Genomic DNA, 54,540 nt, shown 5'->3' on the forward strand with positions numbered 1-54,540 from the left:
TGAAGGTGGAATTTCCGCCGGGGTCGCCGTTCTCGCCGTCCGAATCGCCGAAGGCATTGGCGCCATCGTCGCCAGGCGCCCCGTCATTGTTGATCACCACCTGCGCATGGGCAGAGCCGCAATGGACGGAAAGCCCGGCCAGAGCCGTCGCGCCGAGCAGAAAACCGAGACGGCCCGCCAGGACCGCGGCCCGGCCGATGCTCAGGTTGAAATCGCCGGCTCCTGTTCCCCTGGCACCGGACCGATGATCCGCAATGCACAACGCACATTGCGCGCGCTGATTCGAAAACAGCGACATGCCCCACCCCTCGTCGTGATCGCGCTCACCACCCTTAAGTCAGCGCCACGTCCCTTGCGGCTTGCAGGCCGCGTCATGCCCGTCCAAGTCGATACACCGCCCGGTTGATGAGCGATGCCTTCTTTAGGATATCCTAACTTTTTGGTTGTGGAAGCCAAAAACTTACGTAAGGGACACTGACCAAATCGCACGGCGTTTGCCAGTCGTCATATGACGACAATCGCGCGGCTTCCGTGAGCCGCATCACGCTTTGCAGTCAGCCATGGCGTTATTGGCCGCCCGCACTATATGAAATGCATGGTTTTTCGTATGGGAGCCGCGCGGATGCTTCGTCACTCTCTGGCTGTTCTGGCTGGCGCCATGCTGGCGGCCGCGATTTCTCAGGTCGCGCCGTCTTATGCGCAAATCGTCATCCCGACGAACCGCAACGCATTGGTGCAACAGAATGAGCTGCAGCAATTGCAGAACAGGTTGCAGCGGCAGCAGTACCAGCAGCAACAGCAGATCTATCGCGAGCTGGACCGGCCGACCCCGCCCAGGAGCCAGCCCGATGTGCCGGTATATGACAAGACATGCCGGATGGAAGCGGTTGGCAACACGATTTCCAGGGTTTGCCGCTGACATTTTGTTTTTTTCAGTTTATTAGCCGACTTACTTGCTGGCAAAATGGCGGATTGCAAGGGCGGTGGTTTTAGAGCAATTCCAGGAAAAGTGTGACACGGTTTTCCGTCAGGAATTGCGTCAGGACAGAGAAATAGAGCGGTTCGCCGTTTCGACGAAACGGTGAGACGCCGCGCGGACAGCATGCGGCAAAACGCTGCTCTCACCGGAATTTGGGATGGCAACGACCAAAAAGAAAGCAGTTCGCAAAGCCAGGAAAGGCCAACGGATCCGCCAAGTGGCGGCCATTCCGTATCGGTTGGGGGAAGACGGCAGCCTCGAAGTGCTGCTGGTCACCTCGCGCACCACGCGGCGCTTCATCGTGCCGAAGGGTTGGCCGATGAAGGGCAAGAGCGGTCGCAAGGCGGCAACGATCGAAGCCCAGGAAGAAGCGGGCGTTCTGGGCAAGGCGCTGAAGCAGCCGGCCGGCACCTATTCCTATTGGAAACGCATGACCAACGGCTTCATTCGCGTCGATGTGGCGGTCTACCTGCTGCAGGTCACCGAGGAGCTCGCCGACTGGCGGGAAGCCGCGAACCGGCAGCGCGCATGGCTGCCGGCGGCAGATGCCGCATTGCTCATCGACGAGCCGGAGCTTTCGACGCTGTTGCGGGATTTGACCGTTCCGGCGGCGGCATAGGCAATCCCTGTTCGGTGTCGTTCGGAAGGGGCGCGGCGTGGCGGTGCAGGCACAGAGCCATTCCCTGGTCAGCCGCCTCTGTTTCGTTCGCCTTCCCGCGATTGTTCCGCGGTTTCGAGTGGCCCTCATTCGCTGCTTGACTCATACATATCCCAACGGTTATACGTCAATTAATAGCCAACGGGTTATTGATTGGAATGACGACCGCGCATGACATGCTGTTCAGGACGCTTGCCGATCCGACGCGGCGCGCCATCTTCGAACGTCTGTGCCGCCAGGGCGAGCAGACGGTCGGGGCGCTGACCGCGCAGGCCGGCGTATCGCAGCCGGCGGTGTCGAAGCATCTCGGCGTCCTCAAGGAGGCGGGTCTGGTGCGCGACCGCCATGAAGGGCGCCAGACCCATTACAGCGCCCAGCTCAAGGCGCTTGCGCCCTTGATGGACTGGACGCGCGACATGGCGGGATTTTGGGAAAGCCGGTTCGACGACCTGGAAGACCTGCTCAAAAGGATGGATCAATGAATGAAGCCGCAACGCGCTCCGTCATCGTCGAGCGCGAGATACCTTTTCCGCCGGAAAAGATCTGGCGCGCGCTCACCCAGCCGCATCTCATCGAGGAGTGGCTGATGAAGAACGACTTCAAGCCGGCCGTGGACCACCGCTTCAGCCTGAACGCGGAATGGGGCGGTGTCGACTGCCAGGTGCGGGCGGTCGAGCCCAACAGGACCCTATCCTACAGCTGGGACACCAAGGACCTCGAGAGCGTGGTCACCTGGACGCTCACCCCGACGGGCACGGGCACGCATCTGCGCATGGAGCAGATCGGCTTCCGCACGGATCAGAAGCCGTATTATCGCGGCGCCACGGTTGGCTGGAAGCGCAACTTCACGGCCCTGGAGCAGCTGCTTTCGCGGATCGATTGACGTCCGCCGAAGCTTCAAAAGACAAACACGGTCCTGGCGGGGCGGCAAACCGCAGGCGTAAGCAATGGAGACAGGAAATGAAGATCAAGCTGACCAGCATCTATGTCGACGACCAGGAAAAGGCGCTCGGCTTCTACACCGACGTGCTGGGCTTCACCAGGAAGGCCGACTTCACCAACGGACCGTTTCGCTGGCTAACTGTCGTCTCGCCGGACGACCCTGACGGCACCGAGCTGCAGCTGGCGCTCAACGACAATCCGGCCGCAAAAACCTATCAGCAGGCCATCTTCAAGCAGGGCCAGCCGGCGCTGATGCTGTTCACCGACGACGTCAAGGCCGACCATGAGCGCATCAAGGCCAATGGCGGCACCTTCGCCATGGCGCCGACCGCGGTGACGGGCGCCACCATCGCGCAGCTCAACGACACCTGCGGCAACCTCGTTCAGCTCTCGCAGCTGGCGCGCTGGTAGGCAGCTCGATCCGTCTCGTCATTTGCAAGGGAGGTTAGATTGAACTGGAGCAAATGGATCAGGCAGCTTCACCGCTGGCTGTCGATCATCTTCACCGTCACCGTCATTGCCAATTTCGCCGCCATGACCATGGGTCCGCCGCCCGCCTGGATCGTCTATTCGCCGTTGATCCCGCTTTTCCTGCTGCTGTTCAGCGGGCTCTACATGTTCGTGCTGCCCTATACCGGCAGGCAGCGCGGTGAGCCGGCGGGCGAGCGCACGGGATCGGCCTGATGGCGAAGGCGAAATCGAAGGCTGCCGGGTCCGCGAACGCGAAACCTGCCCTGCTTTCAGGCGGCAACCCGCAGATCGCCAAGGGCTATGGCGACGCTCCCGTGCAGGCCTACATCGCGGCGATGCCGGGCTGGAAGAGCGAGGTCGGGCGCCGGCTCGACCAACTCATCATGGACGCCGTCCCCGAGGTGCAGAAGGCCGTCAAATGGAACTCTCCATTCTACGGCATGGAAGGCGAAGGCTGGTTCCTCGGCATCCACTGCTTCGCCAGATACATCAAGGTGGCGTTCTTCCGAGGCCTGTCGCTGGAGCCCGTGCCGCCGGTCGAATCCAGGAGCAAGGACACACGCTATCTCCACATCCATGAGAACGATCGGCTCGACGAGGCGCAGTTCGTCTCCTGGGTGAAGCAGGCAAGCCAGTTGCCCGGTGAACGGATGTAAGCGCGGCAACGATCAAGCGCCGTCTCCCTGAAAGAGACACGATTGCAATTTCCATTCAGCCGCGGGAGAACCGAACATGGAAAAAGACGGCGCCCAGGGCGAGAAGTCTCCATCCGAGCTGATCGATGCGAGGATCGATGAACTCGGCGACTGGCGCGGAGAGACGCTTGCCCGGCTCCGCGCCCTGATCCGGCAAGCCGCGCCCGAAGCGGTCGAGACGTGGAAATGGCGCGGCGTGCCGGTCTGGGAGGATGCCGGCATGATCTGCACCGGCGAGACCTACAAGGCCGTCGTCAAGCTGACCTTCGCCAGGGGCGCGGCGCTGCCCGATCCCAAAAAACTCTTCAACTCCAGCCTTGAAGGCAATACCAGGCGCGCCATCGATTTCAAGGAAGGCGACACGATCGACGCCGACGCCCTGAAGGCGCTCGTCCGCGAAGCCGTGAGCCTCAACAGATCGAAGACCAAACGCTGAGAGGCGGCGACCGAGGGGCGTTATCGGATTGATTTTGCCGAATTTTACTTCGGCGCGCTCGCACCGGGGATATTTACTATGCGCCAAATATCGCCATCACGCGGCGTAAACGTCCTTCAGTTGCTGAGCAATAATTCATGAAACAAATACTGGACAAATTTATCGGCCGTTAAGTCAGGCGCGCTATCTGGATCGGTGTCGCCGGTAACCGGGCGACATGCGGGGAAGAACATCGTCTCAACCGACGGATGAGCCGGTCGGACAGACACCGAGGGAGCCAGAACGAGCTCCATGGGAATGGGATGAAGCTGTCATCGACCGACGCCGCCCCGCGTCTCATCGGACTGGTCTGGCCTTTCGTCGCGGTCGTGCTGATCCAGGCGCTGGTTGCGACACTCAGCCTCCACACGCTGTCTGCCGTGCGCGCCTATGTCGGCGGCGAAAGCCAATGGTCGAAGGGGCAGAAGCACGCCATCTATTTCCTCAGCCTCTATGCCGACACAGGCCGGGAAGAGTATTTCAACGAATATCGCCAAGCCATCGCCGTGCCGCTCGCAGATCGCGCCGCGCGGCTGGCGCTCGAACAGGCCGAGCCCGACACGAATGCGGCCCGGCTTGGCTTTCTTGGCGGCAACAATCACCCCGACGATGTCGCCGGCCTGATCTGGCTGTTCCGGAATTTCCGCGGCGTCAGCTATCTCGATACCGCGATCCGCCACTGGACGGATGCCGACGAGATGATCCTCGCCATCGAAAGATTGGGCGACGACATGCATCGCAGGCTCGATAACGGGCCGGCATCGTCAGCCGAGATCGGTCTGTGGAAGGCGCAAATCCACCAGCTCGACCGCCGGATCGGACCGCTCGCCAAGGCCTTTTCCGACAGTCTCGGCGAGGGATCGCGCTTCATCAAGATGGCGCTGACGGCGGCCAATCTCGCCACCGCTGCCCTGCTTATCCTGCTCGCCGTCTGGCGCACGCGCAAGCTGATGAAACAGCGCCAGGCATTTCAGAACGCCCTCAATGCCGAGCGCGAGCGCGCTCAGATCACATTGGCCTCGATCGGCCAGGCCGTCATCAGCACCGATGCCGAGGGGCGGCTGGACTATATGAATGCCGGAGCGGAGAGGCTGCTCGCCTGCCCGCTGGCCGCCGCCAAGGGCAAACCGGTCGCCTCGTTGTTCCGGCTCGTCGACAAGGACAGCGGCGTCGAGGAGACCGATCTGATCACGCGCCTGCTCGCAGGCGAGCCGCGCCGGTCCAACGTGCGCCCGCAGCTTCTGGAGCGTCTCGACGGCTCGGTCGTGCCCGTGGCGCTGAATGGCGCGCCGCTGATCGTTTCCGGCGCGATCCTGGGGTGCGTTCTGGCCCTGCACGACATGACGCGCGAGCAGGACTATATCGAGCGCCTGTCGTGGCAGGCATCGCATGATGCGCTGACCGGGCTCGTCAACCGCCGCGACTTCGAGAACCGGCTGGCGGGCGCGATCTCCGAAGCGCCGCAAAGGCCGCGCCGGCACGCGCTGATGTATCTCGACCTCGATCAGTTCAAGCTGGTCAACGATACATGTGGCCATGCCGCCGGCGACCAGCTGCTGCGCCAGATCTCGGTGCTGCTCGCCAACGAGCTGCCGCCCGGCGACATCCTGGCGAGACTGGGCGGCGATGAGTTCGGCGTGCTGCTCTTCGATTGCGATGCCGACTGCGCCGCCGCGACCGCCGAGCGGTTGCGCGCCACGGTCCAGGATCTGCATTTCTCCTGGGATGGACGTCCCTTCAACATCAGCGTCAGCATCGGCATGGTCGAAGTCGCCAATGCAGGCATGACGCTGGAGGAGGTGCTGCGCGCCGCCGACGTCGCCTGCTACATGGCCAAGGAAAAGGGCCGCAACCGCGTCCAGCTCCACAATGACGGCGACACGRCACTTCGTGAGCGCTTCGGCGAGATGGCCTGGGTGCAGCGCCTGCATGCCGCGCTGGACGAGAACCGCTTCAGGCTGCACGCGCAGGAGATCGCGCCGCTGCGCGACGATATCGCCGAGGCAGGCGCGCACATCGAAATCCTGCTGAGGCTGACCGACGAGGACGGCAGCTTCGTCACCCCGCAGAGCTTCATACCGGCGGCGGAGCGCTACGGGTTGATGACGGCGATCGACCGCTGGGTGGTGCGCAACACCTTCGCCATCTTGGCGGCGAGGCTCGCCGACCCGCAGGCGGTGCCGGTATCCACCTGCGCGATCAATCTCTCCGGCGCCACGTTCGGCGACGAGACGTTCCTCGGCTTCATGCGCGAGCAGTTCGCCGCGCATGCCATCGCGCCCGAAACGATCTGCCTGGAGATCACCGAGACCAGCGCCATCGCCAATCTGACCGAAGCCATGCGCTTCATCGCCGACCTGCGCGGGCTCGGCTGCCGCTTCGCGCTCGACGATTTCGGCTCCGGCATGTCGTCCTTCGCCTATCTGAAGCATCTGCCGGTCGACTACCTCAAGATCGACGGCGGCTTCGTCAAGGACATGCTCGACGACCGCATCGATCGCGCCATGGTCGAGATGATCCACCACATCGGCAAGGTGACGGGAAAACGCACCATCGCCGAATTCGTCGAAAGCGACGGCATTCTCGACGCCTTGAAAGCGATCGGCGTCGACTATGCGCAGGGCTATGCGATTGCCCGGCCCCAGCCATTCGATGCCACCACCGTTGTGCGCGGCAATCGCAGCGAGCGCGATGCAACGGCGGATAGCTGGGAGGCTTTGGCGCGGACGCTGCGCCGCAAAGCCGGCTAATTACCCAGCAATTCCAGGAAAAGTGTAGAGCGGTTCGCCGTGAAACGGTGAAACGCTCTAGGCGACAACGCCTCCGGCCTGCCGTTCCAGCAGGATCGTCGGCTTGTCGTGATAGGTGGTGCGCAAAATCTCGCGATAGCCGTTCTTCTCGGCCACCTTCTGCGAAGCGCCGTTTTCCGGATCGATGATGCAGACGGTTCTCGCCTGTCCGAACGCCTCGTCGCTCCAGGCGACGATCCGCCCGACGACCTCGCTGGCAAGCCCCCGGCCATGCGCTTCCGAGGCCAGCGCCCAGCCGGCTTCCGGCACGCCTTCGATCGAAGGTTCGATCTCGCGCTTCAGGTCGTGGAAGCCGGCCTCGCCGATGAAGCGCCCCGTCGCCTTGTCCTCGATCGCCCAGAACCCGTAGCCGATCAGCGACCACAGCCCGGCATGGCGCAGGAAACGCATCCAGCTTTCCTCGCGCGTGCGCGGCTTGCCGCCGATGAAACGGGTGACGGCGGGCTCCGCCCACATGGCGGCATAGGTCTCGAAATCACCCAGACGGTGCGGCCGCAGGACGGTGCGCGCCGTATCAAGGATCGGCACGCCGGCTTCCGTCTTGATGCTCATGGCATTCCCCTCCATCGAGGCCGCGGCGCTTAGAGCGTTTCACCGTTTCATGGAAACGGCGAACCGCTCTATCCTTTTGTTTTTACGCAATTCCGGACGGAAAAACCGCTCACACTTTTCCTGGGATTGCTCTAGCAAACCAGCGCGTTCGATCAAGAGCCAGGATAATACGGTGGCTCTTCCAGCCATAACGGCCATATCGCGGCTGCACGCCTATGGGCTTTTCGCCGGGCGGTGCTAGTTTGCGCGCGAAGCCGATCCAGAAACGCAAGTCGACCGGAGAAGAACCATGGACACCACGGACCTGTTGCTGGCGATCGCGCATCACCTGCTGGTGTTCTCGCTGGCCGGCATCATCGGCGCCGAGTTCGTGCTGGTGCGCGGCGATCTGGGCGCGGCGACGCTCAAGCGCCTTGCCGGCATCGACCGTCACTACGGCATCATCGCCGCGCTGATCGTCATCGTCGGCGTCTGCCGGGTGTTCTTCGGTCTGAAGGGTTGGGAATTCTACGTCTACAATTGGGTGTTCTGGGCAAAGATGGTGGCCTTCGCCATCGTCGGCCTGCTGTCGATCGTGCCCACGATGCGCTTCCTCTCCTGGAACAGGCAGGCGAGCAGCAATCCGTCTTTCGCGGTGCCGGCGGCGGAGCTCGCCTCGGTGAAGAATTATGTCCGCGCCGAGGGCTTTATCTTCCTGCTTATTCCGGTCTTCGCCGCGGCGATGGCGCGCGGCTACGGTTATTAGAGCAATTCCAAGGAAAAGTGGGCAGCGGTTTTCCGTCCGGAATTGCGTCAAAGCAACCTCTAGGCTTCGGCCGGAAACGTCTCGTCCAGCGGCGCGATCGGCACCAGCGGCGCCGGCACGTCGGTGGTCTTTTCCTTCGACTTGCAGATATCGGCGATCACGCAGGCCGGGCAATCGGGCTTGCGCGCCTTGCAGACATAGCGGCCATGCAGGATCAGCCAGTGATGCGCATGGCGCATATATTCGGCAGGGATGACCTTGAGCAGCCCTTGTTCCACCTGTTCCGGCGTCTTGCCGGGCGCCAGCCCGATCCGGTTGCCGATGCGGAAGATATGCGTGTCGACCGCCATGGTGTGCTGGCCGAAGGCGACGTTGAGCACGACATTGGCGGTCTTGCGGCCGACGCCGGGCAACTTCACCAGATCGTCGCGATCCTGAGGCACCTTGCCCGCATGGTCGTCGATCAGCGCCTTCGACAGCGCGATCACATTCTTGGCCTTGTTGCGCCACAGGCCGATGGTGCGGATATAGTCGCCGACCTTCGCCTCGCCCAATGCCAGCATCCTGGCTGGCGTGTCGGCTGCCGAAAACAGCGCCTTCGTCGCCTTGTTGACGCCCGCGTCTGTCGCTTGCGCCGACAGCACCACCGCGACCAGCAGGGTGAAGGCGTTGACATAGTCGAGCTCGCCTTTCGGCTCCGGCCGTTGGACGGAAAAACGCCGGAAGATTTCATGCACCTCGGCAGGGCTGTAAAGCGGCCGGGAAGCGGCTTTTCGCGGCCGAGCGCCAGGCGCCCGGCCGCTGCCGGCAGGGGCGGGCTGAGGTTTTTTGACAGCTACGGATTTTTTCGACTTGGGAGGCGCCATTTCCTTCCTATAATATTCCCTCATGAGCGACACAAACGCCTCGTTCCAGGCCGACGAGCCATTTTTCCAGGCCCTGCTGACGCCGCACCGCTCGCTCGGCCGAACCGGCTTCCTGATCCTGATGGGGGCGCTTCTGTTCGGCTGGGCGGTCACCGGCGCGTTTTTCCTGGCGCATGGCGCCTGGCCGGTGTTCGGCTTCTTCGGCCTCGACGTGATCGCCGTCTATATCGCTTTCCGCGCCAATTACCGCGCAGCGCGCGCCCGCGAGGAGATATCGGTCTCGCGCACCAGCCTCGACATCCGCAAGACCGCCCCTTCAGGCCGCTCTGAAAGCCATCGCTTCAATCCGTTCTGGACACGGTTTTCGATCGCCCGCCATGCCGAGATCGGCATCACCAAAATGGCGGTGGAAGCGCAGGGCAGGAGCGTGGCGATCGGCGGCTTCCTCAATCCCGACGACCGTGAGAGTTTCGCCACCGCCTTTTCGCGCGCGCTGGCGACCGCCAAGGCGCGCTGACGCCCAAGCAATCAGAACCGGTACCGCAGCAGCCTGCCGACCTTGCGCATGGCGGGGATGAGTTTCCAGAGGCCGATGAACAAGCGCGCGGACCAGCCAAGCCGCGCGCCTTGCTCCGGCTTGTAGGACGGAATCTCGCCGATGAAGCGAAGTTTCGGAACAGCCCGCTCCAGCTCGCGCGGATCCTCGATGGCCCAATGGACTTCGGAGCCTGTTGCCTTGATGGCCGGATTGAGGCGCATCAGCTTCAGCCCGAAACGGCTGTAGGCGTCGAACATCAACTCGCCGCCGGCAAGATGCGCGACAAGCCGCGCGAACAGCCGCGGTCCCTCGTCGGCGGCAAGATAAGGCGTAAGCCCCTCCGCCAACACCATGGCGGGACGGTTGCGGGGCACCATGGTCAGCCAGTCCGGCTCGATCACCGACGAGGCGACAAGGTGATAGCAGTCACGAGGCGGATAGAGCCTGCGCCTGAGCTCGATGACCTCCGGGTAATCGACGTCGAACCAGTCGACGCCCGGCGGCGGGTCGACGCGAAATATCCGCGTATCGAGCCCGCATCCCAGATGCAGCACGATCGCATCCGGATATCTCGCAAGGAAGTCCGCGGCGCAGACGTCCAGTGTTTTCGCCCGGATCGCAAAGCCCAGGCCGAGATTGCCGTCGACCTTGAGCCGCGAGAAATCATAGTCGATCTTCTTCACCGCCTCGTCGGCGAGGCGATCCTGGAGCAGCGAATTGGGCAGCCGGCTCTCCAGCGCCTTGCCGTAAAGCGTCATCAGCAAGGTTTCCTTCGCTCCGGTCAGATCGACCTTTTCGCCGGCCATGATTGTCCTCTTCGGTCCGAAGCTGACTCTATCTGGGTGGGTGTGGAGTGAAGGCAAGTTTCGGGTGGTTGCAAAGCTCTGGAAGACCGATATTCGCGGCCAAGGAGATATTGCCATGAACGCTCAGATGACCATGAATACGCGGATGAAACCGACCGCGATCCTTGAGAACGACATCACGCCGCAAGGCAGCGACTACGACGTCGTGCGCCGCGCCATCGAGAAGATCAGCCTCGACTATCGCGACCAGCCCTCGCTGGAGGTGCTGGCCGAGGAAGTCGGCGAGACGCCGACCGGCCTGCAGAAGCTGTTCACACGCTGGGCGGGATTGTCGCCCAAGGCCTTCCTGCAGGCGGTGACGCTCGACCATGCGCGCAGGCTGCTCGATTCCGGCATGCCGCTCCTGGAGACTTCGTTCGAGCTCGGCATGTCCGGCCCCGGCCGGCTGCACGACCTCTTCGTCACCCATGAGGCGATGTCGCCCGGCGACTACAAGACCCGGGGCGCGGGTCTCACCATCCGCTACGGCTATCACATCTCGCCTTTCGGCATCGCGCTGATCATGGTCACCGACCGCGGTCTCGCCGGCCTTGCCTTCTGTGACGCGGGCGGCGAGCGGGCCGCCTTCGCCGACATGTCCGGCCGCTGGCCGAACGCGACCTATATTGAGGACATGTCGGCCACCCAGGCTTACGCCGCGCGGGTCTTCGACCCGACGCAATGGCGTGCCGACCAGCCGCTGCGGGTGGTGATGATCGGCACCGATTTCCAGCTTCGCGTCTGGGAAGCCTTGCTGCGCATCCCGATGGGCAGGGCCTGCACCTATTCCTCGATCGCGGCAAGCATCGGAGCGCCCAACGCCAGCCGGGCCGTTGGCGCGGCCGTGGGCGCCAACCCGATGTCCTTCGTGGTTCCCTGCCATCGGGCTATCGGCAAGTCCGGCGCGCTCACCGGCTACCACTGGGGCCTGACGCGCAAGCGCGCCATCCTCGGCTGGGAAGCGGGGCAAGTGGCGTCCTGAAACAATCGATTTTTTCGYGCGCCATTGCGAAAAACCGCACATCGTAATATAAATCGGTACAACCTAAATAAAACGATTGGCCTATTCGCAAAATGCAACCGGCGACAACCTGTGGTTATCGTCGGGTTTCTTTTAAGTTGCTTCCCGATATTATTTAAGTTAACGCTAAATTAACCACGATAAAGGGAAGATGACCCTACGTTGAGCCGCATCATCCGGCTCGAAAGAGGGGTCTCAATGAAGTTCTTCCGCGCCGCCTTGGCTGCATGCTGTCTGGCCGCCTGCGCCGGCCAGACAGCATCGGCGGCCCCCACCGGAAATGTGCTGTTCAACGGCACGATCACCGCGACCTGCACGGTCACGATCAACTCCAACGGCACGATGACCGTCAGCAGCAATCTTCAGTCGCTGAGCTCGCACAATGCCGGCGGCTCGGCCGGCAGCGCCCAGGTCGATACGACAGGTGGCGTCCAGCTCAGCGTCGACCCGGTGACGACCACAACCGTGCCGTCCAGCGACGTCACAGCCACCACCTGGRCGCCAACTTTTGCCACCACCGGCGCGCAGACGATTGCCGAAACCGGCACTGCGACCGCGCTGACGGTGCCGGGCACATCGACGGTCGCGATCAATCTTGCCGGCACCAAGAGCGGCACGAACCGCTTCTCCGCCGGCAACTACCAGGCAACGGTGACGCTGCGCTGCGAATAGTCCTCTCGCGAAAGGAACGGTCCTTGAGAACGATTGCAATCCTGGCGGCGGGCCTGATCGCCGTGCTGTCTCCCATCGCCGCGACCAGCCAGTCGATGACGCCGATGCGGGGCGAGGTACGATCCTTCACCGATGCCTTCGCCGTTCGCGTCTTCCCGGGCAACCCGTACAACCAGCGCATACGTGTCGAGGTTCATGTCTACGACCAGGATTTCCAGCCGGTCGCGGCCAGGATCACGCCGAGCGCTTTCCTTCTGGCCGGCCAAGCGTCGCGCCCTGTCCTGGTGGTCGTCCCGTTCGACGGCGCGAACGAGCGTAAAGTGCGTATCTGTACCGAGAGTATCCCCTTTCCAAGCGAGCAGACCCAGATAAGGGCACAGATATGCGGAAAGTTCTTCGGGCATCGCAGGTTCTGACCTTGTCCCTGCTGCCCGTCCTGGCTGTCGTAAGCCAAGGGCTTGCCGAGGATATTCTGAACCTGAACCAGAACCAGACGGGTTTCAGCCTGCCCGGCGTCAGCCTGCCCCAGGGCCAGGACGAAGTTCATGCCAGCGACGGCACGACCTGCCGCTCGGCCGTTTCCGGCAGCGGCGCCTATCTCGACCTTGGCGTCATCCGAGGCAACAACTCGAGCAACCAGGCCAACAGCGACATCGCCACATACGGCCGCGTCGTGATCCCGATCGGGCGGACGCCGAAACGCGTCGATTGCAGCCGCCTCTACGAGCTGGAGGTCGAGCGCCTGCAGCTGGAATTGAAGCTCCTCAAAATGGGCGTCGGCGCCGACGGCCAGACGACGGGGAGTGTGGACGCTTCCTCGCCCCAAGGCGCCGCGCCCCGAACCAGCGCGGCCCAAGCCGGCGCGACCCAAGCCGGCGCGCCCCAGGTCAAATCAGCGGGATGGGCCGACGAAGGCTGGACCATCAGAGGCACGACCGGCAGTGAAAAGAAGAAGAAGCGAAAATAGCTCTGCATTGTTGGCGCTGGCAGTGCTTGCCTGCTTCAGTCTCCCGGCGCAGGCGGCGATCATCGGCACCTGCACAATTGTGATCGGGGCATCGGGGACGATGAAACCGAACCCCGCCATCAACATCTTCGGCTCCAAGCAGGCAGGCGGATCGAGCGCCGGCGCCTCCATCACCGCGAACTCGACGCTGTGTTCCATCCTAAACCTGCTGGACTGCTATTCCGTTTCCACGCCGGCGCCGGTCGCGTTCACGTCCGCGCCGAGCGGCGGCGACACCAATGTCTCGTTCGCCTCCGTCTTCCGCCTCGACGGCTCGGGGCTGGATATACCGGGCAGCTCGCCGCAAAAGCTGACCAACGGCACCCACACCATCCAGGTCGATCTGACGGCCACGAAGTCGCCGGGCATCTTCCCAGCGGGCAGCTACCAGGCCGAGGTCACCGTCCGCTGCGAATGATGCTGTGGGCCAGACCGCGCGGACAGCGACGTGATCTGGCAACCGGCGGACTTTGCGGCTAGCTTCGCGCCCAGCACGCAATTCCAGGAAAAGCGCTTCGCGTATTTCGCTGGAGTTGCGCAAGAAGCAGAATCTTGGAGCACGTCCGCCTTTACGCAGGCTGACCCGCTTCAACGGGAGGCAGTCTTTGATCATCGTCGTCGGCTCGATCAACCTCGATCTCATCGCCAATGTCGACCGCTTGCCGGAGCCCGGCGAGACGGTGCGCGGCTCGGGCTTTGCCACCGCGCCCGGCGGCAAGGGCGCCAACCAGGCGCTGGCCGCGGCGCGCGCCGGCGCCCAGGTGCGCATGGTGGGCGCGGTCGGCAAGGATAGCTTTGCCGCCGAAGCGCTCGCCCTTCTCAAGGCCGGCAATATCGATCTGTCCGGTGTCGGCCAGAGTTTCGCCTCCACCGGCACTGCCTTGATCCTGGTCGGCGCCGACGGAGAGAACGTCATCGCCGTCGTGCCGGGCGCCAATGATTCGGTGGTGCCGGGCGATGTCGCCAAGGCTTACCTCAAAAAGGGCGATGTCGTGCTCTTGCAGCATGAGATCCCGCTGCAGACGGTCGAGGCCACGCTGGATGCCGCGCGCGCGGCAGGCGCGGTCAGCGTCCTCAACACCGCCCCCTTCCGGGCTGAAGCCGCCGGCTTCCTCGGCAAGGCCGACTATGCCGTCGCCAACGAAACTGAATTCGATCTCTATGGCGAGGCACTGGCGCTTTCGGGCCGTGACCGCCCTGCCCGCATGCGCGACTACGCCCAAAAGACCGGCCGCGCCATCGTCGTCACGCTCGGCGGCGATGGCGTGCTCGCCGCCACGCCGCACGATTTCCTCACCGTTCCGGCGCTGAAGATCACGCCGGTCGACACGGTCGGGGCCGGCGACACTTTTTGCGGCTATTTCGGCGCCGGCCTGTCATCCGGCCTGTCGCTTGAGCAAGCGCTCACGCGCGCCGCCGCGGCCGGGTCGCTCGCCTGCCTGAAACCCGGCGCGCAGCCGGCGATCCCGCTGACAAAGGATGTCGACGCGGCTTTGGCGGGCACCCGTTAAGCCATGCGCCCCGTCACGAAACACGCCGTGCCCCCGGCCAGCGACATCTGCCGCCTCTCCGCCATCGAGCTCGCCGACAGGATCAGGCAGCGACAACTATCGGTGCATGAAGTCGTCAGTGCTTTCCTCGACCGCATCGAAGCCGTGAACCCGCTGGTCAACGCCATCGTCTCGCTGCGCGAGCGCGCCGACATCCTGGCCGAGGCTGACAGGGCCGATGCCCATCTGGCCCACGGCGGCGAGGCCGGATCGCTGTTCGGCCTGCCGATCGCCATCAAGGACCTGGCCCTGACCAAGGGCCTCAGAACCACTTTCGGCTCGCCGATCTTCGCCGATTTCATTCCCGACACGGACGACTTCTTCGTCGAGCGCATCCGCAAGGCCGGCGCCATCATCATCGGCAAGACCAACACCCCGGAGTTCGGGCTGGGCTCCAACACCTACAACCCGGTCTTCGGCTCGACGCTCAACGCCTTCGACCCGACGCTCACCGCCGGCGGCTCGAGCGGCGGCGCGGCCGTGGCGCTGGCGCTCGACATGGTGCCGGTCGCTGACGGCAGCGATTTCGGCGGCTCGCTGCGCAACCCGGCCGCCTACAACAATGTCTACGGCTTGCGTCCCTCCCAGGGGCTCGTGCCCGCCGGCCCCGACATCGATGTCTTCCATTCGCAGATGGGCGTCGAAGGGCCGATGGGCCGCAGCGTGCGCGACATCGCGCTGCTGCTCGACGAACAGGCCGGCTATCACCCGCGCGCGCCGCTGTCGCACGCCAAGGAGGGGTCGTTCCTTAACGGCCTGGAGGCCAAGGCAGCCGGCGGCCGCGTCGCCTGGCTGGGCGACCTCGGCGGCCACCTGCCGATGGAGCCTGGCGTGCTCGATCTCTGCGAGGCCGCGCTTGCCCGCTTCGCCGACGCCTCGTTCCACAGTGAAAAGCTGGTTCCCGATGTCGATTTCGAGGCGCTGTGGCAGGCTTTTGTCATCTTGCGCCAGGCAAGCAGCGGCTGCGGACTGAAGGCGCATTATGACGATCCCGCAAAACGCAGGCTTTTGAAGCCCGAGGCTGTCTGGGAAGTGGAGCAGGCGATGCGGCTCACCGCGCCGCAGATCCATGCCGCCAGTGTCCGGCGTACCTCGTGGCACCGCACGCTGCTATCGCTGTTCGAGCGCTTCGACCTCATCGCCTTGCCGACCGCGCAGGCCTTCCCGTTCGACGTGACCACCCACTGGCCGCGCGAGGTCGCGGGGCGGACCATGGACAGCTATCACCGCTGGATGCAGGTCTCCGCCTTTGCAACGCTGGGCGGCTGCCCGGCGCTCGCCGTGCCGGCCGGCTTCGATGAGAGCGGCCGGCCGATGGGCATGCAGCTGATCGGCCGCCCGCGCGGTGACCTTGCCGTGCTCAAGGCCGGCGCAGCCTATGAGGCGACACTGCCATGGTCGGCAGGGGCGGCGTAACGGGTCGCCCCGCGCAGCCAGCTTGCGCCAGCATCAATCCCGTGCATTGATCGCGTTCCGCCCAAGTCGGCGCTGTCCTGCTCGAGGGAAGATCATGTCGCTGGAACTCTACGCCACTTACGTCGTCGCTTGCATCGTCATCATCCTGGTGCCGGGTCCCACGGTCACGCTGATCATCGCCAACAGCATCCGCCACGGCTCGCGCGCGGGCTTGGCCAATGTCGCCGGCACGCAGGCCGGACTCGCCATCATGATCGCCATCGTCGGCATTGGCCTCAACACGCTGATCGCCGGCATGGGTCACTGGTTTGAATGGGTGCGGCTGCTCGGCGCCGCCTACCTGATCTGGATGGGCGTGCAGATGTTCCGCGCGAAAGGCGCCCTGAATCCGGACGGATCGGCGAAAAAGCCGCGCGGCGGCTTCTTCCTGCAGGGTTTTCTGGTCGCGATCAGCAATCCGAAGACCTTGGTGTTCTTCGGCGCCTTCTTCCCGCAGTTCATCGCGCCACAGGGCAACTACACGCTGCAGATCGTGGTCATGGGCCTGACCGCCATGATCTTCGCCGCCATGTCGGACTCGACCTACGCGCTTGCGGCAGGCCGCGCCGGCCGCATCCTCTCGGCCAGCCGCGTCAAGCTGATGTCGCGCATCAGCGGCAGCTTCCTGGTCGGCGGCGGACTGTGGCTGGCGTTCTCGAAGGCGAAGTGAACACCTTTCCTTCTCCCCCTGTGGGAGAAGGTGGATCGGCGCGAAGCGCCGAGACGGATGAGGGGTGTTCCAGCGGAGTGAGACGTTAGCGCTCCCTGGAACACCCCTCATCCGACCGAGCTTCGCTCGGCCACCTTCCCCCACAAGGGGGGAAGGAAGAGGTGCTACAGCCGCCCGAGCCGCTCCACCAGCAGCGCAAAGAAGCCGTCATGGTCGATGTCGCGCATCACCATGGCGTTCTTTTCCCGCTTGGTGACGCCCCACCAGTCGATCACCGTCATGCCCATGGTGAGCTCCGACGCGGTCTCGACGCTGACATTGCAGTGGCGACCCTTGAACAGCTCGGGCTTGATCAGATAGGCGATGACGCATGGGTCGTGCAGCGGCCCGCCGTCGGTGCCGTATTTTTCCTCGTCATAGCGCTCGAAGAACTCCAGCATCTCGGCGGTCGCGGTGCCGACCTTGGTGTCGAGCTTACGGAACGCCTGGATGCGCTTGGACGAGGTCAGCGCCTTGTGGGTGACGTCGAGCGGCATCATCACGATCGGAATGCCCGATTTGAACACCAGATCGGCGGCTTGCGGGTCGACATAGATGTTGAATTCGGCGGCCGGCGTGACATTGCCGCCTTCGAAGAAGCCGCCGCCCATCAGAACGATCTCCTTGATGCGCGGCGCGATCCTGGGCTCGCGTATCAGCGCCAGCGCGATGTTGGTGAGCGGTCCGAGCGGGCAGAGCGTGATCGTGCCGCTTTCCTCGCGCATCAGCGTCTCGACAATGAAATCGACGGCATATTGTTCCTGCAGCGGCATGGTTGGCTCAGGCAATTGCGGGCCGTTCAGGCCGGTCTTGCCATGCACTTCCTCGGCGGTGACCAGCTCGCGCGCCAGCGGGCGGATAGCGCCGGCATAGACCTTGATGTCGGGCCGGCCGGCCAATTCGCAGATCTTGCGGGCGTTGTTCTGGGTCAGCTTCAGCGGCACGTTGCCTGCAACCGCGGTGATACCGACGACCTCCAGCTCGGAACTGCCAAGCGCCAGCAATATGGCGACGGCGTCATCCTGGCCGGGATCCGTGTCGATGATGATCTTTCTGGACTGGGGCATTTCAATTCCTTTTGGGGAGTCTTTTTGGGCGGGGCTTACAGCATGATCCCGAACCGGAGGTCAGCGTTAGCAAAAAGTGGGAACCGGTTTTCGGATAAGATCATGCTCCAACGAAGAGGTGAACCAGGATGGCGGTTCAACGAAACGTCATCCTGATTCAGTGCTTGAACTTGATCGCGCGGCGGACCATATCAAGACCATCGGGAAAAATGCCATCCGGGTTTTTCCAGTTTGTGTCGCTCTTCAGAGGACAGTGTAACAATGAGTCGAATGACGCCCTTCTCCAGCCCGCTTCTTTTGGGCTTCGATGCCATGGAAAAGACGCTTGAGCGTCTGGCGAAGTCCGGCGACAGCTATCCTCCATACAACATCGAGCGCCTCGGCGCCGCCGACGGCAAGGCCGAGAGGCTGCGCATCACATTGGCCGTTGCCGGTTTCGCCGAAAGCGACCTCGATGTCACCACGGAGGAAAACCAGCTGATCGTGCGTGGCCGCCAGAGCGACGACACCGAGCGCGAATTCCTGCACCGCGGCATCGCCGCGCGCCAGTTCCAGCGCTGTTTCGTGCTGGCCGACGGCATGCGGGTGATCGGCGCCGAGCTGAAGAACGGACTGTTGTCGGTCGATCTCGACCGGCCGGAGTCCGAGCGGCTGGTACGGAAAATAAACATATCGGTGAAAGACTGACCTTCGCCGATGGCTCTATGCGAGGCGGCCAATCCTGGCGTCCTCGCGCCAAGGAGGCTTGAAATGACCAGAACTGACGAAACGATCACCATGACCAGCGGCGAATTCGCCCATCTCGGCGAAGGTTCGGTCGCCTATCTCAGGAAAGTATCGAGCGACGACCTGCGCGGCCGCTTCCCGGGCCTTCAGGAAATCGCGCCCGGCCTTGAGTTGTGGGCGCTGTTTGCCGCCAACGGCCAGCCGATCCTGCTTTCCGATGCCCGTGACCGGGCGCTGGCGGGCGCGTTGGAGAACGATCTGACCACTGTCGCGATCCACTAGACCATAATCCCGAAAAGTCGGACCCGGTTTTCGGATAAGATTACGGTCAACTAAAGTAGCGATTGCTGGCAGTCCGAAATGGAAAGGGCCGCTCCCGGCGGCCCCTTTAGGGTTTCATCCCAAAACCAGATTCTATCCCAAAACTTCAGGCTGCGTGCGAGGCCTGCGTGTCCGACAGCAGGGCGTGGATCGCCACCGCGTCGCGCGTGCCCCTAATCTTGGCCACCGTGTCGGCATCGCGCAGCACACGCGCGATGCGCGACAGCGCCTTGAGATGGTCGGCGCCGGCGCCCTCGGGCGCAAGCAGCAGAAAGACGAGGTCGACCGGCTGGTCGTCCAGCGCCTCGAAATCGACCGGCGTTTCCAGCCGGGCGAAGACCCCGGCGATCCGCTTCACGCCGGCGAGCTTGCCGTGCGGAATGGCGATGCCGTTGYCGACGCCGGTCGAGCCCAGCCGTTCGCGCTGCAGGACGGTGTCGAACACCTCCCGTTCCGGAATCCCCGAAATCGCCGCGGCCCTCTCCGACAGCAATTGCAGAAGCTGCTTTTTGGAATTCGCCTTCAACGCCGGCATGATCGCCGAGACGCTGATGAGATCACTGAGATCCATGCTTGAAAAATCCCTTGCTCGCCTGCCGCGCCAGTCGTCGTCCCCCTCGCGCGGCTGGCTTTTTATCCCTGAGCGACTTTGGTCGTCGACGGATCGATCCAGCCGATATTGCCGTCCGGCCGGCGGTAGACGATGTTGAGATGGTCGGTTCCGGCGTTGCGGAACAGGAAGACCGGGCTGTCGCTGTTGTCGAGCTCGATGACAGCCGACGCCACCGACATGGTCCGCAGCGTCATGCTTGATTCGGCGACGATGGCCGGAGCGAAGTCCTCCGGAATGTCTTCCTCGTCGTCGGCAAGGGGGGCCATCACCGTATAGGCGATGTCGGTCGGCTCTTCGCCATTGCCGTTGCCGGTGTTGCGTGACTTCAGCCGGCGCTTGTAGCGGCGCAGCCGCGTTTCCAGGCGGTCGGCGGCCGCCTCGAAGGCGAGCGTCGGGTCCTGGGCGTCGCCGGTCGCCTGCAGCGAAGCGCCGGAATCGAGCCGGACCATGCAGTCGGCGGAGAAACGCGACCCCGATTTGATGACCGTGACATGTCCTGAAAAACCCCGATCGAAATATTTCTCGATCGCCTCGCCGACCCGGTCGCTGATGCGCGTGCGGAACGCATCGCCGATGTCCATGTGTTTTCCCGAAATGCGTAGATTCATCTGAAAACTGACCTTCCTTGCTCAGGCTTCAAACTGTTCCCGAGTTTATACCCGTGGCGCGCGCGCACAAGCTTCGCAGCGGCATGCGCGCCGATTTTAGACCCGAACTTTCCGGTTGATCACAAGTCGCCTTCTTGGCCGTCCGTGGCCGTGTCTGACGGACCCATTCGCGAGCGGGCATTACCGCCCCGCTCCATGCGGGCGGGCTTCTAGACACTTCATTGCAGCTTGTCAATCAAGCTTGGGAATTGCGGAAAATCCGCCTGTCTCGCACCGGCGACGGCTTGTCGAGATTCGGATCGAGCCTAGCGGCCGACATTGGCCAGCGCCCGCTTTTCCCGGCGCCGCTGCACAGACGATGGGATGTTCATGCCTTCGCGATATTTCGCGACGGTTCGCCGCGCGATGTCGACACCGCTTTCCTTGAGCATGTCGACGATGGCGTCGTCGGAAAGCACGTCGGCGGGCTTTTCCTCGTCGATCATCTGCTTGATGCGGTCGCGCACGGCTTCGGACGAATGCGCTTCGCCGCCTTCGGCCGAGGCGATCGATGCGGTGAAGAAATAGCGTAGCTCGAAGACGCCGCGCGGCGTCAGCATGTATTTGTTGGCGGTGACACGGCTGACGGTCGATTCATGCATGCCGATGGCATCGGCCACCGTGCGCAGGTTGAGCGGCTTGAGATGACGCACGCCATGGACGAGGAAGRCATCCTGCTGCCGCACGATTTCCGACGCCACCTTGAGAATGGTCTTGGCCCGCTGATCGAGGCTGCGCGTCAGCCAGTTGGCGTTCTGCAGGCATTCGGCGAGAAAATCCTTTTCCGCCTGATCCTTTGCATGGCTCGAAATGCGGGCGAAGTAGACATTGTCCACCAGCACGCGCGGCAGCGTGTCGGCGTTGAGCTCCACCGCCCAGCTGCCGTCATTGGCCGCGCGCACCTCGACATCGGCGACGATCGCATCGCTGGCGCCGCCCGAAAACGCCAGGCCGGGACGCGGATCGAGCGCGCGGATCTCGGCCAGCATGTCGAGGAGATCCTCTTCGTCGACGCCGCAGATGCGTTTCAGCGTCTGGAAATCCCGCCGCGCCAGAAGCTCGAGATTGGCGACCAGCGCTTTCATCGCCGGATCGAGCCGGTCGCGCACCGCCAGCTGCAGCGACAGGCACTCCGCAAGGTCGCGCGCGAAAAGTCCTGGCGGCTCGAAGGTCTGGCAGACGCCAAGCACGCGCGCCACCGCCGTTTCGTCCGCACCGAGCCGGGCCGCGATCTCGCCGAGGTCGGTGCGCAAATAACCGGCTTCGTCGAGCCCATCGGCGAGCTCGCCCGCGATCAGGCGTTCGCCGGGACTGAGAAAAGCGAGCGCGATCTGCTCGCCGACATGTTCGCGCAGCGTGACGGCGGCCGCGGCCATGTCGCCGACATCGAACCCCTCGGACGATGCTGAGCCGGCGGCGCCGCCGGCGGCCGATTTCCACTGCGCCGTGAGGTCCGGCCCCAGCCTCTCATGGGTGCCGGGGTCGTCGGGAAACAGGTTCTCCAGGGAGGAATCGAGCTTTTGCGAGATCGCTTCCGCGCTCCATTCCGTCTCGCCCTCGAACCAGTCGCCTTCGGAAGCCCGCTCCGGCGCCGCCTCGCTTTTCTGGGCCTGGTCGCCTGTGGCGTCGTCCTGCGGCTCGGCCCGCTCCAGGAGCGGGTTGCGCTCGATCTCCTCGTCGATGAAGCGCTCGAGCTCGACATGGGTGAGCTGCAGCAGGCGGATCGACTGCATCAGCTGCGGCGTCATCACCAGCGACTGGGACTGTCTGAGCTGCAGTTTGGCTGCCAGCGCCATGGTGGGATTCAAACGCCTCGTCTACGCGTCGCACAGTTGTTTTTCGGTCGGGCATAGAAACTGGCCCGGCTTTTGCTTGTCAAGGAAAACGCTAGCAGCCGGGGCTTACCGGAGCGTTATCGAGCGCTAAAATAGCGAAAAGCCGCCACGCGACCGCGCCACAACCCGAAGACCGGCAGTCAGAGCGTGAAGCCCTCGCCGAGATAAAGACGCCGCACATCGGCGTTGGCGACGATCTCGTCGGCGCGGCCATGCGTCAGCACCTGGCCGGCATGAATGATATAGGCGCGGTCGATCAGGCCGAGCGTCTCGCGCACATTGTGGTCGGTGATCAAGACGCCGATGCCGCGGGCCGTGAGATGGCGAACGAGCTGCTGGATGTCGGCGACGGCGATCGGGTCGATACCGGCGAAAGGCTCGTCGAGCAGCATATAGGCCGGCCGCGTCGCCAGCGCCCGCGCGATTTCGAGGCGACGCCGTTCACCGCCCGACAGCGACATCGACGGCGCCTTGCGCAGATGGCTGATGTGGAATTCCTCGAGCAGCTCGTCGAGGTTGCGTTCACGCACCTTGCGATCCTTTTCGACCACTTCCAGCACGGCACGGATGTTCTGCTCGACGTTCAGGCCGCGGAAGATCGACGCTTCCTGCGGCAGATAGCCGATACCGAGGCGGGCACGCCGGTACATCGGCATCGAGGTGACATCGAAGCCGTCGATCTCGATCGAGCCTTCGTCGACCGGCACTAGCCCCGTGACCATGTAGAAACAGGTGGTCTTGCCGGCACCGTTAGGGCCAAGCAGGCCGACGGCTTCGCCGGCGCGCACGCCAAGCGTGACACCGCTCACCACCTTGCGGCCCTTATAGCTCTTGGTCAGACCCTTCGCGATCAGGGTGCCCTTGAACTTTGCCTTATCGGTGCCGACCGTCGCCGGCGCAGCCGGCTTTGCGGCCGCCCGTCCCGGAAGACGGGCCAGCAGCGAGGTTACGCCGGCCATTAGTTGCCTGACGCTCCCTGCTGTTGCGCGCCCTGCTTTTGGGGCGTGAACGACATCATCACACGGYCGCCGCAGCCGTCGACATTGGCGAGTCCGCTCTTCATCTGCACGGTGAGCTTGCAGCCCTTGAGCACATTGTCGCCCTGCGACAACACCACTTCCTTGCCCTTGAGCACCAGCACCTGCGTCTTCATGTCGAATGTGCCGCTGTCGCCCGTGGCGATCTGGTCGTTCGACTTGACGTAGACTTTGTTCTCCACCTCGAGGTGGTCGATATTGGCGGCGCCGGTCATAGCCGACGCGCCGGCCGCGGCGCTTTTGCCGGCATTGGCATCCTTGACATAGTAGACCGTCATCTTGCCGGCCTTCAGCAGGGTCGGCCCTTGATTGACGGTGACGTTGCCGCTGAATATGGCCATGCTTTCGGCCTGGCGGACCTCGAGCTTGTCGCTTTCGATCTGGATCGGCTGGTCACCCGACAGCTTGAGCCCCGGGATCTGGCTGGTCGCGCTCGATTGCGCGAAGGAATGCGCCGTCGCCAAAAACAGCAATGCGGAAGCAGCGCCCGAAAGCCATGCGGATTTACTGCGACGCATTCTGTTCTCCACCGTTTACCCCCGCTGCCTTCAGCRCGGCTGGATCTATGTTGACGCGAACCCGGTTCTCGAAGACTACGAGCCTGCCGTTGTCCTCGACCGCCATCGAATCCGCCGTGATGCGCGACCCGCCGCGGCTGACATCAACCGGATTGTTCGTCTTCATAGAGCCTTTGCCCATGTCTAGGAAGATCGATTTGAACTTCGCCGCCAGGCCGTCCGTCGTCGTCACGCTGACGTCGCTGGTCAGGTCCATCGTGTTGGCGTCGCGATTGTAGATACCGTGCGCGGCATCGACCGATACGATATTGTCGGTGGCGACGGGCAGTTTGGCGTTGATGCCTTCGAGGTCGATGACGGCCTGCTGGCCGACATCCTGCGTCGCCCTGGTCGCCGTCAGCGAATATGGCAGCTTCTGCTTGGTGAAGCCGTTGAGCTTCGGATTGGCCATCACCAGCTTGCCGTCGGAAAACGCCGTGCCGTCGGCCTGCACCGAGACCGACAGGGGCGCTTTGAGGTAGGAATAGACTGGAAAGGCGACGGCGATGGCGACCGCGAGCAGCGGCACCGCGAATTTCAGCACGCGCACGCGGCGCGAGTGCCGCTGCGCGCGGTTGAAGGCATCTCCGCGCGTGCCGCCCTCGGCCGCCGGAGCCGATGCCTCGCCAGCATCGCTCGTTTCGTCAGATCGCGCCAACATGACTTTCTAATGGACCTTTGCCCGCCCAAACACCGCCTATAGGTGGTATGCCGACACCTACAAGCAAGCACAAGCGGATCAAAACTGCAAAAATGTGACAACTGCCACCCGCAAAATCGACAGGAATCCGGCGAGACGGCTTGTACTTCATAGCAGATAGGGACTTGGTTGCGTTAATTTTTCGTGAGGTCGGCGTCAACGCTTCACGGCGCGGCATTTTCAGGAAACGGTAGCCGTGTGCCGAGGCTTGCTTTAAAAGCGTGCTTTCCCACCGATCCATGAGGCTGACGATGGCAATGAGAGCCGACGACCTGATCGACCGCCGCCGCTTGCGCCGCAAGCTGACTTTCTGGCGCGTGGTCGCGTTTCTGGTTCTGGCGGCCGCGGTGATCGCGTTCTCGACCTGGGTCTATGACGACAATTTTACCGGCCAGGCGGTTCCGCACATCGCCAAGGTCAAGATCGAAGGCACCATCACCGAGGATGAGGAACTGCTCAAARGGCTGGAGGCGATCCGCAAGTCGCCAGAAGTGAAGGGCGTCATCCTGTCGATCGATTCGCCCGGAGGCACCACGGTCGGTGGCGAGTCGACATTCGAAGCCGTGCGCAAGCTTGCCGGCGACAAGCCCGTGGTGGCCGAGGTCGGCACGCTGGCGGCATCGGCCGGCTATATGATCGCCAGTGCGGCCGACCATATCGTCGCCCGCCAGACCTCGATCGTCGGCTCGATCGGCGTGCTGATCCAATATCCTGACGTCAGCGGTCTCATGGACAAGCTCGGCATCAAGCTGGAGGAAGTGAAATCGTCGCCGCTCAAGGCTTCGCCCTCGCCCTTCAAGCCGACCAATGACGATGAGCGCGCCATGGTGCGCAAGCTGATCCTCGACAGTTACGACTGGTTCGTCGGCATCGTCGCGGACCGCCGCAAGATGACGCACGAGCAGGCGCTGGCGCTGGCCGACGGTTCGATCTTCACCGGCCGCCAGGCGTTGGCCAACCATCTGGTCGACGCCGTCGGCGGCGAGCAAGAGGCGATCGACTGGCTGGCGACGAAGGGCGTGGACGCCAAGCTCAAGGTCGTCGAGTGGAAGGACAAGGACAGGCGTGGCGGTTTCCTGTTTTCCCAGTCGATGGCAAAACTGGCGGCCAAGGCGCTCGGCCTGCCGGATGCCGGCGGCGATGTCATTCACGAGCTCGGCGCCGACCGCTTGTTTCTTGACGGTCTCGTTTCGGTCTGGCACCCTTGACATCTCGCTTGGACGAGCCAAAAAAGCAATAAAATCATCCTGATAATCGACTGCAGTGGTTTTACGGGGAACGTTATATGATCAAATCCGAGCTTGTGCAGATTATTGCCGCGCGCAACCCGCACCTTTTCCTGCGCGATGTCGAAAACATCGTCGGTGCGATCTTTGACGAGATCACCGATGCGCTTGCCGAGGGCAACCGGGTCGAGTTGCGCGGTTTCGGCGCCTTTTCGGTGAAGAACCGTCCCGCCCGCACCGGCCGCAATCCGCGCACCGGCGAATCCGTCGAGGTCGAGGAAAAGTGGGTGCCGTTCTTCAAGACCGGCAAGGAGTTGCGCGAAAGGCTGAACAGCGGCAAATAGGCCGCGCGCCGGCGGGTTGAAACGGCATCTTGGCGCTTAAAGCATGTCTCCCGAAAGTGGAGGCCGGTTTCGGGACAAGGACATGCGCGCTTAGGAAGCTTCTCTCTGTGGAGATCTGATGTTCAATCGCTTCGTCCTCGTCGTGGTCTTCGTGCCGCTGGCCATCATCCTGATCGCGCTTGCCGTCGCCAATCGCGGCCCCGTCGCCTTCACGCTCGATCCATTTCATCCCGGCAATCCCGCGCTGACGCTGAACCTGCCGCTTTTCATCTTCCTGTTCCTTGCCCTGGCCGTCGGCATGGTCGTCGGCAGCATGGCGACGTGGGTGAAGCAGGGGCGCTACCGCAAGCTCGCGCGCCAGCGCGGTCTGGAAGCTGAAAACCTTCGCCAGGCGGTGAGCCGCCCACCGGCGGCGCCCAATGGACCAGCGCTGCCCAAGCCGAACTAGCTAACGCCTCACGGAGCCTCCGATGCTGACCGTTTCGGCCGCCGAGGTCGACCGCGCGCTGACCTTTCCCGGCCTTGTCGAGACATTGCGCACCGCCTTCCGCGAAGGCGCGATGCAGCCGGTTCGCCATCATCATGGCGTCGAGCGCCCGGACGGCGCCGCCTCGACCCTGCTTTTGATGCCGGCCTGGACCGACTTCAATGCCGCTGGTACCTCGGCGGGAGGCCATATCGGCGTCAAGATCGTCACCGTATCGCCGGACAACAACGCCATCGGCAAGCCGGCGGTGATGGGCCTCTATCTTTTGCTCGACGGCGTCACCGGCGAGCCGCAGGCGCTGATCGACGGCCAGCGCCTGACGCAGTGGCGCACGGCTTGCGCCTCGGCGCTTGCCGCCTCCTATCTCGCCCGCAAGGACGCCTCGCGGCTTCTGGTGATCGGCGCCGGCGCGCTGTCGCCGTTCCTTGCCAAGGCACATTCGGCGGTCAGGCCGATCGCATCCATCCGCATCTGGAACCGCACGCCGGCCAATGCCGAAAAAGTGGCGGCCACCTTGCGAGCCGAAGGCCTTCCTGCAAGTGCCGCCGGCGATCTCGACGCGGAGCTTGCCGAGGCCGACATCGTCGCCTCCGCGACCATCTCGAACACGCCGCTGGTCAAGGGCGCGCTGCTGAAGCCCGGCGCCCATGTCGATCTCGTCGGCGGTTTCACGCCGACGATGCGCGAAAGCGATGACGACGCGATCAAGCGCGCCCGCGTCTATGTCGACACCCGCGCCGGCGCCACCAAGGAAGCCGGCGACATCGTCCAGCCGCTGGCCTCAGGCGTGCTGAAACCGGAAGCGATCGTCGCCGACCTGCACGAGCTTGCCCGCGGCGAGAAGCAGGGCCGGCAAAGCGACGGCGAGATCACGCTGTTCAAGTCGGTTGGCGCAGCGCTTGAGGATCTCGCCGCAGGCATCGCCATCTACAAGGCGCTGCGCGCAGGCAGTAGGGATTAGGCAGGAGGAAGACTCACACCTACTGCCTACTGCCTACTGCCTACTGCCTACTGCCTACTGCCCATTCGGCCAGTAGACGCGCAGGCGATGATTGTCCGGATCGAGCGCCACGAAGGTTCGTCCGAAATCGAGATCGGTTGGCGCCTGCAGTACCTTAAGGCCTCTGCCGATCCAATCCGCGTGAGTGGCGTCGACCGTCGCTGCGTTCTCAACCGCGATCACGAGCTCGCCGCCACCGCCTGCTGCCGCCGCAGCCGGTTCCACTGTGTGGCGCGACCAGAGGCCGAGCTTGAAGCCTTTGTCGAGCACGAACATCACGAAGGTCGGCGAGGATTCGACCGGCTCGCGTCCGAGCAAGGAGGCATAGAACGCACCGCTCTTTTCCGGACTGTCGACATAGAGGATGACGAAATTCGGCGTGGTCATATCTGATCTCCAAACTATCTGAACCTTGGAAACCATACGCAGAGCTACTGTCAGATTCTGGCAGCAGCGATCAGCCGGAAGCGTCTTTCGCGCCGTTCCGGCCGGGCGCGTCAAGGCCCGCCCGCCACTCTTTCAGCATCGCCTGGCGGCGGCGCGGATAGCGGATGTCGGTCGCTGTCAGATCGGATATCCGGTCGGCGCGGAAATGCCGGAAATCCCGGCGCGTCTCGCACCACGCCACCATCACCCGCACCTTGTCGAAGAAGGCGAGCGCGAACGGCCAGACCAGGCGCTTCGATGCTGCTCCACCGGCGTCACGATAAAGGAAGCCGAGCTTGCGCTCGTCGCGGATCGCCTGCCGCACGATGGCCAGGTCGATCGCTTCGGCATTTTCCGAGCGCGGTCCGACAAGCAGCGTTGTCGCGTCGAGATCCTCGCGCAAATCATCCGGCAGCACCGCCGCGATCTTGGCCAGCGCATCGGCCGCGGCGACCRCCAATCTCTTGTCCGGCTGCTTCGCCACCCAGCGCGAGCCGAGTACGATCGCCTCGATCTCCTCGTCGCTGAACATCAAAGGCGGCAGCATGAAGCCGGGCCTCAGCACATAGCCAAGCCCCGCCTCGCCCTCGATCGGCGCGCCCTGCCCCTGCAGCGTCGCGATGTCGCGGTAGAGCGTGCGGATCGACACACCCATCTCGTCCGCGAGCATGCGGCCGCTCACCGGCCGGCGATGGCGGCGCAGGATCTGGATCAGGTCGAGCAGGCGTTCCGAACGGGACATGAATGGCTAACCGGCGTGCCGGACAATAAGGCTGGCCCGCGCATCGCGGCAAGCAGCCAATGCCACGGAACGCCTGCGTCCCGTTCCCGTTGTCTCCGCAATGGAGATGCGCRGTTTCCTGTTCTTCTGGTCGGTGCTGACCGTTTTCGTCGCGGCGCTCAGCCTTGGGCCGTCCTTTGCCCATGTGCTGGAATCGCTGCCCAGGCTGACGAAATGGTCGCCGGCGCTGTGGCGAGAGGCGACGGTCTTCAACGGCCAGTTCCTGCTTTTTGCCGTGATCGGAGCCCCGCTCGATATCGCTGCGATCCTCTGTCCGGCGTTGCTTGCCTGGATGCTGCGTGGCCAGGCTGCGGCCTTCCGCTTTGTGCTCGCGGCCACATTGCTCTATGCGGCCGCGCTGGCGCTCTGGTTCGGCCTCGTCAAACCGGCCAACGATATCCTCGCGACCTGGACGCCGGGACCGATCCCGGAAAACTTCGAAGCCATCCGGCTACGTTGGGAAACCGGCCACATGGCGGTGACTGTGGCCAAGGCGCTTGGCTTCATTTCGCTCTGCTTCGGCCTGCTCGGCGTTCGGCATGGCTGACGACCCACCATTGAATGAGCCGGGCTTTGTTGCGCCGGTGGGCTTAGCTGTGGCAGAAGCGGGCCGAACCGCCGGAGATGATCCTTCTTGAAATCTTTTCGCGACAAACGCCGCGATGGCCGCCCGCATCCCGCAAGGGCGGAACAGCCTCGCCCGCGTGATGCGTTCCCGGCCGGGCGGCATCAGGCCGCGCCCGCCGAGCGCCGCGAAACGAAACCGGCGGACCGGCAGGACGCCAAACCGGCGCCACGCGTGCCGGCGCGCCCCGAGGGCGTGCTGCCCGCCGAGCGCCTGCCATTGATCCTCGAAGTCGCGCCCAACGCCGATTACGCGCTGCTGGACAGCGGCGCCGGCGAAAAACTCGAGCAATATGGCCCCTACCGCATCGTGCGCCCCGAGGGCCAGGCAATCTGGCAGCGGGCCCTTCCAGCGAAGGAATGGGAGCGCGCCGACGCCATCTTCACCGGCGACACCGACGAGGAAGGCATCGGCCGCTGGCGCTTTCCCAAGGCGCCGCTCGGTGAGACCTGGCCGATGAAGCATGACGGCATCGATTATCTCGGCCGCTTCACCTCCTTCCGCCATGTCGGTGTTTTTCCGGAGCAGGCCTCGCATTGGGACCATATGGCCGGGCTGATCGCGGCGGCGAAGCGCCCGGTCAAGGTGCTGAACCTCTTCGGCTACACGGGCCTCGCCTCGCTGGTGGCAGCCCGCGCCGGCGCCGAGGTCACCCATGTCGATGCCTCGAAGAAGGCGATCGGCTGGGCGCGCGAGAACCAGGAGATGGCCGGCCTTTCCGGCAAGCCGATCCGCTGGATCGTCGAGGACGCGGTGAAGTTCGCCGAGCGCGAGGACCGCCGCGGCAGCCGCTACGACATCGTGCTGTTCGACCCGCCGGCCTATGGCCGAGGCCCGAAGGGCGAGGTCTGGCAATTGTTCGAGGACCTGCCGGGCCTCACCGACCTTTGCCGCTCGATCCTGACGCCGAAACCGCTGGCCGTCGTTCTCACCGCCTATTCGATCCGCGCCTCCTTCTTCGCCATCCATGCGCTGATGCGCGACACTTTTGCCGGCATGGGCGGCACGGTCGAATCCGGCGAACTGATCATTCGCGAGAAGTCGGCCGGCCGCGCTTTGTCGACCTCGCTGTTCTCGCGCTGGGTGGCTTGAATGAACCCACATGACGGCGCCCGCCCGGTTGGGCAGGTCAAGGAAGTCACCAGCCTTGCCAATCCCCTGGTCAAGGACATCAAGGCGCTGGCGCTGAAGAAATTCCGCGACCAGCAGAACGCCTTCATGGCCGAGGGCCTGAAGCTCATCATCGACGCGCTCGACCTCGGCTGGTCGATCAGGACCCTGGTCTTCGCCAAGGCCGGACGCGGCAACGCGGCGATAGAAAAGGCCGCCGCGCGCACCGTCGCCGCCGGCGGCACGGTGCTCGAAGTTTCGGAAAAGGTGCTGGCCGCCATCACCCGGCGCGAAAACCCGCAAATGGTGGTCGGCGTCTTCGCGCAGCAGACCGTGCCGCTGAAGGACATCCGCGCCAGGGACGGCGATGTCTGGGTGGCGCTCGACCGGGTGCGCGACCCCGGCAATCTCGGCACCGTGATCCGCACCGTCGACGCGGTCGGCGCCAGGGGCGTCATCCTGGTCGGCGACACCACCGATCCGTTCTCGCTGGAGACGGTGCGCGCCACCATGGGTTCGATCTTCGCCGTGCCGGTCGCGAGAGCCACCGAGCAGGCTTTCCTCGCCTGGCGGCGCGATTTTTCGGGTCTTGTCGTCGGCACGCACCTCAAGGGCGCGGTCGACTATCGCTCCGTCGATTTCACCAGGGGGCCGGTTCTGCTGCTGATGGGCAACGAGCAGCAGGGACTGCCCGACAGCCTCGCCGAAAGCTGCGACCGCCTGCTCAGGATCCCCCAGGCCGGCCGGGCCGATTCGCTCAACCTGGCGGTCGCCACCGGCGTGATGTTGTTCGAGATAAGGCGCGGCGCGTTGAAGCTCGAGCCCGCCAACGACAGCCGATGAGGACTCCCAAGTGAAATCCTGGTCCCCTTACGTCGTGCTGGTCGTCATCGTCATTGCGCTCGACCAGTGGATCAAGCAACTGGTCGAGAACGGGCTCGCTTTCCAGGAGAAGGTCGATCTCCTGCCCTTCCTGGCCCTATTCCGCACCTACAACACCGGCATCGCCTTCTCGATGTTCGAGTCGTTCGGCGATACCGGCCTGGTGGTCATCGCCGTGCTGGTCGTGGCCTTCGTGCTCTATCTCGCCACGCGCACGCCGGCCGGCCATGTCGTCGCCCGCATCGGCTTTGCGCTCATCATCGGCGGCGCGCTCGGCAACCTCATCGACCGCGCCGTCTACGGCCACGTCATCGACTACATCCTGTTCCACACGCCCGTCTGGTCTTTCGCGGTGTTCAACCTCGCCGACGCCTTCATCTCGGTCGGCGCGGCGCTTGTCGTCTTCGACGAACTGATCGGCTGGGGCCGCGAGGCCAAGCCCCAGGATCCAGGCAATTGACCTGACGCGGTTGAAGCCGCAGACTTCCGAGCAATTCCAGGAAAAGTGTGCAGCGGTTTTCCGTCCGGAATTGCTTAAAGCGTAAAGCTCAGAACCGAGGAGAAAAACGTGACCGACACCTTCAAAGCGATCCTCGTTTCGCGCGATGCTGACAAGAAGCAGTCCGTCGATGTCGTCGAYCTCACCGAGGCCGATTTGATGGAAGGCGACGTGACCGTCGCCGTCGAGGCGACGACGGTGAACTATAAGGACGGGCTCGCCATCACCGGCAAGGCGCCGGTCGTGCGCCGCTGGCCGCTGGTTCCTGGCATCGATTTCGCTGGCACCGTGATCTCCTCCTCGCATGCCGACTGGCGCAAGGGCGATAAGGTGATCCTTAACGGCTGGGGCGTCGGCGAGACGCATTACGGCGCCTACGCTGGCCGCGCCCGCGTCAACGGCGATTGGCTGGTGCCGCTGCCCGACGGCATGAGCCCGCATGACGCGATGGCCGTCGGCACGGCGGGCTACACGGCCATGCTTTCCGTCATGGCGCTGGAGCGTCACGGCATCGTGCCCGACCGCGGTCCGGTGGTGGTGACGGGTGCTGCCGGCGGCGTCGGCTCGGTCGCCATCTCGATCCTGTCCAGCCTCGGCTACCATGTCATCGCCTCGACCGGCCGCAACGCCGAGAGCCCCTATCTGATCGATCTCGGCGCCGCCGAGGTGATCTCGCGCGAGGAGCTCAGCCAGCCGGCGAAGCCGCTCGCCAAGGAGCGCTGGGCCGGCGGCGTCGACTCGGTCGGCAGCCATACCTTGGCCAACGTCCTGTCGATGACCTCCTATGGCGGCGCGATCGCTGCCTGCGGCCTGGCCGGCGGCATGGATCTGCCGGGAAGCGTCGCGCCCTTCATCCTGCGTGGCGTCTCGCTGCTGGGCATCGATTCGGTGATGGCGCCGAAGGCCGTCCGCCTGGAGGCATGGCGCCGCATCGGCACCGATCTCGACTTGAAGAAGCTTTCGACATTATCGCGCACGATCGGTTTCGACGGCATTGTCGCCGCCGCGCGCGACATCGTCGAAGGCAAGATCCGGGGCCGCGTCGTCGTAGATATGTAGCCGGAAGTCGCGGCTCCGCCCGCGCCCGCAAGGCGGTAGGAATCCACGCAATCGCTAAAATTCGAACGATCCCTCCCAATCTTCCATAATCTCTGTCTGGCATGGTCCGTGCATGGTCGCGGACTCCGACATCAGACAGGACAGCAAAGCCACGAGCGCTGACAGGCTCATCGCCGATGCGCCGAAGCGGCAGGTGCTTGCCGCGCCGCCGTTGGCTCCCGAATTGCCCGCGGCCAGCCACGAAGGCCTGCCGTTCCTGACGATCGTCGCCATCGCCGTCATGGCAGGGCTCGCGCATCTCACCGGAGCGCCGCTCATCGTCACCGCCGGCCTTGTTGCTGCGGCCCTTGCCGGCCTCGCCATGCATCTGCGCAGCCGTCGCGACGAGCGTCGCACCGCGGCACTTCTCGACGAAACCGCCGCCCGCAGTCGCGCCGAGATCGAGACCCTCGCCGACCGCATGTGGGAGATGCAGGAGAGCGAGGAACGCTTCCGCGGCCTGATCGACGCGCTTGGCGACCTCGTCGTCCATCGCGACCGCGACGGCCATATCGTCTATGCCAACAGCGTCTTTGCCTCGCTTGTCGACGTCGACGCGCGCGATCTTGCCGGCAGGACCTTGTCCGAGCTCGGCATCGATGTCGGCGTCGTCCCTGACGCCGCCTTCTCCGATCATGAATGCCTGAGCTCCACCGACGTCGCGATCCGCACCCCGAACGGGCCGCGCTGGTTCTCCTGGATCGAATTGTCGGTGCGCGACAAGGACACCGGCGCGGTCTCGCACCGGGCCATCGCCCGCGACATCACCGCCCGCAAGCGCGCCGAATCCTCGCTGATCACCGCGCGCGAGCGGGCTGAATATGCGAGCCAGGCCAAGTCGCGCTTCCTCGCCACCGTCAGCCATGAGATCCGCACGCCGATGAACGGCATCATGGGCATGGCGAAGCTGCTTGCCGATACCGACCTTTCGCCCGAGCAGCGCACCTATGTGGGCGCCGTCTCCACCTCGGCCAGCGCGCTGCTCGCGCTCATCGAGGACCTGCTCGACTATTCCAAGATCGAGGCGGGCCGCTTCGAGCCCGAGCCGCAGCCGACCTCGCTGCGTGAAATCGCCGACAACATCATCGAGCTTCTGGCCGCGAAAGCCTTCGCCAAGAACATCGGCCTTGGCTGCCATGTCGAGCCCGACGTGCCGCAGATGATCACCGCCGACCCCGGTCGCGTGCGCCAGGTGCTGCTGAACCTCATCGGCAACGCGGTGAAGTTCACCGACACGGGCGGCGTGCTGCTCACCGTGGCGCGCGCGCGCACCGAAACCACCGACCGCATCTGCTTCACCGTCGCCGACACCGGCCCGGGCCTGCGCGAAGAGGACATGGAGCGCATCTTCGAGGAGTTCGAGCAGTCCGACGGCACCTCGACCAGGGTGCATGGCGGCGCGGGTCTCGGTCTTGCCATCTCGAAGCGGCTGGCTACCGCGATGGGCGGCACGATCTCGGTCTCGAGCCGGCTCGGCGAAGGGTCCGAATTCGTCCTCGAGCTACCGGCGGTCGCTGCAACCGAGCCGCCGCCGCATCGCCACAACATCCTCGCCGACCGGCGAGCGGTGATCGTGTCGAAAAACCCCACCGAGGCCGATGCCATCGCCCGCACGATCAGGGCCCATGGCGGCATCGTCGAGATCGCGGCGACACCAAGCCAGGCCGCTCCCTTCGCTGCCGGCTGCAACGTGCTCCTGATCGACGCCGCGCTCGAAAACAGCGACGGCAGGCTGCTCAAGCGGCTGCGCGACTCGGGTTTTACCGACTGCGAGGCCATCACCCTGATCGCGCCGACCGACCGCGGCATGCTCGGCGAATTCCGCGCCAGCGGCTACGCCACTTTCCTCGCGAGGCCCGTGCGCGGCGAGACCCTGCTGCGGGTGCTGTTGACCAGCCATGGCTCCGCGCTCGTCCAGCCGCGGCCGGAGCCCCGCCAGGCTTCCTCGCGCAAGCGCGACCAGGGCCTGTCGGTGCTGATCGCGGAAGACAATGACATCAACGCCATGCTCGCCCGCGCCACGCTGCTCAAGGCCGGGCATCGCGTCAAGATCGTCGGCAACGGCAAGGCCGCGGTCGATGCCGTCACCGATGCAGGCCTCAAGTTCCGCTTCGACGTGGTGCTCATGGACCTGCATATGCCTGTCATGGACGGGCTCGATGCGATCGCCGCCATCCGTCGCCATGAAGAGTCGCTCGCCATGCCGCCGATCCCGATCATGGTGCTTTCGGCCGACAGCCAGGAAAAGACCCGGCATGCCGTGCTCGCCCATGGCGCCAGCGGTTTCGTGACCAAGCCGCTCGACCCGGACGCGCTCGTCCAGGCGGTCGAGGGCCAGGTTGCGGCCTGAGGAAATTTTTGACCGTTGAACACCTTGGCTTGACTGGCTTTCGCGGCCACAAGATAGCCGGTTGAGAGTATTGCCCAGCCGACAAAGTATTGCCCGCCACGTCGTATCACGGTACTGTCACAATCCTGTTGCACCTACACCGTATCCCCGTGCCAAGAGGGATGGCTCGAAGGAGAATCACTCGTGCATACAGTCGTGCCTGAATGTGACACTCGGCCGAACGCCGGCGGCGCCCTGCTCGCTGCCCGTACCGCCGACGCCGTCGCAAGCGGTGCTCCGCTGGGCCGCATCGGCAATCTCGAAGTGCGGCTCGCCCGCAACGAGGCCGAAATCGCCGCCGCCCAGGAAGTCCGCTATCGGGTATTCTACGACGAGCTCGGCGCGAGGAAGGACCTGTTCCAGGCGCAGAACCGGCGCGACGCCGACCGTTTCGACCCGCTCTGCGATCACCTTCTTGTGTTCGATACCTCCCTTCCCGGTCCTGAGCATCGCCGGATCGTCGGCACYTACCGCTTGCTGCGGCAGGAGATCGCCACAGCCGCCGGCGGCTTCTATTCCGAGGGCGAGTTTGAGCTCACCAAGCTGATCGCGCGGCATCCCGGCCAGCGCTTCCTCGAGCTCGGCCGCTCCTGCGTTCTGCCGGAATACCGCTCCAAGCGCACCATCGAGGCGCTCTGGCAGGGCATCTGGGCCTATATCAACCATTACGGCATCGGCGTGATGACCGGCTGCGCCTCTTTCCATGGCATCGTGCCGGCGGCGCATGCCGAGGCGCTGACCTATCTCGCCCATCATTGCCGCACCAACTCCGCCTGGGATGTTCGCGCGGTTCCGGGACGCTACTGCTCGATGGACCTGATGCCGATCGAGGCGGTGAACACCAAGGCGGCAATCGCCGCCATGCCCCCGCTGGTCAAGGGCTACCTGCGCGTCGGCGCCCGCATCGGCGACGGCTGCGTCATCGACCACGAATTCTCGACCGTCGACGTCTTCGTCGTCATGCCGGTCAAGGAGATCGGCGCCCGCTACGTCAACTACTATGGCGGTGAAGGGCAGCGCTTCGCGGCTTGAGGCAGTAGGCAGTAGGCAGTAGGAGAACTGCTACGATTCGTGCTCTTACGACTGTTGCCTAGTCCCTAACTCCTATTCCCTCTCTTCACGGAATATCTTCCGGCCTTCGCCCCGGCCGACTCTTGTAGGCCGGAAACGACCAGCCGAACTTGAGGGCCCCGCCGCGCACCGCGAACGCGCCCGCAAAGCCGAGCAGGCTCGACGCCAGCGCCGGCAGGCCGGCAAGATCGCCAATGGTGAAGATCGTCGCGCCGGCAAGGGCCGCGGTGACATAGATTTCGGGCCTGAGCAGCACCGAGGGCTCGCCGGCAAGCAGGTCGCGCAAGATGCCGCCGAACGTTGCCGTCAGCACGCCCATGATGACCGACACGACGGGCGAGCCGGTGATCGCCAGCCCCTTGGCCGCGCCCATCACCGAAAACGCGGCAAGGCCGATGGCGTCGAGCCAGAGCAACAGCTTGTAGCGGGATTCGAAGCGGTGGGCGCTGAAGAACACCAGCACCGCGACGACGGCGCAGATCAGCACATAGCCGCTGTTGGCGACCCAGAACACCGGCAGGTTGAGGATGACGTCGCGCAACGTCCCGCCGCCGATGCCGGTGACGCTGGCCAGGAACAGGAAGCCGATGATGTCGAGCTGCTTCCGCGATGCCGCAAGCGCGCCCGTCGCCGCGAAGACGGCGACGCCGGCATAGTCGAGCAGCGCGATGGGGTTTAAGGGCATAGGCAGTAGGGAGTAGGCAGTAGGGAACAAGGGCGTATAAATAACACGAAGCCGCGCGATTGATACGGCCCCCTACTGCCTACTGCCTATTCCCTAATCACGCATCCTTCTCGGCCTGCTCGTTCACTGGACCCGGCTCGACCTTCGCCTCGGCGGCCGTCTTCGGTCCGCCCTTGGCGACGCCGACCATCGCCGGCCGCAGCACGCGCTCGCCGATCGAATAGCCCGGCTGAACCACCTGCACGACGGTGCCGGCCGGAACCTCCGGATTGGGCACCTCGAACATCGCCTGATGGAAGTTCGGATCGAACTTCTCGCCTTCCGGCGCGAGCTTCTTCACGCCGTGGCGCTCCAGCGCCGAAAGCATGGCGCGTTCGGTGAGGTCGACACCTTCGATCAGCGCCTTGAACCCGGCGTCGCCGCTGGCCTTCGCCTCGGCTGGGATCGCGTCCAGCGCGCGGCGCAGATTGTCGGATACCGACAGCATGTCGCGCGCGAAATTGGCGACGGCGTAGGCGCGGGCGTCCTGCACATCGCGCGCTGTGCGCCGCCGCAAATTCTCCATCTCGGCCGCCGCGCGCAACGCACGGTCCTTCAGTTCCTCGTTTTCCTTCAGCAGCCGCACCAGCGCTTCGTAGTCGCCGTCGACACCACCTTCCGCACGCTCGCCGGAAGCCTGGGTGGCTTCCATATCTTCGGGCGTGCGTTCGTCTTTTGCCTGGTCGCTCATCGCGTTTCCCGTCATTCGGATTGGTTTGGATTTGCGCCCGATATCGAGGTTTGGCGGTCAAAAATCAAGGGGTAAGCGCGGACCGAGAATGTCCGGCCGTCGTTCCAAGTTAATTCAAATTTTACCCTATCACGCGGCTTTGCTTGCCCTCGAATGCCGTTGCGGGAACCATAAACGGGCTGGAGGAGTTTCGAAGCCGACACAGGATTTTGGGACATGAGCGGCAATCACGGCAACAGGCGCGCCGAGCTGGCCAACGATATCCGGCGGCAGGCCGGCAGCGAGGTAACGAAGCGCTTTCTGCGCACCTTGCCGGCATTTCGCCTGGAAAAGGAGATGCCCCAGCGGCTAAGTGATCTGCTTGACCGCCTCGACGATGCAGAGGCGGAGAATGCGGACGGCGGGCGGCGCTCAATTGCCGCGCGCCGCCACTAAGAGCAATTCCAGGAAAAGTGTGTAGGGTTTTCCGTCCGGAATTATGCAAAAGACAAGTTCAGGCCGCCTTCCGGTCATCGCGCATCAGCGCTTCGCCATGACGGATTTCCGTGCCGAGCACCTTCAGGCATTCCCGCATGAAGGCCGCGAGGCCCGGCCAGCCCTTGGCTGAAACCAGATTGCCGTCGACATGCGCCCCGGTCGGGGCGACATCGATATAGGTACCGCCGGCAAGCGTCACTTCCGGCTCGCAATACTGCAGCGCCGCGACCTCCTTGCCGCGCACCACGCCATCGACCGCGATCAGGATCTGCACGCCGTGGCAGATCGTGAAGATCGGCTTCCCGGTCTCATGGAAATGCCTGACCAGCGCCTGCACGCGCTTGTCGATGCGGATATATTCCGGCCCGCGCCCGCCCGCCGCATAGACCGCATCGTAATCGGCCGGATTCACCTCGGCGAAGGTCTTGTTGAGGATGTAGTCGTGGCCCAGCTTTTCGGTATAGGTCTGGTGGCCCTCGAAGTCGTGCAATGAGGTCTTCAGCACGTCGCCCGCCTTCTTGTCCGGGCATACGACATGGACGGTGTGGCCCACCGCGTGCATGGCCTGTTCGAACACGAAAATCTCATACTCCTCGCTGAACTCGCCAACGAGCATCAGTATTTTCTTACCGGCCATGCTCTTCCTCCTTTGGCTGGCTGTTATTTCGCGGTCCGAAATAATGACCCCTACCCTAAGCGCAGGCCAGCCGAAGGGAAAGCCTGAATCGCCAATGTGGTCCGACCAGAACGATACGGGGTTCGTTCCAGACCTATTTTGGGCCGATCCGGCCGCCGCCCTGTGCGGCGCTGGTCAGACCAGCACCGTACCCTCGCCGCTCGAAAAACAGAGTCAGCCGGGACGTTTGCGCCGCCAGGAATATTTCGGCCCCCTGGGTTCCRCCTCCACCGCCGGCTGATAGTACACCGGCAAGCCGCCGGTCTTGCCTTCCTCCAGGCGCTTCAACAGCACCGGGTTGGAGACCTCGAACTCGTCGAAGCCAAGTCGCAGCATATGCGGAAGCTGGTCGACCAGCACCTGACCGGTGGCGCGCACGGCGCCCTTGAAATGGTACCGGGCCCGCAGCAATTCGCCCTTGGAGAAGGAGCGGCCGTCATTGAAGGCCGGAAAGGCGAGCGCCACCAGGGACAACTGGTCGAGCAGGCCGGTTATCTTGTCGAGCTCGTCGCCGGGCTGCAGCAACACCCCGAGGCGCTCCTTGGCTGACTTGCGAACGTCCTCATCCAGCCCAAGAAAAACCTGTAGCGGCAGGACGAAACGGCCATTACCGGCAAGCGCTTCGGCGCTTTCGGCGTGCGTCCACTCGTCTTCGCGAAAACCGTCCGGGGTCCAAAGGCGGGTCCCCGCTGTCGTCGATCCAGTCATCAAATCCTAAAGTCCTAAAGATTCCAAGGATATGCCGAGATTCAGGTGAGGCCGAGCCGAAAATGGTGACTTCCGAGAACCGGAGCGGAGCGTACTTGAAGTACGTGAGCACCGGAAGCACAGGAAGTCGCCATTTGCAGGCCGGCCTCACCTGAATATCAGGCGTATCCTAAAGTGAGGCGTCGGTCAGCGACTTTTCCAGTCCGGAGAGGTGAATGCCGCACTCGGTCTTGGCGTGCCCAGCCCAGCGGCCGCTGCGCGCGTCCTCGCCGGGCTGCACCGGCTGCGTGCAGGGGAAGCAACCGATCGAGAGATAGCCATAGGCGACCAGCGGATTTTCGCGCAGCGCATGCGCGCGCATGTAGTCGGCTTGGTCCGAGGTCGTCCAGTGAGCCAGCGGGTTGATACGGATGCGCGAGCCGACCGCCTCGAAGACGGGCAGCGCCGCCCGCGTCGAAGCCTGGAAGCGCTTGCGTCCGGTGAACCAGGCGCGGAACGGTTCGACGCCGCGCGCCAGCGGCTCGACCTTGCGCACATTGCAGCAGGCGTCGGTGTCGGTCTCGTGCAGCCTGCCGGTCGGATCGACGCGTTCGAGCGCGGCCTCCTCCGGCTGAATCACCCTTATATCGGTCAGGCCGAAATCGGCCACCAGCGCGTCGCGATAGCCGAGCGTCTCCTCGAAATGCTTGCCGGTGTCGAGGAAGATGACCGGCAGCGAACGGTCGATCTCCGAGATCATGTGCAGAAGCACCGCCGAATCCGCGCCGAAGGACGACACGGCGGCGACCTCGCCGCGAAACAGGTCACGCGCCGCTCGCTCGATGATCTCGATCGGCTTCAGATGGCCGTGCAGCGCGTCGAGCCCCGCCGCTTCCGCGGCGACGCCCGTCTCCACGCTGCCGGTACGGTCAAGCGGCCTTGGTTTCGCCAGCATAGAGCGCCTCCTTGAACGGCGCGGGACCGACACGGCGGTAGGCGTCGATAAAACGTTCGTCGGGATTGAGCCGAAGGCCGAGATAGGTGTCGACGATCTGCTCGATGGCATCGGTGATCTCTTCCGAGGAGAAGCCGCGGCCGATGATCTCGCCCACGGATGTGTTTTCGTCGGCCGAGCCGCCAAGCGTCACCTGGTAGAGCTCGGTGCCCTTCTTCTCGACGCCGAGGATGCCGATATGGCCGACATGGTGGTGGCCGCATGCATTGATGCAGCCGGAGATCTTCAGCTTCAATTCGCCGATCTCGCGCTGCCGCTCGAGCGAAGCGAAGCGGCGCGAGATTTCCTGCGCCACCGGAATGGAGCGCGCCGTGGCCAGCGAACAATAATCGAGGCCCGGGCAGGAGATGATGTCGCTGATCAGGTTGGAATTGGCAGTCGCCAGGCCGATCTCCACCAGCGCGTCGTAAACCGCCTTGAGATCGGCGCGCGCCACATGCGGCAGGATCAGGTTCTGCTCGTGGCTGACGCGCAGTTCGTCGAAGGCGTATTTCTCGGCAATGTCGGCAACTGCTTCCATCTGGCTGTCGGTGACGTCGCCGGGCACCTCGCCGATGCCCTTGAGCGAAATCGTCACCGCCGCATAATCGGGATGGCGATGCGTCACGACGTTCTGGTCCAGCCATTCCGAGAAGCTCTTGGAATCGAGCCGCGCCTGCTTGACGACAGCATCGCCTTCCGGCCGGGCCGACAGCGCCGGCGGCGCGAAATAGGCGTTGATCGCCGCGATATCGGCCTCCGGCAGCTTCAGCTCGGTGTCCTTGAGCTCCTGCCACTCGGCCTCGATCTGCCTTGCGATTTCCTCGACGCCGGTCTCGTGCACCAGGATCTTGATACGCGCCTTGTACTTGTTGTCGCGGCGGCCGTAGAGGTTGTACACGCGCAGAATCGCCGTGCAGTAGGACAGCAACTGGGCTTCCGGCAGGAAGTCGCGGATCTTCTTGGCGATCATCGGCGTGCGGCCCAGGCCGCCGCCGACATAGACGGCGAAGCCCAGCTCGCCGGCCGCGTTCTTCTTCAGATGCAGGCCGATGTCATGCGCCTGGATGGCGGCCCGGTCGCGCTCGGCGCCGGTCACCGCGATCTTGAACTTGCGCGGCAGGTACGAAAACTCCGGATGGACCGATGACCATTGGCGCAGGATTTCCGCATAGGGACGCGGATCGGCGACCTCGTCCGCGGCCGCCCCGGCGAAGTGGTCGGCGGTGACGTTGCGGATGCAATTGCCGCTGGTCTGGATGCAATGCATCTCAACGCTGGCAAGATCGGCCAGGATCGCCGGAACATCGGCGAGCGCCGGCCAGTGGAACTGGAGGTTCTGGCGCGTGGTGAAATGGCCGTAGCCCTTGTCGTATTTGCGCGCGATATGGCCGAGCATGCGCAATTGCCGGCTGTTCAGCGTGCCGTAAGGCACCGCGATGCGCAGCATATAGGCATGCAGTTGCAGATAGACGCCGTTCATCAGCCTGAGCGGCCGGAACTGGTCCTCGCTGATCTCTCCGGCAAGCCGGCGCTTTACCTGGTCGCTGAACTCGGCGACACGGGCCTGAACGAAATCGTGGTCGAACTCGTCGTAACGGTACATGCTTTGTCTTTCAGGGCGCGTCCGCCCGTTGCCTTCCTTGGATTTAAGCGGCTCGTTCCGCTTGCTTGCCGAGATCGGGGTGGATGGTTGGGCCCGCGGCGCGGATCTTCTCGCGCAGCCGCACCGGCTCGACCAAACCATCGACAATGGTGACGTCGATCACGTTGACGTCCAGGACCTCATTGTTGGCGGCGGCCGCGGCGCCGATCGCTTCGAGTCGATCCTCCGCCGCCTTGTCATGCGCGACATCGGCATGGCCGACCGTCTCCGCCCAGCCGCCGGCGGCGTACCAGACGGCGATGCCGTCGGAGAGCCTGTTCGCGGTCAGTACCTTCATTGCTCAACTCCTTGGGCGACAGCTGAAGCCGCGCCCTCATGCCCCGTATCTTCACATCTATGTGCCGCGAGCGGCTCGGATCGTTCGAAATTGGCGCCGGCAACGGCGTCGCCGATGATCGTCATCACCGGGCCGGTGAGGTCGGCGCGCGCCTCCAGGGACGGCAGGTCGGCCAATGTCCCATGGAAACGACGGCGAGTGCCGAGGCTGGCGTTCTCGACGACGGCGACGGCGGTGTCCGGCGACAGCCCGGCTTCGATCAGCCGGCCGGCGACCTCGGCGGCAACCGAACGGCCCATATAGACGGCGACGGTCGCGCCGGAGATGGCAAGCTTTGCCCAGTCCGGCAGCGAGTTGCCCTTGAGATCGTGCCCGGTGGTGAACACCATCGAGGAAGTCACACCGCGCAGCGTCAGCGGCAATTCGAAATCGGCGGCGGCGGCGAAGGCCGCGGTGACGCCCGGAACCACCTCATAGGCGACCCCGGCGCCGCGCAGCGCCGCCATTTCCTCGCCGGCGCGGCCGAACACCAGCGGGTCGCCGGACTTCAGCCGCACCACTTTGCTGCCGGCGCGGCCAAGCTCGATGAGCAGCGCGTTGATCTCTTCCTGGCTCTTGGAATGACAGCCCTTGCGCTTGCCGACCGGCAGGCGCTCGGCGTCGCGGCGGCCCATGGCCACGATCGCCTCGGGCACCAGCGCGTCATAGACGATGGCATCGGCCTCCATCAGCAGGCGGTGCGCACGCAAGGTCAAAAGATCCTCCGCGCCCGGGCCGGCGCCGACCAGCGCGATATGCCCTTCGACCGGGGCATCCTGGGTCAAAAGCTCGAGCGCCGCGCCATGCGCCTCGGCGAGTTCGCCTGCTTCGATGGCCTTGGYCGGTGCGCCGGCGAAGAAATCGCTCCAGAAGCGGCGGCGGCGATTGCCCTTCGGCAGTTTCTCGGCGGCGGTGCGGAACGACGCGGCGAGCGCCGCCAGCCGGCCGAGCGACGGCGACAGCATGCGATCGATGCGCCCGCGCAGCATCTGCGCCAAAACCGGTCCGGCGCCTTCGGTGCCGATGGCGACGGCGACCGGCGCGCGGTTGACCAGGGCCGGGGTAAAAAAATCGCAGAGCTCAGGCCGATCCACGACGTTGACCGGGATGCCCAGCCGCCGCGCGTCCTCGGCTACGCGACGGTCGAGCGCCTCGTCGCCGCTCGCGGCGAACACCAGGGCCGCATCCCGGAGATGCGCCGCTTCATATGCCGCCTCGATGCGAACGGCGCCGGCCGATGCGATGAAGTCCAACAGACCGCTGCTGGCATTGTCGGCAATGATGCGCAGCACCGCGCTCGACTGCGCAAGCAGCCTGGCCTTGGCAAGCGCCTCCTCGCCGTTGCCGACGATGGCCACGGCTTCGCCATCGACCCGCATGAAGACGGGAAAGGCATTGAGCTTGGTGTTGGTCGGCGGCATGGCAACGAGCAATATTGGAACAGTTTGGCAGTTTTACGCGGGCTGGCCAAAAACCAGAAGGCAAGCACTCGCGTGCCGCCGAACAGCAGGCAATCGCTTTTTCGCAGCCGCGAAGGGCAAGAGAAAAAAATTCTACTTTAAGAATGGGACGGACAGGGCGAGGTGAGAAACCGCCTTGATCCGTCGCAATTTTTAGCACCGGGTCGGGAAAGCGGCAAAACAGTTTTTTCTAAATTCTACTAACTTGGTAGATTAAAGCCGACCTTGCTGTTCGGCACCCGGCAACGCCTGGCCGGAGCAGTCGAAGGCGCTACCGCCAGATCGGAACCATCATGCTCCGCGGCTCGTTTGCCTAGCGATCATACTGTCGATCCCGAGCGCCGTCGATCGACAACAATGCAAAGCAAAGGAGGTAGGCCATGAGCGTCAAGCTGAAGCGCGGATTGTGGGTCATCGTGGCCGATGGCGAAAAGGCGCTCTTCCTGCGCAACCAGGGCGACAGCAAGTTCCCGAATCTGGAAGTGGTGCAGGAGATGGAACAGGAGAACCCGGCAACGCGCGAGCAAGGCAGCGACAAGCCGGGCCGGCAAAGCAATGAAGGCCCCCGCAGCGCCGTCGAAGAAACCGATTGGCACCGTCTGGGCAAGGAGCGCTTCGCCGTCGAGATTRCCGACCGGCTCTACAAGCTCGCGCATGGTGGTGCGTTCGACGCGGTCGTGCTGATCGCGCCGCCGCAGGTGCTTGGCGAGATGCGCCAGAAACTGCATAAGGAAGTCAGCGACAAGGTGCAGGCCGAAATCCCGAAGACGCTCACCAACCACACGATTTCCGACATCGAGAACCTGCTGCAAGCGGCATAAGGCGGCGAAAAGAAAGCGGCTTCGAGGCTGGATCGCGTCCCGAAGCCGTCTCTTTGTCGGCGGGGCGCCGATTTTCYGGTCCGCGCACTCCTTGAGCGTCGTTTTCTGCGCGGCGGTGGTTGCGTCATCGCCGCTCCCTCTACCATATTGCCGAAGGCGACGGCCTCGGCGGGCGCCCATCCGACATCGTGAATTTTCGAAAGGCGCTCCATAGACAATGCCGCATGACACACCCCTTATCGCCACCATCGTCGCCGGTCTGGGGCTTGCATTCGTCTTCGGGGCGTTAGCCAACCGTTTCCGCATCCCGCCGCTTGTCGGCTATCTTGTCGCCGGCGTCCTGGTCGGCCCGAACACGCCGGGTTTCGTCGCCGACGCCAGCCTCGCCAACGAGCTCGCGGAGATCGGCGTCATCCTTTTGATGTTCGGCGTCGGCCTGCATTTTTCGCTGAAGGACCTTCTGTCCGTCCGCGCCATCGCCGTGCCGGGCGCCATCGTGCAGATCGGCTTCGCGACGCTGCTCGGCGTCGGGCTTGCCTGGCTGCTCGGCTGGTCGCTGGGCGCCGGCCTGGTCTTCGGCCTGGCGCTTTCGGTCGCCTCGACCGTGGTGCTTTTGCGCGCCATGCAGGAGCGGCGGCTGATCGAGACCGAGCGTGGCCGCATCGCCGTCGGCTGGCTGATCGTCGAGGATCTGGCAATGGTGCTGGCGCTGGTGCTGTTGCCGGCGCTCGCGGGCGTGCTTGGCGGCCAGGCGCAGGTCGATGACCATGCGAGCCTGCTTTCGCTGCCCGCCAGCTACGGCATATGGGGCGTCGTCGGCGCAACATTCGCCAAGGTCGCCGCCTTCGTCGTCGTGATGCTGGTGGTCGGCCGCAGGGTGATCCCGTGGATCCTGCATTACGTCGCCCATACCGGCTCCAGGGAATTGTTCCGGCTCTCGGTGCTGGCGATCGCGCTCGGCGTCGCCTTCGGCGCGGCGAAGCTGTTCGGCGTTTCGCTGGCGCTCGGCGCCTTCTTCGCCGGCATGATCATGAGCGAATCCGAACTCAGCCACCGCGCGGCGGAAGAATCACTGCCGCTGCGCGACGCCTTCTCGGTGCTGTTCTTCGTCTCGGTCGGCATGCTGTTCGACCCGCTCAGCCTGATCAGCAACGGCCTGCCGATCCTCGCCACATTAGCGATCATCATTATCGGCAAGTCGATCGCGGCTTTCGTCATCGTGGTCGCCTTCCGCTATCCGATCGCGACCGCGCTGATGATTTCGGCGAGCCTTGCCCAGATCGGCGAATTCTCCTTCATCCTGGCCGAGCTCGGCGTCGGCCTGAAACTGCTGCCCGAACAGGGCCGCGACCTGATCCTGGCCGGCGCGATCCTGTCGATCCTGCTCAATCCGCTGATGTTCCTCGTTGTCGACTGGATGAAGCCGTGGCTGGAAAAGCGCGCCGGCAAGACGGCTACGCCCGAGGAGGCAAAGCCGATCGGCCCGGCGACCGAGCCCGGCCAGGTCGCTTCGGTCCAGGCAACGTCAGGAAAGGAAGACGGCCCGCCGCCCAGGACCGCGCTTGCCGGCCATTCCATCCTGATCGGTTATGGCCGCGTCGGCAGTCTTGTGGGCGCGGCGTTGAAGGAAGCCGCCCTGCCCTTCCTGGTGATCGAGGACGCCGACAAGACGCTGGCGAAGCTGCGCGACGACGGCGTCGAGACCGTCGCCGGCAATGCCGCCAATGCGGATGTCTTCGCGGCCGCCAATCCGGAGGGCGCCAAGCGGCTGATCCTCGCCATTCCCAATGCCTTCGAGGCGGGGCAGGTTGTGCTCAGGGCCCGCGCGGCCAATCCGGAGATCAACGTCATTGCCCGCGCTCATTCCGACGCCGAGGTCGAGCATTTGAAAGGGCTCGGCGCCGACACCGTGATCATGGGCGAGCGCGAGATCGCGCGGGGGATCGTTGAGGTGGTGACCGGCAAAAACACCGGTCCGTCCGGTCCCGCCATGGTGGTCGATCCCCAACCCGCCTGACGTGGCTCATGCAACGAAGGCGGAGCCACCATTCCGCGCGATATCGCTGAGATATTTCGCCGGTGGCTTACCCAGCGCCTTCTTGAACATGGTAATGAAGGCGGTGACGGAGTGATAGCCGAGATCGCCCGACACCTGTTGCACACTGGCGCCGGATGACAGTTCCCTGAGCGCGACGATCAAGTGCAGTTGCTGGCGCCAGCGGCCGAAGCTCAAGCCCGTCTCCTTGACGATAAGACGCGCCAGGCTGCTTTCGCTCAGCGCCACGCGATCCGCCCACTGCGCCAGCGTGCCGCGATCGGCGGGGTCGTCGGCAAGCGCTTCGGCGATCCGTCGCAGCCGCGGCTCGGCCGAGATCGGCAGGTGCAATTGCTGCACGGGCATCAGCGGCAGTTCGGCGAGCAGGACCTTTCCCAGGAAATCGCACCGCGCGTCGTGTGGCGCGCATTCCGACAGTTCGATGATCACCTCGCGCAGCAGCGGCGAGATCGACAGCGTGCAGCACCGATCCGGCAGGTCGGCGGCGCCCGGCTCGATATAGACGAAGAAAATCCTCGCATTGGCCGTCGCGATGTTGCTGTGCTCCATGCGGCTCGGCACCCACACCCCGCAATGCGGCGGCACCATCCAAAGCTCGTTCGGAACGCGGCAGGTGACGGCACCGCCGAGCGCGAAGACAAGCTGCCCCTTGCGATGCCAATGCTCGCGCACCTCGGCCCTGGTCTCGGTGACGTCGACGCCAATTGCGATCGCCGGCGCGGCCACTTGATCGACATCGAAATCCAGCCAGGGCCAGCGGAGTGGCTGTCTCATGCTTGACGTCTTTTAGCGATCATTTGGCTTTATCTCTAAATTTTTCAAACCCAAAAGTCGATAGGTTAAGCCTTTCCGTCGCAGCCGATCGCGTCTCCCAGGCGTCAATTTCAAAGGTGGACCTATGCTCGCTCTCGCAATTTCTTCCGACAGCCCCAGCCGGCTGAAACTCACCGAAGCCGACGAGCCAAGCTGCAAGGCGAATGAAGCATTGGTGACAGTTCATTCGACATCATTGAATCGTGGCGAGCTGCGCCTGCTCGCCATCCGCCCTGATGGCTGGATACCCGGCCAGGACATCGTCGGCTTTGTCCAACGCGCGGCGGCCGACGGCTCGGGCCCGGCCGCGGGCACGCGCGTCGCGGCCTTGGTCGACCAGGCCGGCTGGGCCGAACATGTCGCCGTTCCGACCGACCGGCTCGCCGTCATACCCGAGGGCGTAAGCTTCGCCTCCGCCGCCACGCTGCCGGTGGCGGGCACGACGGCACTGAGGACCTTGCGCCATGGTGGCGATCTCGCCGGCCAGCGGGTCCTGATCACCGGCGCGAGCGGCGCGGTCGGCCGCTTCCAGATCCAGATCGCCCGCGAGCAAGGCGCTTCGGTGACGGCGATCGCCTCGGCCCGGCACCACGATGATCTTCGCGATCTGGGCGCCGGGCAGGTCGTCGAGTCGATCGAACTGGCGGAGGGGCCGTTTTCGCTGATCACCGAGTCGGTCGGCGGCAAAAGCCTCGCCGACGCGATCGAGCGCGTCGCCCCGGGCGGAACGATCGTCATGTTCGGCTCGAGCAGCGGCGAGCTCACGCCGGTTGGGTTCCGCCAGTTCGTCCCAGGCCACGAGGGCGCGAGGCTGCAGACCTTCGCCTATTACACGTCCGGCTCAGCCATAGGCGCCGACATCGCCTGGCTGCTTGGCTTGGCCGCCGCCGGCAGGCTGGAAACCCGCGTGGCCATGACCGTGCCGTGGACGGACATCGGCCAGGCCCTGGACGCGCTCCGGCAGCGCAGCTTCAGCGGCAAGGCCGTCGTCACCATGGCTTGAAGTTAGACGTGCTGGCCGCCATTGATGTGGATTTCCGAGCCGGTCACGTAGGACGACTGGCCCGAGCACAGGAAGTAGATGATGTCGGCCACTTCCGACGTGGCGCCCAGCCTTCTCAGCGGGATCGTCTCGACTATTCTGTCGGTGCCGGGCGACAGGATCGCCGTGTCGATCTCGCCCGGCGCGATCGCGTTGACGCGGATGCCGTGCGGACCGAAGTCATGCGCCATCTCGCGCGTCAGCGAGCCGAGCGCCGCCTTGGACGTCGCATAGGCCGTGCCGGCGAACGGATGCACGCGGGTCCCGGCGATCGAGGTGACGTTGACGATCGAGCCCTTGGCAGCGGCGAGCTCCTTGAACAGGCCTCTGGCCAGCATGATCGGCGCGAAGAAATTGACCTGGAACACGTCGCGCCAGACATGCATCGGCGTGTCGATCGAGTTCATCCGGCTGCCGTCCTTCAGCTTCGGCGAGATGCCGGCATTGTTGACCAGCGCGTGCAGCTGCCCGCCATGCGCTTCCAATCGGTGGCGGATTTCCGAAATGGCGATGCCGACATCCTCCTGGTCGGCGAGATCGACCTTGATGTGGTCTTCAGGCCCGGCCGGCCACGGGCAGTCCTCGGCAAAGGCCTGGCGCGAGCAGGTGATGACTCGCCAGCCTTCGCGCGAAAAGCGCTTCACCGTCGCATGGCCGATCCCCCGGCTGGCGCCGGTGAGCACGATGGTTTTTCTGCTGTCGGTCTCGGCCATGGTTCTGTCTCCGGCCGGACATGTAGCCGAAGGCGGCAGCCATTGCGAGAGGCGAAGTGCCGCTTCAGCCCCCGCTCAATATGTCGAGGATCGAGGTTCGGTGCTTCTTGGTCGGACCGCCGACATCGCCGGGCGGCACTGGATGCTTGATCGAGGCGGTCGACCCGTTGTCGCTCGGCATGTCAAAGCCGTCCGCATCGACGGTCTGGGCCGGGCGCACCTGACGTGCCGGCGCGGGCGCCTGGGCGGTGGGCGCCGGCTGGCCGACGGCGGCCGGCGGCGCGGGCGGCGGCTGCGAGGCATCCGCCGACGGGATCTCGTCGGGCACGATCGTATCGGACGGCGTCGACTTCCAGGTGCCGGGCAACGGCCTCACCGGCACACCTTCATGCGCGGCCACCATGAATTCGTGCCAGGCCTGCGCCGGCAAGGCGCCGCCGGTGACCTTCTTCATCGGGCTGCCGTCGTCATTGCCGAACCACACGCCGGTGGTGAGATTGGCGGTGTAGCCGACGAACCAGGCGTCGCGCGAGTTCTGGCTGGTGCCAGTCTTGCCGGCCGAGGGCCAGTTGAACGCCGCCTTCTTGGCGGTGCCGACCTCGACGGTGCCGGTCATCATCGAGTTCATCATGCCGACGATATCGGCCTTGATGACGCGCGGCGCGCTACCGGCGCTACCCTCGTAGAGCACCTTGCCGTTTGCTGTCGTGATGCGCTGGATGAAATGGATGTCCGGCTTGTAGCCGCCATTGGCGAAGGGCACATAGGCCGCGGTCAGCTCCAGCGGCGTCACCTCCGAGGTGCCGAGCGCGATCGAGGTGTTGGCCTGCAGATCGGACTGGATGCCCATCCGATGCGCGGCTTCCACCACGGCGTCGGGTCCGACTTCCATGGTGAGCTGTGCCGCCACCGAGTTCAGCGACTTGGCCAAAGCGGTGGCCAGCGTGACCTTGCCGTAATATTTGCCGCCGTAATTGTCGGGCGTCCATTTGCCGATTTTGATCGGCGCGTCGTTGCGGATGCTGTCCGGCGTGCGGCCGGCTTCCAGCGCCGCCATATAGACGAAGGGCTTGAAGGCGGAGCCCGGCTGCCGGCGCGCTTCCGAGGCGCGGTCGAACTGGCTGGTCGAATAGTCATAGCCGCCGACCATGGCGCGCACCGCGCCGGAATCGTCGATCGACACCAGCGCTCCTTGGGTGACGTTGAGCTTCTTGCCGCTCTCGTCGATCAGCCTCCGGATCGACTGTTCGGCAAGCTTTTGCAGGTTGAGGTCGACGGTGGTGTTGATGACGATGTCGCCGCGCACGTCGCCGATGAGGTCGGGGAGTTCGTCCATCACCGTGTCGGCGACGTAGTTTTCCGAGCCGGTCCAATAGGACGGCGCGCGCGTCGCGGGCGCGCTCAGCGCCGTCTTGTATTCCTTGTCGCTGATCTTGCCGGTCTCGCGCATGGCGGCGAGCACAAGCTGCGCCCGCTCCTCGGCCGCCTTCGGGTCGCGCGCCGGCGAAAGCTTGGACGGCGCCTTGAGCAGGCCCGCCAGCAGCGCCGCCTCCGAAAGCGACACGTCGCGCGCGCTCTTGCCGAAATACCGCCGCGAGGCCGCCTCGACGCCATAGGCGCCCGAGCCGAAATAGACCCGGTTGAGGTACATTTCGAGGATCTGGTCCTTGGTATGCTTGTGCTCGAGCCAGAGCGCCAGCAGCACTTCCTGCACCTTGCGCTCCAGGGTGCGGTCCGGCGTCAGGAAGAGGTTCTTCGCCAGTTGCTGCGTCAGCGTCGAACCGCCTTGCGAGAAATGGCCGCCGATGAGGTTGGTGACCATGGCGCGCGACAGGCCGATCGGGTCGATGCCGAAATGCGAATAGAAGCGCCGGTCCTCGATGGCGACCACGGCCTCCGGGATATAGGGCGACATTTCGTGCAGGCCGACGGCCTCGCCGCCCGACGCGCCGCGATTGGCGATAAGCTGCCCATCGACCGAGACGATCTTGATGTTCGGCGCGCGGTCCGGGACCGACCATGTCGTCGCCGCCGGCATCTTGGCGCCGTAATAGACGACGATGCCGGCCGCCGCGATGCCGCCCCAGATGCAGAACACGAAGCACCAGTAGACAAGCCGCGTGGCGATGCCGAGCAGCCCGCGCCGACTGCGGTCGCGGCCACGTCCGCTACCTCGCGATTTCGCCTTGGCGGACCTGCCCTTCGAAGCGGATTTACGACTGCCCGGCACGACGCGATCCTCCTCGCTGACCGAAAAGCCCTCGGAGGATCTCGCGCGCGGCGATCCCTCGAAGCTCGGTTCGATGCGACTGTCTCTGCGGTTCGCCATACGCTCTTGCTTGCTGCCCCGGTGCCGATGGCGTTCGGGTTGAAGACTAGATGCGGCGGTTTAAAGGCGGGTTAAATTGATGGCCGGCCAGCCATTTGAAATTCCTTGCTAATTTCTTAATCCGTTACCGCGCGTTACCGCTGCCGTTACCGCTCTGTTCACGGCGCTTAAGCCGAGCCTCGGCAAAGCGGTCGGCGGCTTCCAACACGGCGCGATCATACTTCTCTGTCGTCTTGGTCCCGGTGTGYCCGGCGACCTTGCTGGTATCGTCCAGCCTGGCGCCCGACGCCCTGCCCTCCGTGATACCGGACGCGCGCAGATCGCGAGCCCACAACGTCGCCGGCAGGCCCGCCACTTTGCGGTCGACCGTCCAGCGCTGCGCGAAGATCGAAGCCCGCCATGGCAGGCCGTTTTCTTCCGAAACGATCATTGGGCCAGTGCGCTGCTCAACCGGCCAGTGCTTCAACTCTTCCATCACCATCGGCGCTTTCTGCAGCGAATAGGAAATACTCGCTCCGGAGCTGTCGGCGGTCTTGGACGGCGTGTAGTGAAGCACCATGTCCGCGTCGATGTCTTCCCATCGCAGGCCGAACCATTTCAGATCTCGGTCGGCATCAAGGATTTCTGAAATACCACCCATGTCCATCGGCCACCATTGCCCGATTACATCCCAAAGCCGCAAAACCGTCTCGAAGCACAGGGCGTAGGCAAGCGCCGATGATGGCCGGCCGTTCCGGTGGGCTGCGGCACGTGCAGCGATGATCTGTTGTGCCGACGCGGACTGGGTGCGCGGTTTCGGGTGCGGCAACGTCTTGGCGGTCTCGCGCATGACGGCGGCCAGCGTTGAACAGCCTTCTAGTCTCATCATGATCCCGAAGCTCACCGCGGCAAACAGTACTGCGCGCGCCATGGTGGCGGCGGCGAGGTATCGGCCATTCTCCGACCACACGTCGTGCCAGTCCATGAGATCGACGCCAGTAGTTTGATCGATACGGACGCTGCCGATGTGGCCCTTCAAGTTCTTCAGATAGTGATTGTAAGGCCGGAGCGATCCAGGTCGCAGCTTCCGATAGGTGCTTCGCGGGTGTGTCTCATAGATCGTCAGCAGCGACTTGATCGAGCCATCGAACTTCAGCGGATCGGCACGGTAGCCGGTACGCCAGAGAAGCATTTCCGCCTGTAGGGAATCGCACTTCGCCTTCAGCATTTCTGGCTGATCGGCGAGGTAATACAGGTTCACCGTTTTTGGGAGATAGCCGTTCTTAACGTCGCCTTCGTCGGCAACCCAAAACGGCGTCTTGCCGCTGGCGCGCTTGATCCATTTTAGCCCTGGTGCCTTGGTCTGCTCTTCGTCTTCCATTGGCTTGAGTCTGCTCTGGCAGGCGCCGCTGCCAGCGATTGGCCGGCGCCAAGATAATCTTCGTAAAAGCGGCGTACGAGAGCAACAGGCCGACCACCATGGAAATGGTCAACTGCTGGGAAGCCCGGCTTGCAGGATAGGGTCGGCAGTCGCTCACGCATCCATCTGTCCGCATTTTCGCTACCGACGATCGCCTGGGCGATCTGCTGATCGGTCGCGAATATGGGCAGATCCTCGAGCCGCAATGGTGTTTCGGTGGCCGTTCTCGACCCCGTCAATAATCGAGTTTTTTTCATCACTCATGCCCAGATTGCGACGTGCGATTGCAACGTCAGGGCAAGCATCGTGGAAATTGCTGGAATAGCGCATGGCCGTTGTGTACGCTCCTGTATCCCTTTCTGCCCTGATTTATTCCCCAGCTGAAATGTAGTCCCCGATTTCGCACCGTGAGACTTATCAGAAGATTCGAGTCAGCTCCATGGAGCTAACTTTTCGTCGTCCGCTCGCTGATCCGACCAATATCTTCCAAAGCTGAGCGGATTTGCAGCCAGGGAAGCTCATCATCATCCTTTGACGGCTGGCCTTCCCTTAGTATGGCATCGAGCTTAGCTGCCACGCCGGCAAGGGAACTAGCTGGCGTTTCTGACAACGCCTCAAGCAACGCCTCCGCGCGATCGGCCGCCTCACTTTCAGTACGCAACGCGGCAGAATAGCCAATTGCACGATCGGAGGCATCCCATCGCCTTTGATGAGCTAGCAGCTCGGCCTCGGCCTTCGCGCCAATGGCTGGATCGACAGAACCTTCGCAAAGCATATCGCGAAGGGAATCCAGTGAATTCAGCGTGACGGTACTACCATCGGACAGCTCGATCATCACATTGAGAAAGCCACAATTTCAGAGAGCTTCCGCTCCAAACGCTGCTGCTCAACAGTCATTTTCGTGAGCGGCTTGCCATTTTCGCCAAGCCGCCAAAGCAGGATCATTCGATTGGTGTCTTTGAAAACGCTGTCGGCACCAGCTTTTGGCTTCGATCCCGCCATTGCAATCGCCGTTCGCGCAAGTAGGCTTCTGCGGGTGACGGGATGCAGAGTCGTGCTATTGTCGGGGTCAGCCATGATCCGAGCTCCCTGAAGCTTAGACGTGGTCAGGCTAGGCGAGGTGCAATAACACCGCGTCTAGCCGAACCCCGGACCAAAGAGGGGCCAAGGGTATCTTTGATACCTTTGGATCATAGAGGAATGATCTAAAGGGATCAAGAAGAATTGGTAACTGCGGCACAGATGC

General features: G+C 64.0%; 64 protein-coding genes (2 of these 64 cut by a window edge). 37 read left to right on the forward strand and 27 right to left on the reverse strand.

Translation table 11 applies throughout. From position 1 onward, the window contains the following. Positions 1-298, reverse strand: the beginning of a protein-coding gene (locus LCM4577_RS06415; RefSeq protein ID WP_244508235.1) for an autotransporter outer membrane beta-barrel domain-containing protein. 7,913 nt of this gene lie to the left of the window's left edge; the window shows 298 of its 8,211 coding nt (coding positions 1-298); it begins with the start codon at positions 296-298; its stop codon lies beyond the left edge, outside the window. Between the two features lie 324 nt (positions 299-622). On the opposite strand from LCM4577_RS06415, the gene LCM4577_RS06420 reads away from it, so the two are divergent. The 9 genes from LCM4577_RS06420 (at position 623) to LCM4577_RS06460 (ending at position 6,970) form a co-directional block, all read left to right on the forward strand. Then, positions 623-919 (forward strand): hypothetical protein, encoded by a 297-nt coding sequence (locus tag LCM4577_RS06420; RefSeq protein ID WP_082369999.1) that lies wholly within the window; start codon positions 623-625, stop codon positions 917-919. Positions 920-1,136: 217 nt separating this feature from the next. Next, positions 1,137-1,598, forward strand: coding sequence for an NUDIX hydrolase (locus LCM4577_RS06425; protein WP_071070290.1), 462 nt, complete (start codon positions 1,137-1,139; stop codon positions 1,596-1,598). Between the two features lie 197 nt (positions 1,599-1,795). Then, positions 1,796-2,119 (forward strand): helix-turn-helix transcriptional regulator, encoded by a 324-nt coding sequence (locus LCM4577_RS06430; RefSeq protein ID WP_040990288.1) that lies wholly within the window; start codon positions 1,796-1,798, stop codon positions 2,117-2,119. Next, entirely contained in the window at positions 2,116-2,520 is a 405-nt protein-coding gene (locus LCM4577_RS06435; protein ID WP_071032715.1) for an SRPBCC domain-containing protein, read from the forward strand. The genes LCM4577_RS06430 and LCM4577_RS06435 overlap by 4 nt, the downstream gene beginning before the upstream one ends. Positions 2,521-2,597: 77 nt before the next feature. Beyond that, the gene (locus LCM4577_RS06440) at positions 2,598-2,990 is read left to right on the forward strand and encodes a VOC family protein (protein WP_071070292.1); all 393 of its coding nucleotides are present in this window, start codon (positions 2,598-2,600) and stop codon (positions 2,988-2,990) included. A gap of 39 nt (positions 2,991-3,029) precedes the next feature. After that, on the forward strand, positions 3,030-3,263 hold the full coding sequence (locus LCM4577_RS06445) for a hypothetical protein (RefSeq protein WP_071070294.1): 234 nt from the start codon (positions 3,030-3,032) through the stop codon (positions 3,261-3,263). After that, complete coding sequence (locus LCM4577_RS06450) at positions 3,263-3,706, forward strand: DUF1801 domain-containing protein (protein ID WP_071032712.1); 444 nt, start codon at positions 3,263-3,265, stop codon at positions 3,704-3,706. Before LCM4577_RS06445 ends, LCM4577_RS06450 begins: the two co-directional genes overlap by 1 nt. Positions 3,707-3,782: 76 nt before the next feature. Continuing rightward, positions 3,783-4,181, forward strand: coding sequence for a DUF1801 domain-containing protein (locus LCM4577_RS06455; RefSeq protein ID WP_071070296.1), 399 nt, complete (start codon positions 3,783-3,785; stop codon positions 4,179-4,181). A gap of 302 nt (positions 4,182-4,483) precedes the next feature. Further along, positions 4,484-6,970 (forward strand): EAL domain-containing protein, encoded by a 2,487-nt coding sequence (locus LCM4577_RS06460; RefSeq protein WP_071070298.1) that lies wholly within the window; start codon positions 4,484-4,486, stop codon positions 6,968-6,970. Positions 6,971-7,027: 57 nt separating this feature from the next. On the opposite strand, the gene LCM4577_RS06465 is transcribed toward LCM4577_RS06460, so the two are convergent. Further along, positions 7,028-7,582 carry a GNAT family N-acetyltransferase gene (locus LCM4577_RS06465; protein ID WP_040990295.1) on the reverse strand — a complete coding sequence of 185 codons (555 nt, stop codon included), beginning with the start codon at positions 7,580-7,582 and terminating at the stop codon, positions 7,028-7,030. Between the two features lie 289 nt (positions 7,583-7,871). Here LCM4577_RS06465 and LCM4577_RS06470 point away from each other — a divergent pair, with 289 nt between their 5' ends. Beyond that, a complete protein-coding gene (locus LCM4577_RS06470; RefSeq protein WP_071070300.1) occupies positions 7,872-8,327 on the forward strand; it encodes a DUF2214 family protein in 456 nt (151 codons plus the stop codon). Between the two features lie 59 nt (positions 8,328-8,386). Here LCM4577_RS06470 and nth read toward each other — a convergent pair whose 3' ends face one another. Then, positions 8,387-9,193: an endonuclease III gene (gene nth / locus LCM4577_RS06475; protein ID WP_071070302.1), complete on the reverse strand. Its 807-nt coding sequence runs from the start codon at positions 9,191-9,193 to the stop codon at positions 8,387-8,389. A 22-nt stretch (positions 9,194-9,215) separates the two neighbouring features. Between nth and LCM4577_RS06480 the strand changes: the two genes are divergently transcribed. Further along, the gene (locus tag LCM4577_RS06480) at positions 9,216-9,710 is read left to right on the forward strand and encodes a DUF2244 domain-containing protein (RefSeq protein ID WP_040990298.1); all 495 of its coding nucleotides are present in this window, start codon (positions 9,216-9,218) and stop codon (positions 9,708-9,710) included. An 11-nt stretch (positions 9,711-9,721) separates the two neighbouring features. Here LCM4577_RS06480 and LCM4577_RS06485 read toward each other — a convergent pair whose 3' ends face one another. After that, positions 9,722-10,537, reverse strand: a complete 816-nt coding sequence (locus LCM4577_RS06485) for a class I SAM-dependent methyltransferase (protein ID WP_071070304.1) — start codon at positions 10,535-10,537, stop codon at positions 9,722-9,724. 115 nt (positions 10,538-10,652) lie between these two features. Here LCM4577_RS06485 and LCM4577_RS06490 point away from each other — a divergent pair, with 115 nt between their 5' ends. From LCM4577_RS06490 to LCM4577_RS06525, 8 genes are all read left to right on the forward strand, one after another. After that, positions 10,653-11,558, forward strand: coding sequence for a methylated-DNA--[protein]-cysteine S-methyltransferase (locus LCM4577_RS06490; RefSeq protein WP_071070306.1), 906 nt, complete (start codon positions 10,653-10,655; stop codon positions 11,556-11,558). 237 nt (positions 11,559-11,795) lie between these two features. Next, complete coding sequence (locus tag LCM4577_RS06495; protein WP_071070308.1) at positions 11,796-12,269, forward strand: hypothetical protein; 474 nt, start codon at positions 11,796-11,798, stop codon at positions 12,267-12,269. A 23-nt stretch (positions 12,270-12,292) separates the two neighbouring features. Continuing rightward, positions 12,293-12,685, forward strand: a complete 393-nt coding sequence (locus LCM4577_RS06500; RefSeq protein WP_071070310.1) for a hypothetical protein — start codon at positions 12,293-12,295, stop codon at positions 12,683-12,685. Beyond that, positions 12,652-13,236, forward strand: coding sequence for a hypothetical protein (locus tag LCM4577_RS06505; RefSeq protein WP_071032701.1), 585 nt, complete (start codon positions 12,652-12,654; stop codon positions 13,234-13,236). Before LCM4577_RS06500 ends, LCM4577_RS06505 begins: the two co-directional genes overlap by 34 nt. Positions 13,237-13,246: 10 nt before the next feature. Further along, entirely contained in the window at positions 13,247-13,693 is a 447-nt protein-coding gene (locus LCM4577_RS06510) for a hypothetical protein (protein WP_371410028.1), read from the forward strand. 187 nt (positions 13,694-13,880) lie between these two features. Beyond that, positions 13,881-14,786 carry a ribokinase gene (locus LCM4577_RS06515; RefSeq protein WP_071070313.1) on the forward strand — a complete coding sequence of 302 codons (906 nt, stop codon included), beginning with the start codon at positions 13,881-13,883 and terminating at the stop codon, positions 14,784-14,786. 3 nt (positions 14,787-14,789) lie between these two features. Next, on the forward strand, positions 14,790-16,241 hold the full coding sequence (locus tag LCM4577_RS06520; RefSeq protein WP_071032698.1) for an amidase: 1,452 nt from the start codon (positions 14,790-14,792) through the stop codon (positions 16,239-16,241). Between the two features lie 94 nt (positions 16,242-16,335). Next, positions 16,336-16,950 (forward strand): LysE family translocator, encoded by a 615-nt coding sequence (locus LCM4577_RS06525; RefSeq protein WP_071070315.1) that lies wholly within the window; start codon positions 16,336-16,338, stop codon positions 16,948-16,950. 164 nt (positions 16,951-17,114) lie between these two features. Here LCM4577_RS06525 and LCM4577_RS06530 read toward each other — a convergent pair whose 3' ends face one another. Beyond that, positions 17,115-18,056, reverse strand: coding sequence for a nucleoside hydrolase (locus LCM4577_RS06530; RefSeq protein WP_071070317.1), 942 nt, complete (start codon positions 18,054-18,056; stop codon positions 17,115-17,117). A gap of 261 nt (positions 18,057-18,317) precedes the next feature. On the opposite strand from LCM4577_RS06530, the gene LCM4577_RS06535 reads away from it, so the two are divergent. Together LCM4577_RS06535 and LCM4577_RS06540 are read left to right on the forward strand one after the other, a co-directional pair. Further along, the gene (locus tag LCM4577_RS06535) at positions 18,318-18,743 is read left to right on the forward strand and encodes an Hsp20 family protein (RefSeq protein WP_040990309.1); all 426 of its coding nucleotides are present in this window, start codon (positions 18,318-18,320) and stop codon (positions 18,741-18,743) included. Positions 18,744-18,806: 63 nt separating this feature from the next. Then, positions 18,807-19,064, forward strand: coding sequence for a DUF1150 family protein (locus LCM4577_RS06540; RefSeq protein ID WP_040990310.1), 258 nt, complete (start codon positions 18,807-18,809; stop codon positions 19,062-19,064). 145 nt (positions 19,065-19,209) lie between these two features. Here the strand turns inward: LCM4577_RS06540 and ptsN are convergent, their stop codons facing one another. The 6 genes from ptsN to lptC all read right to left on the reverse strand — a co-directional run bounded on the left by ptsN (position 19,210) and on the right by lptC (position 24,453). Next, entirely contained in the window at positions 19,210-19,674 is a 465-nt protein-coding gene (ptsN, locus tag LCM4577_RS06545; protein WP_071032694.1) for a PTS IIA-like nitrogen regulatory protein PtsN, read from the reverse strand. Between the two features lie 62 nt (positions 19,675-19,736). Then, a complete protein-coding gene (gene hpf / locus LCM4577_RS06550) occupies positions 19,737-20,324 on the reverse strand; it encodes a ribosome hibernation-promoting factor, HPF/YfiA family (RefSeq protein ID WP_041004919.1) in 588 nt (195 codons plus the stop codon). A gap of 305 nt (positions 20,325-20,629) precedes the next feature. Continuing rightward, the gene (gene rpoN, locus LCM4577_RS06555; RefSeq protein WP_071070621.1) at positions 20,630-22,159 is read right to left on the reverse strand and encodes an RNA polymerase factor sigma-54; all 1,530 of its coding nucleotides are present in this window, start codon (positions 22,157-22,159) and stop codon (positions 20,630-20,632) included. Positions 22,160-22,338: 179 nt separating this feature from the next. Beyond that, entirely contained in the window at positions 22,339-23,157 is an 819-nt protein-coding gene (lptB, locus tag LCM4577_RS06560) for an LPS export ABC transporter ATP-binding protein (RefSeq protein WP_040997483.1), read from the reverse strand. Further along, complete coding sequence (locus LCM4577_RS06565; protein WP_071070319.1) at positions 23,157-23,753, reverse strand: LptA/OstA family protein; 597 nt, start codon at positions 23,751-23,753, stop codon at positions 23,157-23,159. Before LCM4577_RS06565 ends, lptB begins: the two co-directional genes overlap by 1 nt. After that, positions 23,740-24,453, reverse strand: coding sequence for an LPS export ABC transporter periplasmic protein LptC (lptC, locus tag LCM4577_RS06570; RefSeq protein ID WP_071070321.1), 714 nt, complete (start codon positions 24,451-24,453; stop codon positions 23,740-23,742). The genes LCM4577_RS06565 and lptC overlap by 14 nt, the downstream gene beginning before the upstream one ends. 290 nt (positions 24,454-24,743) lie before the next feature. Between lptC and sppA the strand changes: the two genes are divergently transcribed. The 4 genes from sppA to LCM4577_RS06590 all read left to right on the forward strand — a co-directional run bounded on the left by sppA (position 24,744) and on the right by LCM4577_RS06590 (position 27,510). Then, a complete protein-coding gene (gene sppA / locus LCM4577_RS06575; protein WP_071070623.1) occupies positions 24,744-25,700 on the forward strand; it encodes a signal peptide peptidase SppA in 957 nt (318 codons plus the stop codon). A 77-nt stretch (positions 25,701-25,777) separates the two neighbouring features. Continuing rightward, positions 25,778-26,062 (forward strand): integration host factor subunit beta, encoded by a 285-nt coding sequence (locus LCM4577_RS06580; protein WP_040990317.1) that lies wholly within the window; start codon positions 25,778-25,780, stop codon positions 26,060-26,062. Between the two features lie 118 nt (positions 26,063-26,180). Then, the gene (locus LCM4577_RS06585; protein WP_040990318.1) at positions 26,181-26,510 is read left to right on the forward strand and encodes a hypothetical protein; all 330 of its coding nucleotides are present in this window, start codon (positions 26,181-26,183) and stop codon (positions 26,508-26,510) included. A gap of 22 nt (positions 26,511-26,532) precedes the next feature. After that, the gene (locus LCM4577_RS06590; protein WP_071070323.1) at positions 26,533-27,510 is read left to right on the forward strand and encodes an ornithine cyclodeaminase family protein; all 978 of its coding nucleotides are present in this window, start codon (positions 26,533-26,535) and stop codon (positions 27,508-27,510) included. Positions 27,511-27,564: 54 nt separating this feature from the next. Here the strand turns inward: LCM4577_RS06590 and LCM4577_RS06595 are convergent, their stop codons facing one another. Then, the gene (locus LCM4577_RS06595) at positions 27,565-27,936 is read right to left on the reverse strand and encodes a VOC family protein (RefSeq protein ID WP_071070325.1); all 372 of its coding nucleotides are present in this window, start codon (positions 27,934-27,936) and stop codon (positions 27,565-27,567) included. A gap of 70 nt (positions 27,937-28,006) precedes the next feature. Beyond that, a complete protein-coding gene (locus LCM4577_RS06600; protein ID WP_071070327.1) occupies positions 28,007-28,717 on the reverse strand; it encodes a YafY family protein in 711 nt (236 codons plus the stop codon). Positions 28,718-28,823: 106 nt separating this feature from the next. Between LCM4577_RS06600 and LCM4577_RS06605 the strand changes: the two genes are divergently transcribed. From LCM4577_RS06605 to LCM4577_RS06635, 7 genes are all read left to right on the forward strand, one after another. Beyond that, positions 28,824-29,303, forward strand: a complete 480-nt coding sequence (locus tag LCM4577_RS06605; RefSeq protein ID WP_371410029.1) for a DUF1772 domain-containing protein — start codon at positions 28,824-28,826, stop codon at positions 29,301-29,303. Between the two features lie 87 nt (positions 29,304-29,390). After that, on the forward strand, positions 29,391-30,473 hold the full coding sequence (locus tag LCM4577_RS06610; protein ID WP_071070330.1) for a class I SAM-dependent rRNA methyltransferase: 1,083 nt from the start codon (positions 29,391-29,393) through the stop codon (positions 30,471-30,473). Next, entirely contained in the window at positions 30,474-31,334 is an 861-nt protein-coding gene (locus LCM4577_RS06615; protein ID WP_071032684.1) for an RNA methyltransferase, read from the forward strand. A 10-nt stretch (positions 31,335-31,344) separates the two neighbouring features. Further along, entirely contained in the window at positions 31,345-31,833 is a 489-nt protein-coding gene (gene lspA, locus LCM4577_RS06620) for a signal peptidase II (RefSeq protein ID WP_071070332.1), read from the forward strand. A 108-nt stretch (positions 31,834-31,941) separates the two neighbouring features. Continuing rightward, positions 31,942-32,931, forward strand: coding sequence for an MDR family oxidoreductase (locus LCM4577_RS06625; protein WP_040990326.1), 990 nt, complete (start codon positions 31,942-31,944; stop codon positions 32,929-32,931). A gap of 112 nt (positions 32,932-33,043) precedes the next feature. Further along, on the forward strand, positions 33,044-35,320 hold the full coding sequence (locus LCM4577_RS06630) for a PAS domain-containing hybrid sensor histidine kinase/response regulator (RefSeq protein WP_071070334.1): 2,277 nt from the start codon (positions 33,044-33,046) through the stop codon (positions 35,318-35,320). A 183-nt stretch (positions 35,321-35,503) separates the two neighbouring features. Beyond that, on the forward strand, positions 35,504-36,391 hold the full coding sequence (locus tag LCM4577_RS06635) for a GNAT family N-acetyltransferase (RefSeq protein ID WP_041007857.1): 888 nt from the start codon (positions 35,504-35,506) through the stop codon (positions 36,389-36,391). An 85-nt stretch (positions 36,392-36,476) separates the two neighbouring features. On the opposite strand, the gene LCM4577_RS06640 is transcribed toward LCM4577_RS06635, so the two are convergent. After that, positions 36,477-37,115: a trimeric intracellular cation channel family protein gene (locus LCM4577_RS06640; RefSeq protein ID WP_071070335.1), complete on the reverse strand. Its 639-nt coding sequence runs from the start codon at positions 37,113-37,115 to the stop codon at positions 36,477-36,479. A 97-nt stretch (positions 37,116-37,212) separates the two neighbouring features. After that, positions 37,213-37,845, reverse strand: coding sequence for a nucleotide exchange factor GrpE (gene grpE / locus LCM4577_RS06645; protein ID WP_040990430.1), 633 nt, complete (start codon positions 37,843-37,845; stop codon positions 37,213-37,215). A gap of 216 nt (positions 37,846-38,061) precedes the next feature. On the opposite strand from grpE, the gene LCM4577_RS06650 reads away from it, so the two are divergent. After that, complete coding sequence (locus LCM4577_RS06650) at positions 38,062-38,280, forward strand: hypothetical protein (protein ID WP_040990330.1); 219 nt, start codon at positions 38,062-38,064, stop codon at positions 38,278-38,280. Positions 38,281-38,338: 58 nt separating this feature from the next. Here the strand turns inward: LCM4577_RS06650 and LCM4577_RS06655 are convergent, their stop codons facing one another. The 6 genes from LCM4577_RS06655 to cysG all read right to left on the reverse strand — a co-directional run bounded on the left by LCM4577_RS06655 (position 38,339) and on the right by cysG (position 44,082). Further along, entirely contained in the window at positions 38,339-38,959 is a 621-nt protein-coding gene (locus LCM4577_RS06655; protein ID WP_040990331.1) for a DJ-1/PfpI family protein, read from the reverse strand. Positions 38,960-39,172: 213 nt separating this feature from the next. Next, complete coding sequence (locus tag LCM4577_RS06660) at positions 39,173-39,706, reverse strand: DUF934 domain-containing protein (protein ID WP_071070337.1); 534 nt, start codon at positions 39,704-39,706, stop codon at positions 39,173-39,175. A 169-nt stretch (positions 39,707-39,875) separates the two neighbouring features. Beyond that, the gene (locus LCM4577_RS06665; RefSeq protein WP_071070339.1) at positions 39,876-40,640 is read right to left on the reverse strand and encodes a phosphoadenylyl-sulfate reductase; all 765 of its coding nucleotides are present in this window, start codon (positions 40,638-40,640) and stop codon (positions 39,876-39,878) included. Next, complete coding sequence (locus tag LCM4577_RS06670) at positions 40,615-42,285, reverse strand: nitrite/sulfite reductase (RefSeq protein ID WP_040990334.1); 1,671 nt, start codon at positions 42,283-42,285, stop codon at positions 40,615-40,617. Before LCM4577_RS06670 ends, LCM4577_RS06665 begins: the two co-directional genes overlap by 26 nt. Positions 42,286-42,328: 43 nt before the next feature. Continuing rightward, on the reverse strand, positions 42,329-42,622 hold the full coding sequence (locus LCM4577_RS06675; RefSeq protein WP_040990335.1) for a DUF2849 domain-containing protein: 294 nt from the start codon (positions 42,620-42,622) through the stop codon (positions 42,329-42,331). Continuing rightward, positions 42,619-44,082 carry a siroheme synthase CysG gene (gene cysG / locus LCM4577_RS06680; protein ID WP_071070341.1) on the reverse strand — a complete coding sequence of 488 codons (1,464 nt, stop codon included), beginning with the start codon at positions 44,080-44,082 and terminating at the stop codon, positions 42,619-42,621. Before cysG ends, LCM4577_RS06675 begins: the two co-directional genes overlap by 4 nt. A 419-nt stretch (positions 44,083-44,501) precedes the next feature. Here cysG and LCM4577_RS06685 point away from each other — a divergent pair, with 419 nt between their 5' ends. Continuing rightward, positions 44,502-44,942, forward strand: coding sequence for a host attachment family protein (locus LCM4577_RS06685; RefSeq protein ID WP_071070343.1), 441 nt, complete (start codon positions 44,502-44,504; stop codon positions 44,940-44,942). 217 nt (positions 44,943-45,159) lie between these two features. Beyond that, a complete protein-coding gene (gene ybaL / locus LCM4577_RS06690; RefSeq protein ID WP_071070344.1) occupies positions 45,160-46,959 on the forward strand; it encodes a YbaL family putative K(+) efflux transporter in 1,800 nt (599 codons plus the stop codon). A 6-nt stretch (positions 46,960-46,965) separates the two neighbouring features. Here the strand turns inward: ybaL and LCM4577_RS06695 are convergent, their stop codons facing one another. Beyond that, on the reverse strand, positions 46,966-47,772 hold the full coding sequence (locus LCM4577_RS06695; protein WP_071032671.1) for a helix-turn-helix domain-containing protein: 807 nt from the start codon (positions 47,770-47,772) through the stop codon (positions 46,966-46,968). 124 nt (positions 47,773-47,896) lie between these two features. Here LCM4577_RS06695 and LCM4577_RS06700 point away from each other — a divergent pair, with 124 nt between their 5' ends. After that, the gene (locus tag LCM4577_RS06700; RefSeq protein ID WP_071070346.1) at positions 47,897-48,814 is read left to right on the forward strand and encodes a zinc-binding dehydrogenase; all 918 of its coding nucleotides are present in this window, start codon (positions 47,897-47,899) and stop codon (positions 48,812-48,814) included. A 2-nt stretch (positions 48,815-48,816) separates the two neighbouring features. On the opposite strand, the gene LCM4577_RS06705 is transcribed toward LCM4577_RS06700, so the two are convergent. The 5 genes from LCM4577_RS06705 to LCM4577_RS06725 form a co-directional block, all read right to left on the reverse strand. Next, entirely contained in the window at positions 48,817-49,566 is a 750-nt protein-coding gene (locus tag LCM4577_RS06705; protein WP_040990340.1) for an SDR family NAD(P)-dependent oxidoreductase, read from the reverse strand. Positions 49,567-49,630: 64 nt separating this feature from the next. After that, on the reverse strand, positions 49,631-51,895 hold the full coding sequence (locus LCM4577_RS06710) for a transglycosylase domain-containing protein (protein ID WP_071070348.1): 2,265 nt from the start codon (positions 51,893-51,895) through the stop codon (positions 49,631-49,633). Positions 51,896-52,019: 124 nt separating this feature from the next. Continuing rightward, a complete protein-coding gene (locus LCM4577_RS06715) occupies positions 52,020-53,255 on the reverse strand; it encodes a hypothetical protein (protein ID WP_071070350.1) in 1,236 nt (411 codons plus the stop codon). A gap of 484 nt (positions 53,256-53,739) precedes the next feature. Further along, positions 53,740-54,129, reverse strand: a complete 390-nt coding sequence (locus tag LCM4577_RS06720; RefSeq protein WP_071070352.1) for a hypothetical protein — start codon at positions 54,127-54,129, stop codon at positions 53,740-53,742. Beyond that, positions 54,129-54,371, reverse strand: a complete 243-nt coding sequence (locus tag LCM4577_RS06725) for a hypothetical protein (RefSeq protein WP_131803427.1) — start codon at positions 54,369-54,371, stop codon at positions 54,129-54,131. Before LCM4577_RS06725 ends, LCM4577_RS06720 begins: the two co-directional genes overlap by 1 nt. A 165-nt stretch (positions 54,372-54,536) precedes the next feature. Here LCM4577_RS06725 and LCM4577_RS06730 point away from each other — a divergent pair, with 165 nt between their 5' ends. Beyond that, positions 54,537-54,540, forward strand: partial view of a helix-turn-helix transcriptional regulator gene (locus LCM4577_RS06730; protein ID WP_244508247.1) — the start only. It continues 212 nt past the right edge of the window; 4 of the gene's 216 nt are visible here — the first part of the coding sequence; it begins with the start codon at positions 54,537-54,539; its stop codon lies off the right edge, out of view.

It is taken from the genome of Mesorhizobium sp. LCM 4577, from assembly GCF_001854795.2.
GTDB classification, from domain to species: Bacteria; Pseudomonadota; Alphaproteobacteria; order Rhizobiales; family Rhizobiaceae; genus Mesorhizobium; species Mesorhizobium plurifarium.

Coding starts and splice junctions, on each gene's coding strand:
- LCM4577_RS06420 (WP_082369999.1), top strand. CDS start 623: ATGCTTCGTCACTCTCTGGCTGTTCTGGCTGGCGCCATGCTGGCGGCC.
- LCM4577_RS06425 (WP_071070290.1), top strand. CDS start 1,137: ATGGCAACGACCAAAAAGAAAGCAGTTCGCAAAGCCAGGAAAGGCCAA.
- LCM4577_RS06430 (WP_040990288.1), top strand. CDS start 1,796: ATGACGACCGCGCATGACATGCTGTTCAGGACGCTTGCCGATCCGACG.
- LCM4577_RS06435 (WP_071032715.1), top strand. CDS start 2,116: ATGAATGAAGCCGCAACGCGCTCCGTCATCGTCGAGCGCGAGATACCT.
- LCM4577_RS06440 (WP_071070292.1), top strand. CDS start 2,598: ATGAAGATCAAGCTGACCAGCATCTATGTCGACGACCAGGAAAAGGCG.
- LCM4577_RS06450 (WP_071032712.1), top strand. CDS start 3,263: ATGGCGAAGGCGAAATCGAAGGCTGCCGGGTCCGCGAACGCGAAACCT.
- LCM4577_RS06455 (WP_071070296.1), top strand. CDS start 3,783: ATGGAAAAAGACGGCGCCCAGGGCGAGAAGTCTCCATCCGAGCTGATC.
- LCM4577_RS06465 (WP_040990295.1), bottom strand. CDS start 7,582: ATGAGCATCAAGACGGAAGCCGGCGTGCCGATCCTTGATACGGCGCGC.
- LCM4577_RS06470 (WP_071070300.1), top strand. CDS start 7,872: ATGGACACCACGGACCTGTTGCTGGCGATCGCGCATCACCTGCTGGTG.
- nth (WP_071070302.1), bottom strand. CDS start 9,193: ATGGCGCCTCCCAAGTCGAAAAAATCCGTAGCTGTCAAAAAACCTCAG.
- LCM4577_RS06480 (WP_040990298.1), top strand. CDS start 9,216: ATGAGCGACACAAACGCCTCGTTCCAGGCCGACGAGCCATTTTTCCAG.
- LCM4577_RS06485 (WP_071070304.1), bottom strand. CDS start 10,537: ATGGCCGGCGAAAAGGTCGATCTGACCGGAGCGAAGGAAACCTTGCTG.
- LCM4577_RS06490 (WP_071070306.1), top strand. CDS start 10,653: ATGAACGCTCAGATGACCATGAATACGCGGATGAAACCGACCGCGATC.
- LCM4577_RS06505 (WP_071032701.1), top strand. CDS start 12,652: ATGCGGAAAGTTCTTCGGGCATCGCAGGTTCTGACCTTGTCCCTGCTG.
- LCM4577_RS06520 (WP_071032698.1), top strand. CDS start 14,790: ATGCGCCCCGTCACGAAACACGCCGTGCCCCCGGCCAGCGACATCTGC.
- LCM4577_RS06525 (WP_071070315.1), top strand. CDS start 16,336: ATGTCGCTGGAACTCTACGCCACTTACGTCGTCGCTTGCATCGTCATC.
- LCM4577_RS06530 (WP_071070317.1), bottom strand. CDS start 18,056: ATGCCCCAGTCCAGAAAGATCATCATCGACACGGATCCCGGCCAGGAT.
- LCM4577_RS06535 (WP_040990309.1), top strand. CDS start 18,318: ATGAGTCGAATGACGCCCTTCTCCAGCCCGCTTCTTTTGGGCTTCGAT.
- LCM4577_RS06540 (WP_040990310.1), top strand. CDS start 18,807: ATGACCAGAACTGACGAAACGATCACCATGACCAGCGGCGAATTCGCC.
- hpf (WP_041004919.1), bottom strand. CDS start 20,324: ATGAATCTACGCATTTCGGGAAAACACATGGACATCGGCGATGCGTTC.
- lptB (WP_040997483.1), bottom strand. CDS start 23,157: ATGGCCGGCGTAACCTCGCTGCTGGCCCGTCTTCCGGGACGGGCGGCC.
- LCM4577_RS06580 (WP_040990317.1), top strand. CDS start 25,778: ATGATCAAATCCGAGCTTGTGCAGATTATTGCCGCGCGCAACCCGCAC.
- LCM4577_RS06585 (WP_040990318.1), top strand. CDS start 26,181: ATGTTCAATCGCTTCGTCCTCGTCGTGGTCTTCGTGCCGCTGGCCATC.
- LCM4577_RS06590 (WP_071070323.1), top strand. CDS start 26,533: ATGCTGACCGTTTCGGCCGCCGAGGTCGACCGCGCGCTGACCTTTCCC.
- LCM4577_RS06595 (WP_071070325.1), bottom strand. CDS start 27,936: ATGACCACGCCGAATTTCGTCATCCTCTATGTCGACAGTCCGGAAAAG.
- LCM4577_RS06615 (WP_071032684.1), top strand. CDS start 30,474: ATGAACCCACATGACGGCGCCCGCCCGGTTGGGCAGGTCAAGGAAGTC.
- LCM4577_RS06630 (WP_071070334.1), top strand. CDS start 33,044: ATGGTCGCGGACTCCGACATCAGACAGGACAGCAAAGCCACGAGCGCT.
- LCM4577_RS06640 (WP_071070335.1), bottom strand. CDS start 37,115: ATGCCCTTAAACCCCATCGCGCTGCTCGACTATGCCGGCGTCGCCGTC.
- grpE (WP_040990430.1), bottom strand. CDS start 37,845: ATGAGCGACCAGGCAAAAGACGAACGCACGCCCGAAGATATGGAAGCC.
- LCM4577_RS06650 (WP_040990330.1), top strand. CDS start 38,062: ATGAGCGGCAATCACGGCAACAGGCGCGCCGAGCTGGCCAACGATATC.
- LCM4577_RS06655 (WP_040990331.1), bottom strand. CDS start 38,959: ATGGCCGGTAAGAAAATACTGATGCTCGTTGGCGAGTTCAGCGAGGAG.
- LCM4577_RS06665 (WP_071070339.1), bottom strand. CDS start 40,640: ATGCTGGCGAAACCAAGGCCGCTTGACCGTACCGGCAGCGTGGAGACG.
- LCM4577_RS06670 (WP_040990334.1), bottom strand. CDS start 42,285: ATGTACCGTTACGACGAGTTCGACCACGATTTCGTTCAGGCCCGTGTC.
- LCM4577_RS06675 (WP_040990335.1), bottom strand. CDS start 42,622: ATGAAGGTACTGACCGCGAACAGGCTCTCCGACGGCATCGCCGTCTGG.
- ybaL (WP_071070344.1), top strand. CDS start 45,160: ATGCCGCATGACACACCCCTTATCGCCACCATCGTCGCCGGTCTGGGG.
- LCM4577_RS06695 (WP_071032671.1), bottom strand. CDS start 47,772: ATGAGACAGCCACTCCGCTGGCCCTGGCTGGATTTCGATGTCGATCAA.
- LCM4577_RS06700 (WP_071070346.1), top strand. CDS start 47,897: ATGCTCGCTCTCGCAATTTCTTCCGACAGCCCCAGCCGGCTGAAACTC.
- LCM4577_RS06705 (WP_040990340.1), bottom strand. CDS start 49,566: ATGGCCGAGACCGACAGCAGAAAAACCATCGTGCTCACCGGCGCCAGC.
- LCM4577_RS06710 (WP_071070348.1), bottom strand. CDS start 51,895: ATGGCGAACCGCAGAGACAGTCGCATCGAACCGAGCTTCGAGGGATCG.
- LCM4577_RS06720 (WP_071070352.1), bottom strand. CDS start 54,129: ATGATCGAGCTGTCCGATGGTAGTACCGTCACGCTGAATTCACTGGAT.
- LCM4577_RS06725 (WP_131803427.1), bottom strand. CDS start 54,371: ATGGCTGACCCCGACAATAGCACGACTCTGCATCCCGTCACCCGCAGA.